This window comes from Anabaena sp. CCY 9910 (assembly GCF_963920875.1).
Classification (GTDB): domain Bacteria; phylum Cyanobacteriota; class Cyanobacteriia; order Cyanobacteriales; family Nostocaceae; genus Trichormus; species Trichormus variabilis.
In genome coordinates, this window is sequence record NZ_CAWUDJ010000022.1 from 57672 (window position 1) to 111070 (window position 53399).

The window sequence follows — 53399 nt, forward strand, 5'->3', positions numbered from 1 at the left end:
GATGATGAGTAATATGGATGACTTGTATATTATGAGTCAAGTCCCAGAGCATTTGGATGTAACTAGTCAGCCATTTTTAGATAATCCTTTAGTAGTATTTGCTCCCGCAAATCATCCGCTAGCACAAGAAAAAAATATTCCCATACAACGGTTGTCCAATGAACCCTTTATTATGCGGGAGCCTGGTTCGGGAACACGCCGTGCTGTACAAAATCTGCTGGAAGAACAAGGAATTTCCGTAAAAGTGAAGCTGGAATTAGGTAGTAATGAGGCAATCAAACAAGCGATCGCCGGTGGACTGGGAATTTCTGTTTTATCTCGACATACCCTATTGTCTGATGCCGCCGAATTCAGCATTCTGGACGTGCAGCACTTCCCCATTAAACGGACTTGGTACATGGTTTACCCATCTGGCAAACAGTTATCTATTGTGGCTCGTACCTACTACGAGTATTTGCTAGATGCAGCCAAAAAGTTTGTAGAGCAAACAGAGCAACTAAATTTCCCTGTTCCTGTGCCTGAGTATAGTGTAGTTGAGTGATGCTAGAGAGCCGATTACATACTCCGCAGCTATGACTACAAGGCTTTACCGCTCTCATAACTCTCAATACTGACAATTCGTTTCAAATCACTTGACGGGTAGACCTGGAAAATTTCACAATTAACCAGCAGCGTCATTCAATATAGGGGAAAACTGGCAGTGGTTAACCCAGAAGAAACACCATCTTGGCGAACAACAGTACACAGTCAGATTGTAGCGGTGACAGTTTACAGTGACAAAGCCTTAGTTACAAGGAAGGGTAAGGTTTCCTTGTTAGGAACAGAACGAGAATTAGTGATTAATTCACTGCCAGTAACTCTAGAAACTGATTCTGTCCGGGTTAGTGGTACAGGTACGGTAGGGGTGCGCTTGTTGGGAGTAAACTGCGATCGCATCTATACCACTGAACCTGTAGCCGAACGAGCCGCCCATTTAAATCGGCAAATTCAGCAATTAGAAACAGAAAAACGTCATCTGCAAGCCCAGGTAGATGCTTTATCTCTACAAGCTAAGTTTATTGAAGGTTTACGGGAAAAAACAGAAGAACCTTTTGCCCAAAGCCTATCGCGGAAAAATCTCAGCCTCAGCGAAACTCTAGATTTTCTCAACTTTTTAGGTAGCCAATACAGCGAATATGCGATCGCCTCTGGGGAATGTAAAAGCCAACAACAAGAATTAGACAAGCAAATACAAGCACTCCGCGCCTCTTTGCAGATGATCCAAACACCCCATCCCCAAGAAAGTGTGAGTTTGATTGCACTCATTGAAGCTATGGGGGAAGGGGAATTTGATCTGGAAGTGTCTTACATGGTGAATCATGCCAGTTGGACTCCCTTATATGACTTACGGTTAAATAGTACAAATAAGACCGTAAATTTGAGTTACCTTGCCGAAGTCAACCAAAATACAGGGGAAGATTGGCTAGATGTGGCGCTTACCCTATCTACAGCCAAACCAGGATTAGGTACACTACCACCAAAACTAAAACCTTGGTATATTGACGCACCAACTCCTCAAGTATGGCGATCGCGACGACAATTAGCCGCCAGCCCTTCTTTACCTACCATCTCAACTATGGCTGTTCCACCTGGGGCAGGAATTCCCGCAGAAGAGGAAGCAGAAACAGCCGATGATAGTTTGATTTCCGCAGAAAATATCACGGCGGAGGTATCCAAAGAAGGAAGTATCGTCACATTTAAACTTCATGGTGGTGGTAATATCCCTAGTGATGGCACACCTCATAAAATCACTGTCTTTAATGATGATTACCCTTGTAGTTTTAATTATGTAGCAATGCCACGGTTAGTTAGTTTTGCGTATCTGGAAGCTAATGTGAAAAATAGTTCTGATGGCGTGACTTTATTACCTGGTAAAGCCAATATTTTCCGCGACGAAATGTATGTGGGTATCACTCAATTAGAAAATGTTGCCCCAGGACAAGAATTTAAACTTAATTTAGGCATTGACGAAGGTTTAAAAATTGAACGGGATCTAGTTGAGCGTCAAGTAGATAAAAAACTTATTGGTAATCAACGCCGTACTACTTATGGTTATCGTCTCATAATTACTAACTTGCTCAATCAAGAAACTCAGTTGCAATTAACTGAACAATTACCCGTAAGCCGCAATGAGCAAATTAAAGTCCGTCTCAACCGCAGTAGTCCTCCCAGTCAACTCGGTGAAATGGGGATTTTAGACTGGAAACTAACCATCCCACCCCAAGTAAAGCAAGAAGTATCTTATCAGTTTGCTGTTGAGCATCCACCAGAGTTAACAGTTGTGGGATTAAATATTTAATATTATTCGTATGCTAAATTAAAGAACTATTCATAATAAATTCTCTATTGGTTGCGATTTTTACGATGATAGCCAACTAGGCAGCAATCATAAAAACACCAATAAATATGGTCTTCTGTGTCCAAAATAAATTGAACTTAGCTGTTTTATGGCAATTATTATTGTTAGTTGAATAGGCTTTTTTTGAGAATAAAAACTTTCCTTAATTCCCTCTCAAATCAAGACACAGAAATCTTTTGAGAAAACTTCACTATAAAATTTGTTTTTAAAAATCAAATTTATTTTCTATTAGAAAATAGACAATAGTAACTAACTCAATCTAAACAAGATATATGGCGAGATAGTATAGATAACCTATCTCGGCAGATACAGGGAATATTGTGTTAGAATTGTATCAAAATATGGCAACTATTCAAGAGAAATTTTGCATAATTTTGCGCTTGACATAGCGTAAAGGCTAAAATCTAAGTTTTTTGGAGTTATTTAAGTTATGACAACCTCACAGGAGAGGATTATCCCGACGGATCTGCGGAACGAAATGTCCCGGTCTTATCTGGAATACGCCATGAGTGTGATAGTGGGTAGGGCGCTACCAGATGCCAGGGATGGTCTAAAACCTGTGCATCGTCGCATCCTCTACGCTATGCACGAATTGGGTTTAACCCACGATCGCCCATTTAAAAAATGCGCCCGTGTGGTTGGGGAAGTGTTGGGTAAATATCACCCCCACGGCGACACAGCAGTATATGATGCCTTGGTGCGGATGGCGCAGGACTTCTCCATGCGATCGCCCCTAGTCAACGGACATGGTAACTTCGGTTCTGTAGATAACGATCCCCCGGCGGCAATGCGTTATACAGAATGTCGCCTACAAGCCCTCACCAGTTCCGCCCTCCTGCAAGACATCGAATCAGAAACAGTAGATTTTGCTGATAACTTCGATGGTTCCCAACAAGAACCCACAGTTTTGCCATCTCGCATTCCCCAGTTACTACTCAATGGTTCTTCGGGGATTGCTGTGGGGATGGCGACTAATATTCCGCCCCACAACTTAGGAGAATTAATTGATGGGGTGGTAGCAGTGATTCACAATCCAGAAATCACTGACTTGCAATTAATGCAATACATCCACGGGCCAGACTTCCCCACAGGAGCGCAAATTCTGGGGATGGGAGCGATTAAAGAAGCCTACACCACCGGACGCGGTTCCATCACCATGCGCGGTGTTGCCAACATCGAAACCATTGAACACCGGGGAAGACCAGACCGAGAAGCAATCATCATTACTGAATTGCCATATCAAACCAACAAAGCCGCACTAATTGAGAAAATAGCGGAGTTGGTAAACGAAAAGCGCATTGAAGGCATTGCAGATATCCGAGATGAAAGCGATCGCGACGGGATGCGAATTGTCATAGAACTTAAGCGTGATGCCTATCCCCGCGTAGTCCTTAATAACCTTTATAAGCAAACGCCTCTGCAAGCCAACTTTGGGGCTAATATGCTGGCCTTGGTGAATGGCGAACCCCAAATTCTCACCCTCAAACAATTCTTAAACGTCTTCCTCGATTTCCGCATCGAATCCATTACCAGACGCACCCGCTACGAACTGCGGAAAGCGGAAGAACGGGATCACCTCTTACAAGGGTTATTAATTGCCCTATCCCATTTAGATGCCATCATTAACTTGATTCGCAGCGCTTCCGATACACCCACAGCTAAAGGGGAGTTAATCACCACTTATATGCTTTCGGAAGTGCAAGCCGACGCAATTTTACAGATGCAGTTGCGCCGTTTGACAGCCTTAGAAGCAGACAAAATCCGCCTAGAACACGAAGATTTACAAAGCCAAATTGCCGACTTACAAGATATTTTGGCACGACGGGAACGGATACTGGAAATCATCGAAACCGAAATCACCCAAATTAAAACCAGCTTTGCCACACCCAGACGTACCGTAATTACCCACGCCGAAGGTGAAATAGATGAGCGTGACCTTATCGCCAACGAAAAAGCAATTATCCTCCTAACGCAACAAGGTTACATCAAACGGATGCCAGTCAACACCTTTGAAGCCCAAAGCCGTGCTACCAGAGGTAAAGCCGCCGCCAAAGTCAAAGACGATGATACCATTGAGCATTTCTTGACTTGTTGTGACCATGACAGCGTGCTATTTTTTAGCGATCGCGGTGTCGTCTATTGTCTCAAAGCCTATCAAATCCCCGTGAGTTCCCGTACCAGTAGGGGTACACCCATCGTCCAATTATTACCCATTCCCAAAGAAGAAAAAATCACTTCCATTGTCCCTGTGGATGAGTTTACCAGTGAAGAATATCTGGTCATGCTTACCAAAGGCGGCAACATCAAGAAAACCGAATTGGCAGCATTTAGTAATATCCGTGCCAATGGCTTGATTGCCATCTCCTTAGAAGAAGGCGACCAACTGCGATGGGTACGCCGCGCCAGAGTCGAGGATAGCATCATTATCGGTTCTCGTTTAGGTATGGCAATTCACTTCAGATGTACCCACGAACAACTCCGTCCTTTAGGTAGGGCAACCCGTGGGGTGAAATCCATGAAACTGAAAAAAGGCGATGAACTGGTAGGGATGGATATTCTGCCGGCAGCAATTCTCGATACATTAAACACAGAAGAACCAGACATCGACGATATCGAAACTGAAGATATCGAAACCGCCGTAGAAACAACAGAAGTCTTAGAAACCTTAGAAAACTTAGAAGCTGTAGAAGTATCTAGTAATGCTAGCGTCGGCCCTTGGGTGTTAGTCATCACAATGGGAGGTTATGGCAAGCGCGTACCAGTCAGTCAATTCCGCCTGCAAAATCGGGCTGGACAAGGCTTGATGGCGACTAAATTCAAAAATCGCAAAACCAAAGACAAATTAGCCACCCTTGGCATCGTCAACAGTGATAACGAAATCATGATGGTGACCAATCGCGGCATAATTATACGCCAAGCTGTCAACGCAATTTCCATCCAATCGCGATCGGCAACAGGCGTTAGAGTCCAACGCCTGGACGAAGATGACGCAATTACTGGAGTAGCTATAGTTCCCCCCGACACTGGTGATGAGGAAGAAGCTGAGTAAACAGCAGGGAGAGAAACTTATTTCCCTTCTCCCTCCCCTAATTACCCTAACTAGTGGCATATTCATGGGGCTAACCGTAGCCCCTTTTGCTGCATGGTTCCTAGCTTGGATTGCCCTAGCCCCTCTATGGATATTACTAGTTTCTAGTAAAAGAAAAAATCACCCCCCCTCATCTCTTCTCCTCCTGGGATTGACTTGGGGTATCGGCTATCACGGTGTAGCCCTCTTTTGGATTACCGGCATTCATCCTATGGATTGGTTGGGTGTTCCCTGGTGGCCGAGTTTGGCAATCACCATATTTTGCTGGTCATTTATTAGCTTCTATGGTGGTTTATTTGCTGCTATTTGGGCAGCTTGTTTAACTCGTTTTTCTGAGCAAAAATCCTGGTTACGTATCCTTATAGGTACAGCTATTTGGTGTGTTTTAGAAAGCCTGTGGAGTGCCGGGCCTTTGTGGTGGAGTTCCCTAGCTTATACTCAATCACCCCATAATCTGGTAATTCTGCACTTGGGGCAAATCTCCGGGCCGAATCTCGTCACAGCAGCAATTGTCAGCGTCAACGGTGTAATTGCTGAGGCGTGGCTAAGTCGTAAACAGGGGTTGGTAGGTAGATATTTAGCAATAGCCTGCGGATTATTAATTACCATACATCTAATTGGTTTCTGCTTATATAGCGCCCCTATTGCCCAATCACCAGACGCAGCATTAAAAGTAGGAATTGTTCAGGGGAATATTCCCAACAAAATTAAGCTGCTTCCCCAAGGACTGCGCCGCGCTATTACAGGCTACACCGATGGATACTTAACTTTAGTCAATCAAAGTGTAGAAGCAGTTCTCACTCCAGAAGGCGCATTACCATTTTTCCAACGAAATCTACCGACCACACCCCTAGTTGCAGCCGTGCGGGAAAAAGGTGTAGTTGCTTGGATCGGTGCTTTTGGCGATCGCGGACGCAGTTATACCAATAGTCTATTTACCGTGAATCGCCAAGGCGAAATTACCAGCCGCTACGATAAATCCAAGTTAGTACCTTTAGGTGAATATATTCCCTTTGAGGGCTTTATTGGTGGTCTGGTGCAGCGTTTGTCACCCTTGGATGAACACCAAGTTCATGGTTCACCCAAGCAAATTTTTGACACTCCATTCGGTCGGGCGATCGTCGGTATATGTTATGAGTCGGCCTTCCCGGAAGTATTTCGCGCTCAAGCGGCTACTGGTGGGCAATTTATCCTCAGTTCTTCCAACGATGCCCATTACAGTGCGTCGATGCCATTCCAGCACCATGCACAAGATATCATGAGGGCGATTGAAACAGATAGATGGTCAGCACGGGCAACAAATACAGGATATTCAGCTTTTGTTGATCCCCACGGTAGAACCTTATGGATATCTGGATACAACACCTACGAAACTCATGCAGAAACTATCTATCGTCGCCAGACACAAACTTTATACGTGCGTTGGGGTGATTGGTTCACACCTTTATTAGTGGGGTTAAGCTTTTTAGGCTGGGGCCTAAATATCTTCTGGCGGAATGATGCCAACACGAAGTATAAATCAATATGATGAAGACAATTTAGAGGGGTTATGCTATGGAAAGCTTCGAGCAACGCAAATTGTTATCTGCTCTAAGTCACGGAGCAATATTTTTTAGTTCTACGATAGTCTCTATTGGCATACCCATTGCAATTTTATTGCTCAATGAAGACCCTGTAGTGAAAGAAAATGCCAAAGAATCGCTGAATTTCCACATTAACCTTTACATATACGGCATTATATTTGGATTACTCATTTTTATCGGCATTGGCATTCTCTTGCTTATGGGTTTATGGGCAGTCAGTATCATCATGCCCATCATTGCCATTATTAAGGTTGTCAATACGCCGAATGTACCATATCGCTATCCATTTATGTTTCGCTTAGTATAATGGGTGCTGAGTTATCAGTGGATGTTACTCATAACTCAGAACTAACCTTTCTTATTCGCTCATTACAGAAGCGCAGGCTTGAGCGGCTTGCCAGAGTTTATGTAGAAAAAATTCGGTGCGATCGCTCATGTGAGTCACAAACACGCCATCAGCATCCTCAGAACCATCTGACAACCAAGAACCGCGCAAAGTTACTTCCAAATACTCAGGATCACAAGTCACCAAGTCAATGATTTCACTGTCAGCCCGTCTGGCTTCTGCCTTCAGCGCTTCAATTCCTGGTAAATCTAAAGGTAACAAAAAGGAAGCTGTGCTGGGTTGGACGGACAAGTTTTGACCTAGCCGTAGTGTAAAAATTACTCGTTGCGCTACCCATTCCTCCAAAGACAAAGTGAGACATTCCAAGTAAAAACTGTTCTCAGTGTAAGTTAATTTCAGCATTCCTTCTGCTCTCCTGTTACTCCAGGTTTGCCTGCATATCTATCCAAAACTGTGTGGCGTTATCACGCCAAGTATCACTGACTGCAAAAGCTACCGCCGGGTGGACTGGTGGTTTTGGCTTAGTACGCAACTGCATACCAACTTCTGCCGGTGTTCGGTCTCCCTTACGGGAGTTACATCTTTCACAAGCCGCAACCACGTTATCCCAAGTGTGAGAACCACCTCTAGACCTGGGAATCACATGATCTAAGGTAAGACGCTTCCTGCTACCGCAATATTGACAACTGTGATGATCTCGCCGCAAAATTTCTCGCCGATTCACAGGCGGAACTTTCCATGTCCTCTCAATCGAGGCGACTTTTAAGCGGATATGTTTTGGTACATCAATTATCAAACTGGGTGAATGAACTCGCCACCCATTTTCTGTATAACCAACTAATGGTTCAGCTTTGTTTGTTAGTAACAGAACGATCGCCCGTTTGATATTCACCCGACACAGTGGCAAGTAATTTTGCGAAAATACCACCACAGATTGCTCTAACACTGGTATTGTGATAGCCACAGCTTCACTCCTTAATAAAAAACCCCCGCTTCTGGTTTGGTTGAAGCGGGGGTGAGAAATAGACCGTCAGATTTTTGGTCTTATTTTGGTACAGCATATCTCTGTCTGTACCTCCCGCTTCCTGTATCTAATTGTGGTTTGGCATTCAGCCCATCAATGCTGACATAAATAAAGTCATGGTTACTATTAGTGATTTGCGCGCCATCACGGCTACCATCGCCCATAAATAAATACTCCACTCCCGCAACGCCAAATTCCCAACTAAATGGGGATTTGGTCGCCGCTAAGGGAGTGGAAATGGGGTAAATGGATTTCACGGAAAATTTCACCTATTGAACATTTCTTTAAACATACTACACTTGTATTACTATCCTGTCCATACTTTAAGGAGAAAAATCATGCACACAATCGCTCGCACCCCAACAACCGATATGGAAGTTACCAGCATCCGTTTAGAGCGAGAACTGAAAGAGAAACTCAAAGAAATAGCTGGGAATCAAGGATATCAGGCACTGATCCGCGATATCCTCTGGAATTATGTGCAGCAAAAATCGGGTGAGTGGAAACCGCGATTTTCACGAGCCGATATTCGTGCCAGTATAGCCGCCACAGCTCAACAAGAAGAACGTTGTGTACTCACAGGTCAACTTATCCAACCCCAACAACCCATGTTATTAGGATTAACCAGAAATGGCGATATGGTTCCGCTCAGTGTCGAGAGTTTAGCCGGCTAGTTTTACATTTTTCCGAATACAGCCTAGTTGCCCTGATGAGTAACTAGGCTGTATTCGCTATTAGCTTAATAAGTTAGTATGCTTTAGTTACTACTCAGCACTGATCTTGACATACTCACACTATTAATGTAATAAGTAAAAAACTATAGAATATTATAGAGGGAAATGGAAAAACCATAAATTTTTCTCATATGATTCTTGATTTAGTTTTCAAAAGTTTTTCTATAACTTGAATGTCAGAGTGTTCCCCAGTTATTCAGAGCCATCAACAATAAAACGACGCTGGTGAAAATTTTCCTCAACATCTTCATTTGTGATTTGAGTCACAACAGTACTAATGCGGTTAATCACAATGAAGTTATGGTTGCCAATCTAGAGAAATTACGGTTTATGTATAGTTATAAACAAGGTATCCTGAGTCCAAGTTACTATTTGGACTGGCAACGCGAAACTAAATAGTAGCTTGATCAGGCATTTAGTCATCTTGGTCGGCTGTCACAATACTGTATAAATTAGTTTAATTTACTGATAACTTGATCATCTGCAATAGAAAGGGGCTATAACAGATGAGAGAAATTTTTCATCAAACATTTCCCATCCATCAGGTGCAGCAACACAACTCAAGGTGAATAATATGCCAAACAGTTTGGTGCATAAACAATGGGGTAAAAATCTCAGAGCATATTAGGAATGAAAAAGCGTTTATTATTGCCGCCACAGTACCCCGATGGACCAGAGCGACTACAACCCTACCCAGTCAAACTGATGCAACATCAGGAAGAAACAGCCCAGGAGTTGGCACATAAAATTAATCACATCGTTGCCAGTCGTCCAGCAACAGCAGCAATGCTGCAAGAGATAGCCCACTTGGTGGGGACTGTCACAAATGTAGATTGTTGCTGCTTGGTGACAGTTACCAATGAAGAATCCACGGAAACAACAACAGCTAACTGGTGTTCTGATGAATTTCTAGGAGTACCTCTGTCTAATGAGATGTTCTCTACAGAACGTTTCTTGATGGAATTACCAGTTTTGCAATGTGCGGTAGAACCACGCAATATTGATGAGATTTCCATCATCCGGAATAGTTTGGTGGTGGGATGTCAACATTTGCCCTTACCAATCAAAGCCGTGTTGGCAATTTCTACCCGCTTTGGTGGCAAAACTAATGGTGTAATTAGTCTGATTAAATTTCAATCTCATGATTGGGATGATTCAGCCAAAAAAATCTTGAAGACGATAGAAGCATCTTGTGCGATCGCTTTTTCTCAGTTAACACAAGCACAGTTGATTTCTTCTCAGCAGCAACACCTACAAAAGAGTAATCAACATCAGAGCTTAATTAAACAACTAACTATATTAAGTCGTAGCAACTTGGAGTTAAATCAAATGCTCCAACTGGCCATAGCATCTACTGCCGAGTGTTTACAAGCAGATCGCGGTTTGCTGATCCTACTGAAATATACAGATCCACTATTTAGAACTCCCATTAAAAAACAAATTCCTCAAGCTAAAGCTGATGTTGTCGGTGAATGGCGCAAGGAAAATGCCAATCAAACAGATTCCTTGCCTGGATCTTTCTCCTTGGCTGATTGTGGGTTATGTCAAAGGGTGTTCCAAGATGCGGGTAAACCAGTCATCATTAATGATTACTCAGAATTACAGGATACTTCTACCGTTGCTCCTTTATTTGCCATTACAGAACTGCCAGCCGTACTGTTAATGCCATTAGAGAACCAAGGCAAAATATTGGGATTTTTAGTGTTACAGCAGGGTGTGGCGCGTAACTGGCAACAGTCTGAGTTAAATTTGGTGGAAATGGTTTGCGCTCAAGTTAGCAATGCCATTATTCAATCAAAAACACTGCGGCAAGTCCAGACTTTAGTAGATGAGCGCACGGCAAAGCTCCAAAGTAGCTTGGAACTGCAAGCAAAACTTCATGAAAGAACGCGGCAATATGTGGAGCAGTTGCGGGAACTGAACCAGCTCAAAGACGAATTTATGAGCAATATCAGCGATCGCCTGCGCTACCCGTTGACGAATATGATGATGTCAATCAAAAATCTCCGTCTTCCAGGAATCCCCGCAGAGCGTCAGGTGAAATACTTAGAGATTCTAGAGAACGAATGCGCTAAGGAAATCAACTTAATTAATGACTTGCTGACTCTCCAGAAATTAGAGTCTGAGCAAGAACCACCACGGGTGGAAAATATCAATTTAAACGCCAAAATTCAAGATTTAAGGGATTCTTTAGCCAGCAAACTGGCAGGTAAAGGATTGAGTATAGATTTAGACATACCGGATGAACCGTTAAAACTCCAAACCGAATTGGAAAGTTTTGACCGCATCCTGCATGAGCTACTAAATAATGCCTATACATACTCGGAGCGTGATACTATCGTTCACCTGCACGCCAGTCATCAAGTTGATCAGCTTGTTGATCAAGTTATGATTAAAGTGACTAACACAGGACGTGGCATCTCCGAACAAGAGGCTACCTATATATTTGATAGGTTCCGTCGCGGTAGAGGAGGTCGCTGGACTCCAGGGACTGGCTTGGGACTCGCTTTAGTCAAGTCCTTAGTACAGCACTTGAACGGGGCGATCGCAGTTGAAAGTAACCCTATTCCCGGTTCTCAACTCAGCGAAATTTGCTTTACCCTAACTTTGCCCCAGTTTTCTGATGAAAGCACACCATATTCTGAAAGTGACTAAACAATACAACCCTACAGAAGACTTGGAATTTAACCCCGATTTAGATGGTGAATTGGTTGCAGGTGCAGACAACCTACCATCTGTAGAAATCCAAGTTGAGAAAATCGCCGACCGACAACGGCAAATTACGGCTAGAGTCCAAATCCCCCAACCAGTGGAACAAGTTTGGCAGGTACTCACAAATTATGAAGCCTTAGCTGACTTTATTCCCAACCTCGCTAAAAGTTCCCTACTTGAGCATCCTAATGGTGGTATCCGACTGGAACAAGTAGGCTCTCAGCGCTTACTCAATTTCAAATTTTGCGCCCGTGTAGTTCTAGATTTGGAAGAATACTTCCCCAAGGAAATAAATTTCCAAATGGTTGAGGGAGATTTTAAAGGCTTTTCTGGTAATTGGTGTTTACAACCCTATGCTCTCGGTGATGTAATTGGTACTGATCTGTGTTACACAATCCAAGTTTGGCCTAAGTTGACGATGCCAATCACTATTATTGAGCGTCGTCTGAGTCAGGATCTTAGGTCTAACCTGTTGGCAATTTACCAAAGGGTAGAGTGTTTGGCTAACCAGAGTCTCTAGGTGCAAATTTAAACCCCTTCAAGAATGATCCTGAAGGGGTTTAGGCTAGTATAGGTCTTTAAACTTAGAAAGTTTAAATTTAATTTTTTAGTACCCCCAGGGGAATTCGAATCCCCGTTACCTCCGTGAAAGGGAGGTGTCCTAGGCCTCTAGACGATGGGGGCATCAACCTCAGACCTTTTATAAATTAACGGATTTTTCAGGTGATGTCAATAGGTCGAGGAAAAAAAATTTTGGGATTGGGGAAAGAACAATTCCAAATACTCTTCTCTTGTTGGAGGCGCTACACGAACGGGAAGCGCAAGCGCCACAAAATGCAAAATTAAGGGGATTTCCAAGATTAGGAAACACCAAAAAATAAGTTATCCAAAATTGATGGTGTGGTAGGGCGCGTCAACAAGAGGAAAAGGGGCAGGGGGCAGGGAGCAAGGGGGAAAACCGAGACGGAGCTTGTACTCCGCCCCGGTCAAGCGCCCTAGAAGGGCAGGGCTTGTACCCCGAAGTTCTGATCGCCGGAAGCCGGCGCTCAGACTTCTCTTCATGTTCCGCTCCACGCAGAGGGGAAGGGTTTGCTCCCCCTGCTCCCTGCTCCCTTCCCCCCTGCCTCTTCCGGTCAGTATAAATAATTTTTGATCTAGAAGTACTTTAGGGAAGAATTTGTGGCAAATGATTTTCTAGCCAGTTTTCTAGGTCAATTAGGACTTGTTGGTAGTTGAGGTCTGCTTGTAGGTCATGATAGGCTTCTGGGTATTCGATACGTAACTTATCTGAACAACCTACGTATTTGTAAAAAATTGCTCCGCCTTCGGGTGAGGCGATGCGATCGCTGCTACCGTGAAGAATCAGCAGTGGGATTTGCCAGTCAGGTGCATGAGCATGAATCCAGGCGACGGTGGCAAAGTATTCTGTGGCTAAACGGGCGCTACCAAGGTTATGGCGTAGGGTGTCTTGGGTATAAGCGGCTAAAACTTTCTCGTCTCGTGAACCTGCACTCAGGTCAAGTCCAGTGGTTAAGGAGAAGCGCGGCCATATTTGCGAAAGCAATTTACCTACAAGTAAGCGGAATTTCGACACGCCGACTTTGCCTATGGCTGGTGCTAGGGCGATTGCACCTTGTAATTTTGCGGCTTCTTGGGGACAGCGTAAAATATAGTCGCAGACAACTACTGCACCTAAACTATGCCCTAGTAAGAAAATTGGGGATTGGGGCTGCTGGGTCTGGATTAGCTTTAAGAAAGCACTCAAATCTCCACGAAAATCAGCCCAGGCGTTGATGTGACCACGTTGTCCAGACGATCGCCCATGACCGCGTAAATCTAAGCCATAAACGGCATATTCTTTGGCTGTTAGATGGTTGACGATATTGCTATATTTATCGCTGTGTCCTCCCAGTCCATGCACAATCACCAAGATGGCTTTTGCTGTGCCTTGTGGATACCAATTCTGATAATAAAGCTCAAGTCCATCGACACTTTTAAATACGCCTTCGTTGTGGTAGACCATGAATTAATTTTAAATACCCTACGGGAAGCTAAAGCTACAAAATTCGTCTTGGAAAGTTGGGCGGGACGGAAACCGACACCGCCCACTTTCCGCAAAATTCAAAATTAAGAAATGCAAGCTAAACAAACATTTTCTTTACTTGCTCTATACAATTTAAATAATTATTAGCTGATCAAACGTTTTTTTCACAAATCTGCTCAGTCAGGCTTAAATAAAGTGAAATCCAACGACCAGCCAGAAACTATTACGCGAACAGAAGTCTTACCATCCCTAACGACTGCAACTATTAAGCGGGTGCGGGAAGGGGTGGCGGCAGCAGGCGATCGCGCGGTGCGTGAGATAATTGCTAAAACTCTGGCTGGATTGGAAGCTAGGCATGAAGGGCAGATGGAACCGAGAGTCAATGGGGGGATACGTCGTTTTGTATTGCGATCGCTCATTCATGCTATCTTTCGGGTACGCGTCGAAAATCTGGAAAATATTCCCCAAACATCGGCTATTATCGCAGCTAATCATCTGCACCATCTCGACCCTCTGCTGCTGCTAGCAGAAATACCCACCCAACCCCACTACTATATTGTGGGCGATGCTCGTACCCTCTATAACAAATGGTGGAAGCGTTTTATTTTGGGTTTCGCTGGAGGGGTGATTCCCTTAGCCAGGATATGGAAAGAAGAAATCGCCGTCATTCAAGCAGCTAAAGCAGGAAGACAAGACCTGACAGAATTAGCCCAAGCTATTGAGGAAACTGTACCCACTGGGGGAGATATACCTACACTGCGACAGATAGACCGCATTGTTTTAGGAATTTTAGCCCAAGGGGACGGGATGATTCTTTTTCCTGAAGGACGACTGGGAAATGTGGAGGGTCAGTTACATCTCCCCCTAAAACGAGGGACTGTGATTTACGCCTTAAGGGCTGGCGTACCCATAGTACCAATAGCTTTAATCGGTACTCATGACCTGTATTGGGGCAAAGAATTAACTGTTCGGGTTGGTGAACCTTTGTATTTTGACCAAACTAACAGACCAAACCGCCAAGAAGTAGATGTAGCGTTACATAAGTTGCAAGAAGCAATGCAGGATTTGTTACCCACAGATTATCAGGAACCAACAGGCTCAAAACTACTGCGACATTTTCTTAACCATATGCTGTGGTGAAAGAGTATATCTTGTGCGTGTGAACCTAATTAAGTTTGTGGGGATTGGTAATCGGTCATTGGTAATAGCTAATAGCAAAAATTAACAACCCATTACCCATTACCAAAAAATCATAACCTCACTAACTAATTAAGTTTTATTTACCCCGCAACAGACCTTGCAAAAAGTAAAAAATATTTGTCAATATTTGTTCTATCCAGAGAATAGCGCGATCTAACCATTCCAGAATATATTCTAGGAGGTGCTTTTCATAGCCTAATACGGTCGCTGTCGTTTCTATCCAGTCTGGTTGGGCTTCTGCTTGGTTTGCGTCGGGATAAGGTTGCTGTTGCGAGAGATAGGCTGGGATTTGTTTTGTAGAGGAAATTTTTTTCGACGTGTGTTTTTTCTTTGGTAACAAACTAGAGGTTGATTTTTGCTGTGGTGTAGGCTGTTTTTTCTGTCCAGATAAACCAACCGATTTATGAAGAGGAAGACTAGATTTGATTCTTGATGATTGCATAATCTTTGCTGTAAGATTTTCAGCATCATCATACAAATCAGTCCAATCTAACCAAGGGTCGTTTGTGAAATACTCATGCGGTGACTGATAACTATCAAGTAATTTTTGCTCAAAAAAGCTAGACTCTAATACTTTATATTTAGGTACACCAAAGAAGTAATTTAGGGCTGCTTCAATTAAAGCCGAAATATTTTGTTTTTGGGTAACTGTATTCTCAAGATTAGCTACTATTTCTTTTCTGGAGTTTAGCTGTTCTTTGCCATAAAGAAAGATGTTGACTTGGGTTTGGGCAACTCGCATTATTTCTAGACTGCGTTGCTGTGTCGGGACTATCGCAGTTTGTTCTAGTTTAGCGATCGCTGCATCTAGTAGAGCTACCATTTTACCTGTGTTCGGGACTATTTTGGTAATTCCCTCAGCAATTACAGGCGTTTTGCTCACATTTTCGCCTGTCAACTTTGCTAATATCCGATTAATTTCTGGTAGTAAATGGGCTTGCTGTTGCGCTTCAGTTAATTGCCAAGAATGCCAATATTCAGCTACTTCACTGAGAATTCTGTCTGTTAATTTGGCTTGTTGTTGCGGTGTCAAAATATCGAGAATCTGGTTCTTAGTGCTGACTAGTACCAACTGACGATTAACTACATCTGAGGCTACTCCTCTAACCATCGGTAGATGGCGTTGGAGTATGTTTTCTGTGGGAGAGGGATTAACGTTTGCTAACTTTGCGTCTGAAATAGTTAAGGATTGTGAAAGTTTAGGCTTGTTTGGGCGATGGGTAAGAAATTTCCCTTGCAATAACTCCAGAATATTGGCAAATCTGGATGTGCTGGAAGCCGTGATATCGGTTTCTTCTGGTGATAAATATTGGACAGACTCTAATACGCGCTGAATAGGTCTATCAGTAGCTAGGGGAGTTGGGGAAAATAAGTCAGTATCATGAGGCTGTAACCTGTTCCGCAATTCTGGTTCTTTGGTGTATAACTTTTTCACCGATGAATCAGATGACTGCAAAAACATAAACACAGGATAAAGTAGTGCTGATACACCCCACTTAGTCGCAACTTGTAAATTCCGCAGGGTACTTCCCCAATTTTCCGTCAACCGCCGAGATTGCTGGTTGACAAAGTTAAATAATCTGCTTTGATAACGACCAGAAGAACCAGATGACATGGTAGTAACTAATTAGTGTGAGCCTTGTTAATTTTTGAGACTCCCGCCAAACAATATAAATGTATTCAAAATTTAGAATACAGGATTCAGCACAGACATAATAAGCGCCAGAGATGGAAAAGCAAAAAATTCTCAGCTTTACTTTTCTCGTCAAGGATAAAGTAGGAAAATCTAGCCTGCCAACAGTTTTACACAACTTTATTCCCAATTCTGACTTCTGACTACTATCTCAATAATTCTTGTAAGTGCTTTGATTTTAGCGAATATATGACCCCTACCGAATCTCAGTATCAGACAGATTTAATCTCAGACGCAATTGAGAAATTACGCAGTTGTTGTCAAGTTAATGTTCAATCTACTTGGTTATACCAGGACTCGAACACAGAAATTACTGGCGTTGCTACATCTAGTGTATCTAATTGGCAACCTGTAGAGTTAGACACTAAGGGTAACATTGCTTGGACTGGTGGGCAGCAAGTACTTTGGCTAGAACAGAAATTCGTAGTTCCCCAAAATTTACATGATTATCCTTTGGTGGGGTTGTCTTTGCGGCTGTCTCTACTTTGGTGGGCGGACTCTGCCAGAATCTATGTGAATGGAAAATTAGTGCTAGAAGGAGATTTATTTGATTGTTCCCCTAGAGTTTTACTCAGTCGGGAAGTATCATCAGGACAAGAATTTGTAGTGGCTTTGCGGCTGGTGAGTCCTGGTCATTGTGATGGTGCTTTAGTGCGATCGCTCCTTGTCTACGAGTCTACGGATTATAATTATCCTGACCCTGGTTTTATTGCCGATGAGTTAGCAATATTACAACTTTATTTAGAAAAGTTCGCCCCAGAAAAGTTAAATATCCTCACACAAGTAATCCCAGAAATTCATCCCTCCAACCCAGAATCTCTAATTACCTTCCGCCAAAACCTGATAAATCATCTCTCTATCACTGACCCAAAATTTAACATCTATTTATTAGGTCACGCTCATTTAGATTTAGCATGGCTATGGCCAGTCAGTGAAACTTGGAATGCAGCCCAAAACACTTTTGCATCAGTCCTCAAACTACAACAAGATTTTCCCGAATTAATCTTCTGTCATTCCACCCCAGCCCTGTATGCTTGGATTGAAGAACATCGTCCAGATTTATTTACAGCGATTCAACAAGCTGTAGCTGCCAAAAAATGGGAAATTATCGGCGGTTTTTGGGTAGAACCTGACCTCAATTTAATCGCTGGCGAATCCATAGTCCGTCAGTTACTATACGGTCAACGCTATTTCCAAGAAAAATTCGACAAACTGACGACTGTGGTTTGGGTTCCCGACACCTTTGGTTTTTGTGCAACCCTACCGCAATTTTTGGCGAATGCAGGTATTGAGTATTTCGTGACGCAAAAATTACGATGGAACGACACTACTAAATTTGATTATGGCGCTTTTTGGTGGCGATCGCCTGACGGTAGTCAAGTATTAAGTGTTATGTCTGCAACCATAGGCGAAGGCATTGACCCCATCAAAATGGCAGCCTATTCTCTAGAATGGCAAACCCAAACCTGCTTAACTCAATCTTTATGGCTTCCTGGTGTTGGCGACCACGGCGGCGGCCCCACCCGTGATATGTTAGAAACCGCCCAACGCTGGCAAACTTCACCATTTTTCCCAGACTTAGAATTTATCACCGCCGAAAAGTATCTCCAGCAAGTTCAGTCAAGAGTCAATAGTCAAGAGTCAATAGTCAATAGTCAAGAGTCAACGGTCAATAGTCAACGGTCAACATTTCCTATATGGAATGATGAACTATATCTAGAATTTCATCGTGGCTGTTACACTACCCATGCAGACCAAAAACGCTGGAATCGGCATTCTGAAAATTTACTATATCAAGCCGAACTATTTGCTACCTTGGCCGCTTTTATCTGTGGCGTGACATATCCCAAATCCGACATCGAAACAGCTTGGAAGCAAGTATTATTTAACCAATTCCACGATATTTTACCTGGTTCTTCCATTACCCAAGTATATACAGATGCCTTGCCCGAATGGCAGCAAGTCGAACAAACGGGAACCAAAATATTAAAAGAATCATTACAGGCGATCGCATCTCACTTTACCTTACCAGAGCCACCAAAAACCGATAGTTTACCCATTTTCGTTTTCAATTCTCTCAACTGGCAGCGCTCTGAGGTAGTATCAATTACCTTACCCCCACCACCACCTAACCAACAATGGCAAGTCTACGATACTACTGGCAAACAAATCATTTCCCAATTAACTGAACCATCAACCATACTATTCCTCGCCGAAGATATTCCCTCTGTAGGCTATCGCCTCTTTTGGCTTTCCCCCACATCTCCCACATCTCCCACATCTCCCACATCCCTAGACTATATTCTCGAAAATGAATACCTGCGCGTTATCGTAGATCCTGATACTGGAGATTTATCAAGCATCTATGACAAAACTCATCAACGAGAAGTATTGTCTGGTGCGGGTAATCAACTACAAGCTTTTAAAGACAGTGGTCAATATTGGGATGCTTGGAATATCGACCCCAATTATAGTCAGCATCCCCTACCAGCAACTAACCTCAAATCTATCCAGTGGTTAGAACAAGGAACTGTACAGAATTGTCTCCGCGTAGTGCGTCAATTGGGTAAGTCGGAATTTTGCCAAGACTATATCTTGCAAGTTGGTTCACCACTATTAAAAATCGCTTCTAGAGTAAATTGGCAAGAAAAACACGTTGTAGTAAAAGCTGCTTTTCCTCTCAACGTTACAGCCGACTTTGCCACCTACGAAATTCCCTGCGGTGCAATTCGTCGCCCGACTCAACCCCAAACCCCACAGGATAAAGCAAAATGGGAAGTCCCAGCTTTACGTTGGGCTGATTTAACAGCAGAAACAGATGACTGTCTTTACGGTGTTAGTTTACTGAATGATTGTAAATATGGTTACGACAGTCAACCCCAGCTATTAAGGCTAACCTTACTCCGTAGCCCTACCTGGCCTGACCCAGAAGCCGATACAGGCATACACGAATTTACTTATACTGTGTATCCTCACGCTGATAGCTGGGAATCAGCCCACACAGTACAAAAGGGATATGAATTAAACATTCCCCTGCAAGTAATATTAAACCCAACTCAACACTCCCAACTCAACACTCCCAACTCAACAGCAAACACTAGAGACAGAGCAAGTTTTTTAAATTTACCAGCCGAGAATTTGGTCTTGATGGCTGTCAAACCATCGGAAGACGACCAGCAGCAATTAATTCTGCGCTTTTATGAATCTCACGGTGTGACTACAGAATTATCTTTGCAGAGCGATTTAAAGTTAACCTTGGGTATTCCAGTAGATTTACTGGAACGCCCCATTAGCCAATTCTCATCTCAGCAACAAATCTCCACAATTGAACCTTGGAAAATTGCGACTTTTAAAGTTTTAGAGGTCAGAGGCTAGAGATGGGGTAATAGGAAGGAAACGAGAGATTTGAGGAGTGAGCGTCACTATTACCTCATTCCTTACTCCCAATTTCCCACACCTTGTTTAGTCTTCATGATCTTCAAAAGGGTCGGACAATTCTCTGCTAGGAGGGCCAAAAGCGGTGTAAATCCCATACCCAGTAACAGCGACGAGAGCAGCACCGACAGAAATGATAAGAACTATTGCGGGTTCCATAAGTGAGTTATAGATGATGAATGTTATTCTTATAGAATATTACAGAAGATTAAAAAAAGCTTTGGCAACTAATCTTAGGTGAACTATGGCACAACGCACTAGGTTGGGAGATATCCTGCGACCTTTAAATTCTGAGTATGGTAAAGTGGCTCCAGGCTGGGGAACTACCCCTGTAATGGGTGTTTTTATGGCCCTGTTTCTTGTGTTTCTGCTAATTATTTTGCAACTCTACAACAAATCAATCTTGATTCAAGATGTCAGAGTTGGCTGGTAGCTATCAACACACAATAACCAAGCTAACTAATTAGTTAGTCTACACCCGGCCTATCCGGGTTTTTTTGTGGGTTTAGGGGTTTAGGGGTTTAGGGGTGTAAAAAATTGATTTTGAATTTTGAATTTTGTAGCTTTAGCTTCCCGTAGGGTATTTTGAATTTTTGAGTTCTATTTGTGGTTGGTATACCGAAAACGTTACTCTTGAATAGAAATAATGATAACTTTTTGAATATAGTCTCTAGGACTTACGCATGAAAACGAAAAATCGGGGGTTTGGACAGGGGTATAAGGGTATAAATGTTTAAAACCCCTACACCCCTATACCCCTACACCCTTACACCCAGTCTCAACAGACAACTTAGTTGCGTAAATCCTAGTCTATAAAAAAGGGTGGTCAGGAGTAGGGTGAAAAATTCTACCTAGTCCCCAATACCCAATCACCAGTCCCCAAGCCCAAACACTTAACAGGAGAACCCGCGTGAATATATTTGGTATTGGTTTACCGGAAATGGGTCTAATTATGGTAGTGGCGCTACTCATCTTTGGCCCAAAAAAATTGCCAGAAATTGGTCGGAGTTTGGGAAAAGCAATTCGCGGTTTTCAAGAGGCCTCTAATGAGTTTCAGAGCGAGTTCAAGCGCGAAGCTGAACAATTGGAACAGGCTGTAAAGACGACTGCTGAACTTGAACCCAAGCAAATTGAATCGGTGAAATCTGAGCAAGATAGTGCTGGTTCTTCCCCCGTTATCTAAGGAAGTGCAGCAAGCGGTTGATTGTAAACAAGATAGATGACAGAACCTGTAACGCAACCTGCTTTGGTGATTCCCCAGCTAATTGTTGGCTTGGGGAATCCAGAGCCTAAATATGACCAAACTCGCCATAATATTGGCTTTGCAGCTGTGGATGCTCTTGCTCGTGCTTGGAATATTTCCTTGGCTGAAAATCGCAAATTTCAGGGTCAATACGGTGAAGGTACTGCCCCTGGAGGTGTAAAAATTCGCTTGCTTAAGCCACTAACTTATATGAATCGTTCAGGACAAGCGATACAAGCAGTAACAAGCTGGTATAAATTGTCAGGTGAGTCTGTGTTGGTGATTTATGATGATCTAGACTTGCCTTTGGGTAAGACTCGTCTGCGCTTGTCTGGGTCGGCTGGGGGACATAATGGCATGAAGAGTGCGATCGCTCATCTTAGCACGCAAAATTTCCCCCGCTTACGTATTGGTATAGGTAAGCCGAAAAATGCCGTGAATGGCGATAACTCAGAAACTGTTTCTCATGTGTTAGGAAAATTTTCTGCCAGCGAGACTCAACTCATGTCCCTTGTCTTGCAGTTCGTAGTTGAATGCGTAGAATTGAGTCTCAAACAAGGCGTAGAAAAGGCGATGAATCGCTGCAATAGTTATACTGTCGAGGCTCCTAAATCTTAAAGCAATCGCCAGTTTTTAGGTGTTGAACATTGGTTGGTGGTTAACGACTATGGCTTGTCCAATCCAACCAAAGTCACACCTTATATAAGACTTATTTATCATTCAGATGAGCTACTCACAGCCCACATTGGAGTGCAGCACATCTTACTTTTTGATTGTCACAATAGTGGCAACTTACTGTTATTTGTTCTTGGTTCATTTTCTCAACCAACATCGCCTATCCAAACCAACAAAAGAGGTTTATTTAAAAACGGCGCTTGCGTCTCGCTGCCACTGCTTTGCGTTTGCGTCTTTCTAACGGTGTTTCAAAGTGCCGATGATACTTAACATCGGCTAATATACCAGCCTTAGAAACTTGACGTTTGAACCGACGTAGTGCTGAATCTATGCCTTCATTTTCTCCTAAAACCACTTGGGTCATGGGTTTCCCTCACTGATGAATAGTCTCCATTGTAATAGTAGCCTCAAACTTGCCCAAACTTATTGAGACGAAAACCAGAATAGTAATTTATTTAATTGAGTATGGTTATGGGGAGTTGTTCAGCATAGGATAAGCTACTGCCTAAACCTCATCAATTTGATGATTGTGGTTCCGTTTCCAAGTTAAGAATCAAATAACATAAAATTGTCAAAGTTCCTTGACCCCGTTGCTTGTATAAAATTTAATCGGCATTACTCATAATGCCGGGCATAGTCTCATATTACCTATTGACCTCATAAGTTCCTGGGATTTTTGACTACTCCGGTGTCTTATTTTGAGTCTCAAGAAAGTAGGTTCATGAGTCCCAGGATAGTGCGTACTTATCGTATAAGCATTTAAGGTGGTGTGTAGGCGATCGCGTGTAATTCATCTTTACGACCAACAAATAATCTGGGGTCTTCTATCATCCCCGCAGCCACAAAGGGATTAGTAGGCAGTGAACCAGAGGTCATGTAACAATTTTGTTGTTATTTCAGGGATTTTGGTGCAAGTACCCAAAACAATAACATCATACTTAGAATAATTTTGTGATCTCTTGCTTTCGAGGTGGTCTAATACCAATTCGCAATTCGCAATGGAGTTAGTGGGGTGCGTCAGTATGAATAATTTCTTGGTGTAGCTAGGTTTTCTCGCACTGACGCACCCTACACTTGGGATATTTTTTTATCTGGAAGTCCCTAAGCAGTTCAAAAGATAGGGAGTGAGAAGTAAAGCAATCCCCAGTCCTTAACAGACGATACAATGGCATTCAGTATCATGCTGTCCATCTCCTGCCATGTTTCCAGTCATATATTCTGATGAGTTTCTAGATCACAAAACTGGCAAATATCACCCAGAAAGTCCAGAACGTTTGACAGCAATTGTTAATGCAATAAAACAAGCAGCGTTTGCGGAAAAAATTACCTGGGTTGAACCTACACCAGCCCTAGAAAACTCATCTGTAATGCCGCTTTTGGTTAAGGTTCATAGCCCAGGTTATGTGAATAAGGTCAGGGAGATCGCTACTACTGGCGGCGGTTATTTGGATGGCGATACACCAGTCTCACCTCGTAGTTATGATGTGGCTTTATTAGCGGTGAGTGCTTGGTTAAACGGGATGGATGCTGTGTTAGAGTCGGCAAATCCCGCCTTTGTGCTGGCGCGTCCACCAGGACACCATGCAGAAGGCGATGCAGGGATGGGATTTTGTCTATTTTCTAATGCAGCGATCGCCGCTTATTATGCCTTAGAACAGCCAGGAATTAACCGTGTCGCTATTATCGATTGGGATGTACATCATGGTAATGGTACACAGGCGATCGTGGAAGTTAATCCCCAAATTGCTTACTGTTCCCTCCATCAGTACCCCTGTTATCCTGGGACAGGTAGAGCCACAGAAAAGGGTTTCCATAATAATGTGTTAAATCTGCCCGTACCACCTGGTAGTGATCTGGCTGTATATCAGCCATTATGGGAGAAAAAGATAATCCCGTTTTTATCGGAGTTTCAACCAGATTTACTGATTGTTAGCGCTGGTTATGATGGTAATGCTGACGATCCTCTAGCTAGCGTCAATTTACAACCACAAGACTATGGCTTATTCTCTAATTATTGTTTAGGAATAACCCGTAAAATTTTATTTGGCTTAGAAGGTGGCTATGATTTGCCTACGCTTTCTCAGTCCGTTTTAGCAACAATTGCTAGTTGTTTAGCTTGATATATTATCAACAATTGCTCTTTGCGTCTCTGTCTTAAAAAGTTCTGATGCTTGTGGCAAGCAGCAAAGCGTCTATTGCGTGATAGAAATCATCACGCATTTATACAGCGCCGAAAATATTTTAATGCAGGACGTAAGGAAAACGACTCTTCAGCCTACATCTTAAACTACGGTTTATCTATCGAGATTTAGTTGAATACTGAAGATGAATGTAGTATAACTCTGATAGTACCATATACTTCCAGGGATCAATGAGCCATCAAAGTACGCGCCCACACCATACTTGGGTGCAATCTCATCATCCTGCACAGTTAGAGATGAAATCGCCGCCTCACAAAGAGCCGATGTTTTATTATTTTGCTTATGGCAGTTGTATGTGTCCGGTGGATTTGAAGCGATCGCTTGGTGAGAACACGCACCCTTATATTATCGGCCCTGGAGTATTGAAAGGTTATCGTTTGGGATTTTATCTCTATTTACCAAGCCGTAAATGTGGCGTTTTAGATATAGTTAAAGACCCCAAAGCCAGTGTTAAAGGCGTACTTTACCAATTACCTTTACGCCTAAGTGAATACTTAGATCAACGTGAAGGTGTATCCCAAAACCTCTATCGTCATGAATCAGTAGAGATTCACAGCCACAGTCGAGTGTATCAAGATGTTCGCACATACGTAGTGGTGAATAAATTAGAGGAAGAAGTTGCACCTAATGACTGGTACTTCAATGTTGTTCTTAGGGGTGCAGTTACCTGCGGATTACCGGAAGAATATTGCTGGCATTTATTCAATCATATGCACAAGTTACAGCAGCGCCATCAAGAACAGAAATTTAGGCGATCGGCATGAAGAGTAATAATAAGACGAAATACTAAAATTGATCATGTTATTGATGGTGTTTATTTTTATTAGTAATACTTTGAGCAATTTAGTAAAGAATAAAAAGAACATTATTAAGAGTTTTATGTCTATTATTATGACGATTTAATGTCTAATTAACTGCCTTTATTTACATACATAAAATTATCTAGATAACATATATTTGTTATTAGTTCATCTTTAAGTTAAACATCTCTCAATTCAATTCTTGTAAAGAGTATATCCAAATATCTAACAAATCAAGCTCAACCTCTAAAAACATAGGATTTATATGAAATTATTTTCTGGCGTTACTGGCTTGATATTGAAAGCTAGTGTAGCTCTAACAGGTTTTATTGCTTGCTTAAGCTTTGCATCAACTCCAGCATCAGCCCAAGCAATAATAGAAGACCCAATCTCCGACTTCAGTTCTGGAGAGCCTGCTGTCTTTGCAGGTGCAGCAGTGTATCTTACTCCTGGTGCTTATCTATCAACTATTGCAGCTGAGGCGGTCGCACCGAAAGGAACTTATTTTGCAGGATTCAACGGTGCGTATACAGTTACAGCATTTTCGTATATAGATCCTATTACTCATGCAGCATATCCAGCCCTAACACTACATACTGGTGGACTAGCTAAACTTCCATACGATGTAGGCGGGTCTATTAGGGGTGCTGTAGTGGACAGACTCAGATACGGCAATCTCACATTAGATGAATTTACATCACTGGTTAGGGCTGCTGTTGGTAATGATGGTTTGGAATAGGGTTGGGAATTGGGGATTGGGGACTGGGGACTGGGGATTGGGGACTGAGTGCAGAGGGTAAAAGAAAATTATTACCAATTACCCATTTTTGATTTCCCATAAAAAAGACGCAAAGAATTACTTTGCGTCTTTTTGGTGAGTTTAGAGAAATTAGAAACTAAATGTGGTTCTCAACGCACCAATAACAACATCATCATTATTGTCATTGTGGTCTGGTGATGTTAACCAGATAATGCCTGGTGTGATGGTGATATTGTCACTGACTTTGTATTGATAAAATGCTTCCACATGATAGGAAGTATCTCTATCTCTATCTAGTCCAGCAACGCTAGAACTTGTGACTTTTGGTTCCATCCCAGCAATGATACCGGCTAAGTTACCTTTTTTCCCAAGGTCGGGGAAACCAAGAGTAACAGCATAGTTCCAAATATCAACATCTCCACGATCGCCTGTCAAGATGCGGCTATTGGTGTAACCAGCCCATCCACCCAAGACTAATTTTTCACTGAGACCGATGGAAGCTTGGAGACCGTAGGAATTGCTGGAGAATCTTTCGTCTAAACCTTGGAAGGTGGTTGCAGCGTTACTACCAGTGGCTAGAGGTTGCCGATAAGAATTGATATATGTTAAGCCAACACTGGTGCGAGCGCTTGGTCTAACTGTCAGTTGCGCTAATGCACCATAAGCGCCATCAAATAAACCGTTTTGGGGTGATGGGTTATTTGCTGTACCGCTCAAATAACCCAAGCTCAAGGCTAATTTATCACTAAACTGGTGAGTGACACCAAGACCAGTACCACCTATCTGCCCATAAATCGGGTTACGTGTACCAAAGGTAGTTAAAGCACCAAAAGCACCATCTCCATCAAATATGTTTACGGTACTGGTGAGGTCGTCTGCTGCGCCGCCAACAGCAATTAGCTTGGCTTGGGTGTTCTTGCCTAAGGGAAAGCCATACCACAAAGTACCAATAGCAGCGTTAGTACTAGGTGCAGCACTAGCGAAGAATAGGTTACCTTCTGGAGTATTAATGTCGGGGCTAGTAATGTTGTTAGCTTCAATTCTGGTGAACAAGGTATCTTGCCCAGTGAAGCTGGAGACAAGTTCTAATCGCGCCCGTACTCCCAGAGTAGTATTTGTATCGACGATATCTGCATTATTGACGCGATCGCCTGATAAGACATCGCTGATAACTGATACTACTTGTCCTTGCAGCTTTGTTGTAGTTGAGAATTGATTGGCTTCTAATTCCGAGGTACGTGCTTCTAAAGCATCAACTCGACCTCTTAATGTTGCTAGTTCCGCAGAAAACTCTTCTTGTAGCTTTTGTAGTGTAGCTAAGTCTTCTTTTGTGACTAACTCCGCCGTGGCAGTAGCGATGAGTTCATTGACTCGATCTAAACAAGCGTTCAAGCCTGCGGCAAATTCATATCTGGTGAGGGCGCGATTACCACGGTATGTCCCGTTGGGATACCCTGCAATACAACCATAACGTTCTACCAGTGATTGCAATGCTTGGAAAGCCCAGTCTGTAGGTTGTACGTCGGAAAACTGAGAAACTGAGGTAACTTGTGACATTACCTCTTGTTGAGTAGCTAGGTCTGCATTAGCTATTTTTGAGGTTTCATTTATTTCTGTTGTGGCAGGGGTTTCTCCTGCAAAGGCCGCAGCGCCAGAAAATAGCATTGTGCTGCAAATTACTGGATTAACCAGCCAATACTTCCATATTTTCTGCATTTTTCTCCTCACACTTTACTCACACACATCTTCTTCTTGGCAATAGATATACCAAGTTCATTTGAAATAATATTTACTTCAAAAGTATTCCCAAGATATTAGCAGCACTTAGCAATTTTTGTCACATTAAAAGTCAAGAATTCGTAATTCATCCATTTTATGTAAAGAGAACATCTCTCAACCAGTACATTCGGTGGAGTGAGAGATATGTAACACAACACCCGCAAAACACTCCTATGATTGCTGGCAATAAATTTATTGTCTTCAGTATATGAGAATGAGAATTATTATAATATAGCAATGTACAATAAGTATCATTGTCAAAATCTATGTTGATTGTGGCAACAACCGCGTCAGCATCCTTATGAAGGGGAAAATACCGTGATTTGGACTCACATCAGAAGTAAAGTAGGTAGACAGCAAAATGGCATCATGTCCTTAATAGCCTTGCTAATGTTGTCCATGACGGTTGGTTGTGACCAATCGAATAGTAATCAGGGAACAACTGCCCAACAGTCGCCAACAGCAAAGGAGGCTGCCTCTATTCCGTCAGTGCAGCAGCCAAAAACTAAGGTAGTGGCAACGATTTTACCAACATATTTATTTACCAAAGCTGTAGCTGGAGAAGCCGCAGATGTATCACTTTTAATCCCACCTAACACGGAAGTACATGATTACCAAGCAACACCAAGTAATGTGAAAGCGATCGCCACAGCTAATGTTTTAGTCAAAAATGGGTTAGGTTTGGAAGAATTTCTCGACAATACGGTAAAAAATGCCCAAAATCCTCAATTAACCCAAATAGATGCTAGTAAAAACATCAAAGTTTTAAATGAAATTTCACCTGTTGTAGAAACAGGAACCAAAGACCACGATCATGACCATGAACATTCTGAAGGTAACCCCCATGTTTGGCTAGATCCAGTGTTAGCAAAACAGCAAGTAGAAAATATTCGAGATGGTTTAATTGCGGCTGATCCGGCAAATAAAGCGACCTATCAAGCTAATGCTGAGGCTTATATGCAAGAGTTAGACAATTTACATAACGAGTTTCAGAAAACTTTGCAGAAAACTCCTAATTGTACATTTATTACCTTCCATGATGCTTTTCCTTATTTGGCTCAACGCTATAATTTGCGGCAAGTTGCTGTAGTCCAAGTTCCTGAAGATCAACTTTCACCAACAGATGTACAAAAAACAGTTAACACAGTTAAAAAATATAAAGTAAAAGCTTTGTTCAGTGAACCAGGTGTAGACAACAAATTACTTACCAGTTTATCCAAAGATTTGAATTTAACTTTGCGTTCTCTCAACTCTTTAGAAAGTGGTGATACCAATCCCCAATATTACTTCCAAGCAATGAAAGATAATTTGCAAACTATAGAAACGGGTTGTAAGTAGAAATCATGACTTGGGTATATCAGAGTTATGTTATCGGTGGCAGGGAGTTGATCTGATGCTGAGTCTTCATCGCTTTTTTCCCGTCATCTACTCATGATAGTCACCCACAAACAACTATGAAAATCTCTTGACATCTCACATATTTCCCAGATAGGACTAATGAACTCGCCCATTTTAAAAGTAGAAAATTTGACAGTATATCAAGGTAATTATTTAGCGATTCGAGATGTTTCTTTTACTTTATTACCAGGAACAGATACAGCGATAGTCGGGCCTAACGGCGCTGGTAAAAGCACTTTGGTAAAAGCAATTTTAGATTTGATTCCCCGCAGCGTCGGTCAAATTGAAATCTTTGGTCGTCCCATAAATAGGTTAGGAAATTTACGCCATCTTTTAGGCTATATGCCACAAAATTTTATTTTTGACCGTAGCTTTCCCATTTCTGTGGAAGAATTGGTAGGACTAGGATGGGTTGGTGAAACTCGCCATCACAAATCTTCATTTTTCTCCAAGTTAAGGATTCAAAGCCGGGAAAAATCAGCAGCGATCGCCACAGCACTTAACAGAACTGATACTTACCATCTGCGAAATCAAGCTATCGGGACTCTTAGTGGTGGTCAACTAAAGCGGATTTTGCTGGCTTACTGTTTGGTCATACCTCGAAAAATCTTGGTTCTCGATGAAGCCTTTGCGGGAGTTGATATGCAGGGTGCAGCCGATTTTTATGCCATGCTGAACGAATTAAAGCAGCAGGAAGGTTGGACTGTTTTGCAAGTTTCCCATGATATTGATATGGTCAGCCGCCACTGCGATCGCGTACTTTGTCTTAACCAAACAGTTGTTTGTACTGGTCAGCCAGAAATAGCACTTTCACCCCAAAACTTATTAGCAACTTACGGGCCTGGTTTTAGTCGCTACGAACATCACCATTAGGAAAAATCACAATATCCAAGTAGACCAAACTCTTTTATTTATTTACTGAATTTAGAGTTAATCTTTTTCGTCTAAATGCTCCGCCACAGCCTGATAAAGCTCCAGAATATGATTATCATGTAGGCGATAAAATACATGACGACCTTGCTTACGGTAACTGACTAAACGCATGGCACGTAAATTTCTTAATTGATGAGAAACAGCAGATTCACTCATTTCTAGTAGTGTAGCTATATCACTCACACATAGTTCTTTTGTAGCTAGAAAAGAAAGAATTCGTAATCGATTAGCATCACCTAAAAAACTGAAAAAATCAGCCATGCGCTGTGATTTTTCAGTACTCAAGACTTCGTTTATTAGAGGTGTAACACTACTTACATTTATTTCTTCTACAGTACAATTTGTGTGAGTCTTAATCATGTGAATTTGTCAACTATAATGATTTAATTGAGGAATAGTTAAATTTGAGATAGATGTTTAAAACAATTTATTAACAAGAGTAGATTATAAATACAATTATATACTTTAATCACATTAAAAAGTTTAGAAATTCAGAGATACTTTGTAGTAATGTGTGGTGAAAGTACCCACTAGCTTGAATATGGATGCAATGAATTCTGATAATAAAAATAAACAACTGATTGTATGCTAACCACAACCTTCTACCTCCTGCCTCCTAACTCTTGCTGTCTAATCGGTGTGGCGAGTGTTGAAGATTTGGTGAGTTTGCTGCAATTCCCTTTTATGCAACGGGCGATCGCAGGTGCTGTTTTAATGGGAGTACTAGGGGGTTTACTGGGCAGTTTTGTCACCTTACGCCAGCTATCATTTTTTAGTCATGCCGTTGGTCACGCAGCCTTGGTAGGGGTAGTGTTGGGTGTGCTGTTACAAGTTAACCCTACTTCCATGCTACTGCCCTTTACTTTAGTTTTTGGTGTTGTCGTCCTTTATTTAATCGACCAGACAGATTTAGGTAGTGATAGCGTACTCAGTATAGTCCTCTCTGGTGCATTGGCGATCGGTGTTATTCTCACTAACTTAATTCAAGGATATCGCGGTAACTTAATAGGGGTCTTGTTTGGCGATATTCTGGCTATTGATAGCACAGACTTAATTTTGACATTTCTCGTACTGGTAACCAGTAGTGTATTTTTACTTTCAACCCTACGACAACAAATTTTATTGACCCTGAACTTAGATGTGGCAAAAGTTCAGGGTGTTCCTGTTCAACTGTACCGTTATGGGTTCGTAGTCCTACTTTCATTAGCAGTAGCTGTGGCCATTAAAGCTGTTGGTGTCCTGCTAGTAAACGCCTTTTTAGTGATTCCGGCTGCTACCGCTAAGTTGATGAGTCACCACTTTCAGCACTATCTTGTCATGTCAATGCTAGTTGGTGCTGCCAGTAGCATCATTGGCATTGTGCTATCAGGTGCTTTCAATCTCGCCTCTGGCCCTAGCATTGTTCTGATCCAGGTGTTCCTGTTTGTGGCTGTATTTATTTGGGTAAAGTTGTACTTCAAGGCAGCATAAATCTTTTTTACGAAAACTATTGCCAAATCGTTTTATGTTTGCTACATTGATTAATCGTGGTCAAGAAAAAAACAAGCCGGGATAGCTCAGTTGGTAGAGCAGAGGACTGAAAATCCTCGTGTCACGAGTTCAAGTCTCGTTCCTGGCATTCCTTTTAACCTTATACAGGCTCTTGCATAAAGCATAACTTATATAAAAGCCAAGTAGCTTTCCTGCTGCTGTGTGCCGTCGTGTGCTTTTTGGTGTACATATTTCGCTTACACCAATTTTTACACCCATCAAGAGATATTTTTGTACAGTGATTTTCATGCAAGTTATGCAAGATGTTATTGTTTATCGCTTAAGCAGCCACTAAAAGAAAGGGAGCTGTTACACTTCCCTACACTTCACCAGTTTGAAAACTCAATTACATCATCCCTAACAAGTCTATAAACTTGCCAAATTATTCTTAATATTAATTGCAAAGTTTTATCAGCAGAGAATTATAACGATTGTGGCCTGATGCTGATTAAAGAGTTGAGGGATATCCCACATACTATTTCATTGTAAAAGTACCAGCCACAACCGGGGAAGCCTTGCAAAAAGCGACTTTTACTCAAAGAATTTGTAGTGAGAATATTGAGTTTCAGGTAAATAAGGCGATCGCTTTTGTCGGTACTCACAACAGCAAAGGACAAAACTTAGGAGTAAAGCCGCTAATCAGGGACGCTCAAGCACAAATTATAACTGTCACCTTTGATTTTCTTATACCACCTGGGCAAATCGTGACAATTGGTCTGCGGCCTAATCGCAATCCTTCCTATGATGGGGTATATTTATTTGATGTAATAGCTTTTCCTTCTGGAAAGCAAACTGCTGGGCAGTGTCTCAGCGTTGGTCGGTTAAAGTTTTACACAGACACGACCACAAAAAGTTAATGTCATCAGGAGCATCTGACGTATTTGACACACCATTTGCTATTTTTGTGATTTAGGACAAGATTTACTCTTGTCCTTTATTTTTGGCAAATTTTTGTAGCCAAAATTACAGTTTTCCCTAGCAATATCACTAAATCTTAATATCCCCTTGTGTTTTTCCTTAATCTATGCAAATCTCATACTTATCTAATACGGTAAACTCATAGATTTAATGTACTATAGTGATATTAAATTGCTAAATAGATATTCATCTGAATCATGGGACTTGAGGTTGAACCACTTAGGAGACTTACATTTTACTTATGGCTGGTGAACCATCAAAGAATTTAGCAACTTGGAGTTCAGGTAATTTTAGTCAACAATGGAAAACTATTTTACCTCTAGTATCTTTGTAGGAACAATTTTCAACCACAAAGATAAGATATATCGTGTTTTAGATTAATAAAATATGTGGGAATAGCTGGCAATGCTAGTTTAAAATACCAAGTATTTACCTTGAGAATATGGCAGACAATGAGCAATATTACCTAAAAAAATTACTAATAATAACTAATATTATTCGCTATTTAAAATAGATGAAAAAGGATGTAGCATAGGGTTTATGCAAAATATTTATCTTGTCGAAGAGCATTTTCAATCTCTATTTACAAACATATTATTTCAGCTATTAACATTAATAAAATATTAAATTAAAGACAACTAAATAGTAAAACTCTGAAGAAATAATTAATGTTTTTTGTAGTAAAGGGAACAGCAATCATGTTTTTTGGACAACTTGAAAGAGAACTATTATGGGTAGAAGTTAATTCACATTGGCAAAACACAAAATTACCGGATAATTTACAGTTAAAAATTGATCAAGGAAAAGGCCAACAAGATATTTGGGAATGTAGTTGTGAAGATATACAGGAAGCATTAACAAAGCGGAAGCCAGTCTCAATGAAAAAATTCTACAGCCAAGAATGAAGGCGGGCTTGGGGGAAGAAAGCAGGGGGACAAATATCTTACTTAGGATGTTGCTCATGGCTTTAGATACGTAACTTGCTTCTCAAAAGGTATCCCCAGGAAAAGCCTTCTGTCTCCTCCTAACTTCAATATTTCCAAATTTCTTTCACCTAGCAAGAGAAGGAATTAATAACTAATGACTCATCTATTTGAACCACTAAGAATTCGTGAAGTTACTTTTCGCAATCGCATCGCCTTATCGCCGATGTGTCAATATTCCAGTACCAATGGCTTTGCTAATGACTGGCACTTGGTTCATTTAGCTTCTCGTGCAGTTGGTGGAGCGGGTTTGGTAATGACCGAGGCGGCGGCTGTGGAAGCTCGCGGACGAATTAGCCCCCAAGATTTGGGAATTTGGTCGGATGCACATATAGAAGCTTTAGCGAGAACCGTCAGCTTGATTCATAACTTTGGTGCAGTAGCGGCTATTCAACTAGCTCATGCAGGGAGAAAAGCCAGCACCTCTAAACCCAGCAAAGGGGGGAAATTTATAGATGAATCTCAGGAAGGTTGGCGACCTGTGGTATCTAGCAGTGCGATCGCTTTTAGTAAAGAAAGCCCAGTACCTGAAGCTTTAAGTATTGAAGGTATCCAGCAAGTTATTCAAGCCTTTGTCCAAGCCACCAAACGTTCCCTGCAAGCTGGATTCAAAGTTATAGAAATTCATGCAGCCCACGGCTATTTACTGCACCAATTTCTTTCTCCCCTAGTTAACCAACGCCAAGATGATTACGGCGGTAGCTTTGAAAATCGTACCCGTTTATTACGAGAAGTAGTTGAGGCTGTGCGAGAGGTATTGCCAGAATCATACCCCTTATTTGTACGCCTCTCTGCTACAGATTGGGTAGATAAAGGATGGGATATTGAACAAAGTATTGCCATCAGTGACAAACTAAAATCTTTAGGCGTAGACTTAATAGATGCTTCTTCCGGTGGGGTTATACCGGGTATTAATATACCTGTAAAACCTGGATACCAAGCTCAGTTTGCCGAACGTATCCGTAAAGAAGCCAATATTGCTACTGGGGCAGTAGGTTTAATTACATCCCCAGAACAAGCCGACCAAATTATTCGCGCTGGTGTCGCCGACATAGTTTTATTAGGACGTGAACTCCTCCGCAATCCCTACTGGCCTCACCTAGCAGCTAAAGAACTAGGACACGAGAAACACTGGCCAGTTCAATATGACCGAGCTTGGTTGTAATTTTAGTGCTGAGTAGTGAGTAAGAAAGGTATTCTCCTCTTGCTCCCTACTTTCTACTTTACGGCAGCTTAACTTTACCGTTATGCTGCCATTTTTTTTGGGAAGACTAGTCTTGATAGTAAATTCATATATTTTTAAAATTTTATGGCAATAACTCTTCTATGGGGGGGTGCTAGGTACATCGGACAAAAAGCAAGACAGCAACTAATGGCAAGTGATGTTGTTCTGTTCTGGGATGAAATTAATCACCGTGTTGGTTTGACAGTAGCTAATTTACAAGGTGCTTTAGGTGAGGTGTTGTATGTCCGCAATTAACCTCAAAAAGATTTTTAGCAAAAAAGAGTTACCTTTACTTCTGCAAAACTTAGTTGAGCAAATCAAGGTAGCGATTGATGTGGAGCTAGTAGACGGCACAAAACTGCTGAGTATTGGGGAGCAAACTTCACAACACCGACATTCAATTGAAGTGTCGGGAGAGATCATCGGCTGGGTTGTTGGTGAAGAACAGGCCAGCATAGTAGCTAGTTTGCTGTCATTTTTGGCAAAACAAGAAGCAGAGAAGAAAGAGCTGGCTAAAGAATTGTTGGAGCGATACCAAGAAATTGATTTGTTTGAGGATATCTCCACTCAACTGACTAGAAGTTTAGATACTCGACAGATTGCTCAACTGGTTCTCAAAGAATTGAGTCAACTGATGGAATCGTCTGCGGGGATAATTCTGCTCCTCAGCCCAGATAAAACTGCCTTTGAAACTATTGCAGAATTTGGTCAGCTTTTTCAACAAAATCAACCGCAACCAGGCCAGGGAATTATTGGCAGCATTGTACAATCTGGTCGGGCAGAGCTGATCAATAATTTACCAGCTGATCGGCGGATATATGAGCAAAAAAACGTCAACGCACTGATTTGCGTACCCTTGCGAGCGAAAGATCGGATATTGGGAGCGATCGCCATTGGTACAACCAAAACCGAAGCATACAAAGCTGAACACCTCAAGCTTGTAAGTATTTTTGCCTCACAAACTGCGATCGCTATTGAAAAAGCCTTGCTTTATGAACAAAGCACTCAAGCCACCGCCCAAGCGAAAGCCCAAACAGAAAAACTTCAGCAAGCTCTCCATGAATTGCAATTAGCACAAACGAAGTTAATCCAAAGCGAAAAAATGTCGAGTTTGGGGCAACTCATGGCCGGAGTTGCCCACGAAATCAACAATCCAGTTAACTTCATTTGTGGGAATTTGAGGTACGTTGCCGAATACGCCAATGACTTACTATACCTATTGCATGAGTATCAGAAATTCTTACCTGTGGCTCCATCTGAGATGGAATTAGATTTAGACAATATTGATCTGGAATTTATTCGGGACGATTTGCCCAAATTGCTGGACTCCATGAAAGTTGGCACAGATCGCATTGTAGAAATTGTCAAATCCCTGAAGAATTTCTCCCGCCATGACGAAGCCGAAATGAAAACCGTCAACATTCAAGATGGCATTGACGGGACGCTAATGATTCTCCGCCATCGTCTGAAAGCTGGCCCTAATTATTCAGAAATTGAAGTCGTTAAAGACTATGCCCAACTTCCTTTAATTGAGTGCTACCCAGGACAGTTGAATCAGGTGTTTATGAACATCTTGGCAAATGCCATTGATGCTTTAGAAGAGTCAAGAGTCAACAGTCAAGAGTCAACAGTCAACAACCCTAAACTATTGACTATGGACTATGGACTTTTGACTAAACCCCAAATCACCATTCGCACCGAAGCCCTAGATGATCAATGGGTGGTGATTCACATTGCCGACAATGGCTCAGGAATCAAGGAAGATATCATGGGACGCATTTATGATCCCTTCTTCACCACGAAAGAGGTTGGTAAAGGAACTGGGTTAGGCATGGCCATCAGCCACCAAATTATTGTAGAGAGACATCATGGAATTCTCAAATGTCGTTCTCAACCAGGTCAAGGTACAGAATTTTGGATTCAAATCCCAGTCAACTGTTCAGCAATGGAAGTGGCTAAAGAGCAAAATCGTCTGATTCCTGACCTGAACACTGCAACCTTACCAACCCCTACAAGCGAACTATCCCCAACTGCTGATGCAGATGGTTTCATTCCCTCGACAACTCCCACCTTCAAACCAACAGAATTGCTGCTCCGTCATACTCAACTAATCCGCCAACTTTCCGAACAGAGTCCAGGCGTTGATACTGCATCTTCTGAGCAAATTTACCAAATTTTTCAGCGTAACCCAATTTCGTTAAAACTTTACGCCACCTTGTTGTCCTGGTTCTGTTGTTCTCAGCCTACACCAATTAATCACCAAGGAAACCACAACCATGTCTAACCAACTTGATGAATGTAATCGCCTCCTTTGGGAAAAATGTCCTGTTGGTCTAGTATTGTGGCGAAAAAATGGCGCATTGATAGATGTTAATCCCACTTATGCCACCATTTTGGGGAGAACTGTCTCAGAAACCCTCAACTTAAACTACTGGCAAATTACTCCTGAAAACTATCTTGCCTCCGAGCGAACCATACTAGAGCAACTAGAACAGACCGGTTGTTACGAAGCCTATGAGCAAGAGTATCTGCACAAAGATGGACACTTGGTTCCGGTGAAAGTTTCCACTGTGATGATTGAGAAAGATGGCGAGAAGCTGATGTGGTCGAGTGTAGAAGACATTAGCAACATCAGACAAACCCAAAAAGAACGTCAACAATCAGAAAAAATCTTGAAACAGAGCGAAGCACGATACCGCTCTCTGGTGACAACTAATACACAAATTATTTGGGTCAGTTCACCAGAAGGAATTTGCTTTGAACTCAAAGACTGGATCGCTTACACAGGACAAACTTTAGCGGAAGCTGAGAACGGAGGGTGGATTGATGCTGTTCATCCCGATGATCGGGGCTACACCGGAGAAGCCTGGGGTATTGCTGTAGCCAACCGTAGTCAATACCAAATTGAATACCGGATTCGTGGCAAGGATGGCAATTATCGCTACTTTTGGGTTTGGGGCGCTCCCGTTATTGAAGAAGATGGCAATGTCCGGGAGTGGATTGGCACCTGTACAGATATTCACGATCGCAAGTTAGCCGAAGCCGAAAATCAACGTCTGAAGGAACGATATCGCTCTTTGGTAACTGCTAGTTCCCAAATTGTTTGGGGAACAACCCCAGAAGGATGGGGAATCAGTAGCGAAATGCTCACTTGGATAGCTTATACAGGACAGAGTGAAGCGGAGGTTGAGGGTTGGGGTTGGCTTGATCCCATTCACCCCGATGACCGCACCCGTTCCTTAGAAGCCTGGAATGGGGCTGTAGCGAACCGGAGTATTTACCAAACCGAATATCGGCTACGTGGCAAAGATGGCACTTACCGCTACTTCTCGGTTTGTGGTGTTCCAGTCTTAAAACAAGATGGCAGTATTCAAGAATGGATTGGCACCTGTACCGATATTCATGACCGCAAGCTGGCAGAAATGGCTTTAAGACAACTCAATCAACAACTGGAAGCCAGAGTAGCAGAACGGACGGCGGCGCTGCAAAATACCCTAGCTGAAGCCCAAGGATTAAATGCCATTTTAGATAACTTGGCAGATGGTTTGTTGGTAGTGGACACCACAGGACAAATTACCCATTACAATCCTGCGTTTTTAGCTATGCACGGATTAACAGCCAATACCCTGAGTGGACATTATCAGGAACTACCTATATTCGGTTTAGCAGATTTGATTGAACATACTCGATCCCATCCTGGAGAGGTGTTTACTGCTGATGTAGCACTGGCGAAAGACCGCATTGGGCAAGCCGTAGGGACAGCGATCTTTAAGCGGACAGACACCCAGGAAGTTGCCGCTTGCTTTGGTTCAGCGCTGTTGATTCGGGATGTAACGGCGGAAAAAGAAATCGACAAAATGAAAACTGATTTTATCTCCACAGTTTCCCACGAACTCAGGACACCACTAACTTCTGTCCTTGGTTTTGCCTCCATCATTCAAGAAAAACTGCAAAAAGATGTATTCCCCATCCTGTCCACCGAAGATCGTAAACTGCAAAAAACCATCAAGCGGGTGGGTGACAATCTCAATATTATTGTGTCGGAAGCAGAACGACTCACATCTTTGATTAACGATGTTTTAGACATTGCCAAGATGGAAGCAGGTAAGGTGGAATGGCAAATGCAGCCCATCGACCCTGGTGAGTTATTGGATTGGGCGACTACTTCCACAGCTGCATTATTTGAAACTAATGGTCTACAGTTGCTCACAGAAATTGAATCTGGATTGCCGCAAATCATAGGCGATCGCAATCGTCTATTACAAGTCCTGATCAATTTAATTTCTAATGCCGTTAAGTTTACTGAATTTGGCTCTGTTACCTGTCGCGTCAAACAAGACAAAGATGGTGTATGTATCAGTGTCATTGATACAGGTGTTGGTATTGCCCCAGAAGACCAGCCTAAAGTATTTGAGAAATTCCGCCAAGTTGGCGATACCCTCACCGACAAACCCAAAGGTACAGGGTTAGGACTACCCATCTGTAAACAAATTGTCGAACATCATGGTGGCAGAATCTGGGTGGAAAGTGAACCAGGTCATGGTAGCGTCTTCTCTTTCCACATTCCCATCTACGCTAGCAATCACAACACCAATGCTAATCTCAATCTCGATGCCTTAGTCAGACAACTGAAAGAACACGTCATCACTGCCAACCAAGTATGCAGCGAAAACCGCAAAACCATTCTTGTTGTCGATGATGATGCCAATATTCGAGAACTACTCCGTCAACAACTAGAAAATGAAGGCTACAACGTTCGGGAAGCCAAAGATGGTATGGATGCGATTCATCAAATCAAAATATCCTCCCCTGATTTGATTGTTCTGGATGTGATGATGCCCCAAATTAACGGTTTTGATGTAGCGGCTGTTTTGAAAAACGATCCCCTAACCGCAGACATTCCCATCATCATTCTCTCAATTGTGGAAAATAAAGAACGCGGTCACCACATTGGGATTGATCGCTATCTCACCAAGCCTATCAATACAGAAGAACTTCTCAATGAAATTGGCTCGCTCCTTTCCCAGGGTATTTCTAGTAAGAAGGTTTTGGTTGTTGATCAAAACGCGTCAACTTTAAAAACTATATCGGATGTATTGCAAACTCAGGGATACAACGTGATTGAAGCCTCAGATCCCCAAGAATGTATCCGTAAAGCCCTGTCAGCTAAACCGGACATGATCATCATCGATTCTATCTTCTCTCAAGAAGCCGACTTAGTGAAAACTCTCAAATTTGAAAAGGAGTTAGAGAATGTATTCTTCATCATGCTCTCAGATCGCTAATCAGTTCGGGACGAGGGAATACGAATAAGCTGTTTTGAATTTTGAATTTTGAATTGATTCATATGACCCAAAAAATTCTCATTGTTGACGATGAACCCAATATCGTGATTTTGCTGGAACAAGCCCTAGAAGCATTAGAAGACGAAGGGGTAGAACTTTTAACCGCCAGAAACGGGGAAGAAGCCCTGGAAAGCATAAAAAATGAACAACCAAACCTAGTGTTTCTTGATGTGATGATGCCGAAAATGAGTGGTTTGGAAGTGTGTCAGATTGTTAAACATGACCTACAAATGACTCATGTGTATATTGTCATGTTGACAGCCAAGGGACAGGAGTTTGATAAACAAAGAGGAATGGATGTTGGTGCTGATTTGTATTTAACCAAACCATTTCGCCCCAAAGAAGTTCTGGAAAAATCAATGCAGATTTTAGGCTTTTAAGAAAATTCTCTACCTCTAACCCTTCTTTCCTACTCCCTATTCTCTGTTGTCTGCCCTATGTAATAGCAAGTATTTCAAACTAGGGGGGGATGTAGGTGTTACAATTTTTTTATACTCTGTTAAGAAGTGTTGCGTAAATTAGGAACATATTACTTATGCGTATATTCATGCAGGCAGCAGATGCGATCGCTACGGGTGGAAATCACTTCCCCACAGCTTTTACGTTGGTGTATGTAGTCGGTTTTATTGCGGCTGTCACCATTGGCTCCATTGCTTGGTACAACTCTAAGCGTCCTGTTGGTTGGGAAAGCAAAGAACGCCCCGATTTTGTCCCGAAGGTGGAAAAAGAAGAAACTCCGGGTCTGGGCGAACCGAAGTCTTAATTAGTTATTAGTCATTAGTCGTTTAGTCAATCAAGTCTGGACTATGGACTTTTGACTATAGTTAATTTTGAACTTCTACCCAACGCCGATACAGTTGTTGGATCTGCTTTAACAGTACAGTATGAGCTGCTTGGTTTGATTCGTTTGATTTTGCTAGATCCTGTAGTTTTGTCAGGAGCTTTGCTTCTTCAATCGCTACTTCTCCATCACTGTAAATCAGACCACTAATGGCTTCGATCAAATGTTCGCAGTCTTCGAGACTAGGGCGATCGCCTAGATATTCTTTCACCCATTTGTAGCATTCATTGGGTTTGACAGCAACTAACTCGTACAGCCAAGGCTTAATCTCTGGATCGCTAGCCAAACCTTTCGCTTGGGCTATCTCGCGCAGATATTGCCGTTCTTCTGGTTGGATTTTGCCATCAATCCAAGCCGCACCTATCAAGATTTTAACTAAATTTTTTACATTGGAATCTGTCACCATCGCTGCCTCCTCTGGGAGATTCAGGCTTCAATCAAATCGTACTATCCCTGATAGTAATCATTCGGAAACGTTGGTTTTTCTTAAGCGCACCATGAAAAAGCCGTCCATGTCTTGATTGTGAGGCCAAACTTTCAGCCAGCCTTGTGGTGTAGTGTAGTCAGAATAAGGCGAATCAGGACTAGGTGGCTCAATTTGCCAACCAGAATTTTCAGCCATAAATTCCGTAATTACTTCTTCATTTTCTGCCGGATGTAACGTGCAAGTGGCATAAACCAGCACACCCCCAACTTTGACAAATTTTGATGTATGTGATAATAGTTCCTGTTGCAGCTTCGAGAGTTCCTGGACAGATTCTGGTGTTTGTCGCCAGCGCGCATCAGCATGGCGGTGTAAAGTCCCCAAGCCAGAACATGGGGCATCCAGTAACACACGGTCAGCAACATTATAAAATTGCGGTAAGTTGCGACTGTCACCTGTGCAAATTTCAATCGAGTGTAAATTCAGGCGTTGGGCATTCTCTTTCAGCTTACGCAAACGTGAAGCAGTGCGATCGCCCGCCCAAACTTTTCCCTCATCTTTCATTAACTCAGCAATGTGAGTCGTCTTACCTCCCGGTGCCGCACAAGCATCAATGATCACTTCACCTGGTTGGGGATCAAGCAAATGACTAACTAACTGAGCGCTAGCATCCTGCACAAACCACCAACCTTGACTAAACCCTGGAAGTTTTTGGATGGAACCAGTATTTCCAATAAGTCGTAAAGCTTGGGGTAAATGGGGAATAGGTCTAGCCAAAACCCCCGCAGATTTTATAGCTGTTTCCACTTCTGCAACGGAAACACGTAAGGGGTTGACTCTCAAATCAATGGTTGGTGTTTGGTTCATCCATTCACAGAGTTTTTCCGTCTCCGTCAAACCCAACTGTTCCAACCATACTTTGATAATCCAGTCAGGGAAGCTATGTAAAATTCCCAACCTTTCCACAGGATTTTCTGGGAATTCGAGAAAGTCTGGTGATGCTTCAGCCAACCGGGTATATTGCCGTAATAAACCATTAACAAAACCTGTCAGTCCGGCGAAACCATTATCTTTCGCTAATTCCACAGTGGTATTCACAGCCGCAGAAGCAGGGATACGCTCTTGATAACGCAGTTGATATAAACCTAGATGTAAGATACTGCGGAGTTCTGTTGGCTGTTGGTGCGATTTCTTTTTGGCGAGTTGGTCAATAATAAAATCAAGAGTCCGTTGTCTTCTGACACTGCCATACAGTAATTCTGTCACTAGACGGCGGTCAATATCTGATAAATTTGCTTTTTGCAACGCCCTATCTAAAGCAACATCTGTATAAGCCCCTTTATGCACGTCTCTCAGAGCGATAAAAGCTATTTGACGGGAATTAGTCATGGAGAATTTTTGAGTATAGAATTTGCCGTTAATTAACCTCACACCCTTTCTGTTCTTACTTTACTTGGACTTGTGTGTACACTTTCGCCCTTCTCGCAACTTCACCTCCGTTAGAGACTCAGCTTCATGGATATGACTATGACCTATGGACAGGTGGGCGTTGCATAAATGCGGGATGAATTGGGACTTTTGTACAAAGCATAATATTGATTCTTTGCGTCTTTGCGCCTTTGCGTGAGACAAAAATCATCCCACTAATCAGCAACGCCGACAGGTGTAGCCGATCGCCTGATGCCAAAATGAAAAACATCATGTACTTTGGCCATCAGTTTTACTATGGAGTAATTTTTCTATGGCTGATACAGTAAATCAACAAATCGTACTCAAAAGTCGCCCTGTTGGGGAACCACAAGAGAGTGATTTTGCTTTGGTAGAGTCACCAATTCCCCAACCTGGGGAAGGTGAGGTTCTCAACCGCACTATTTATTTATCCCTCGACCCATATATGCGTGGTCGTCTCAGTACCAATGCTTCCTACGCAGCCTCAACGGAATTAAACTCAGTTATTGTTGGTGAAACAGTCAGCCAAGTCATTAAATCCCATCATCCAGACTTTCAACCAGGAGATTTTGTTCTCAGCAATCATGGTTGGCAAACTTACGCTGTTGCTAAAGGTAAGACTTTGCGTAAACTTGACCCCAATCAGGCTCCTCTATCCTACTATTTAGGCGTATTGGGTATGCCTGGTCTAACTGCTTACGCCGCTTTACTGGATATAGGTCAACCAAAAGCAGGTGAAACTGTAGTTATTTCCGCCGCTTCTGGTGCTGTTGGTGCGGTAGCAGGTCAAATTGCCAAAATTAAAGGCGCTAGAGTGGTAGGGATTGTTGGTAGTGACGAAAAGCGCGACTATATTGTCAAAGAATTAGGCTTTGATGTGGGAATTAACCGTCGGACGCAAGAAATCGCTTCAGCACTGCAAGAAGCTGCACCTGATGGTATTGATGTTTATTTTGACAATACCGCAGGTGAAATTTTAGAAGCGGTGTTGCAGCAAATTAACTTGGGAGCCAGAATTCCTTTGGTAGGATTAATTTCCCAATATAATGCTTCATCACCACCTCCTGGCCCGAATCTACTGCCTTTGCTCATTAAAAGAGCTTTAATTAAAGGTTTTTTGGTGAGTGATTATCAACACCGTTTTTCTGATTTTGCCCGTGATGTTACTGAATGGTTGCAGTCAGGACAACTGAAATATAAAGAAGATGTAGTCGTTGGTTTGGAAAATGCTCCTCGTGCCTTTATTGGCTTGTTGCGAGGGGAGAATTTTGGCAAATTAATTGTCAAGGTGAGTCAATAGATAGTTGGCAGTTGTCAGTTGTCAGTTGTCAGTTGTCAGTTGTCAATAGTCAATAGTCAACAGTAATTCTTCTTTGCTTCCCCTGCTCCCCCTGCTCCCTGCTCCTTTACCGTTGCGTAGATGAAATTTTGATGGTTAGCGTGTACCTAGACCAGAAGATGAAGTAATATTCACTTCTGAAGCCGTAGCCGTGCAAATCTCTTATTGTTGGCAAATAAACAAATTACTAGCATGATGTATCGCCACCCAAAGCTTGCAGTTTCTTGGTTGCCGTTGAGTATATTTTTATCACTCAACAGCATAGATTTTCTGCCTGTGAACGCTCAAGCTGTTGATCGGACGCAACTACCAAATAGTAACCCTACGCAACCACTACCTCAGCCTCAAGATATCCAACCACCTGCACCTGTTCCTTTACCTCCACCCCAGCAGCCACAGCAATTACCGCCACCAGGAGAGTTACTCCAGCCGTCTTCTCCCGACATTAACCCACAGCAGCAAGTACCGGAAAATGCGCCTCAAACTATTACAGTAGAAAGGTTTGAAGTTGTTGGCAGTACAGTATTTAGTCAGGAAGAGTTAGCCAAGGTTACCACCGAGTTTACCAAAAGACCTATTACATTAGCAGAACTGTTTCAAGCTCGTTCTAAAATTACCGAACTATACGTCAATAAAGGTTACATTACTTCTGGTGCTTACATCCCACCGCAAACTATTAAATCTGGTGTCATTAAAATTCAGGTAGTGGAAGGTAAGTTAGAAGATATTCAAATTACTGGAAATCGGCGACTCAAGCCTAATTATGTCCGCAGTCGGTTGGCGATCGCCACACAACCCCCCCTCAACCGCGAAAGTTTACTAGAAGCACTACAATTATTACAACTTAATCCGTTGATTCAAAATCTTTCTGCTGAACTTTCAGCAGGTTCTCGTCCGGGGACGAGTGTACTACAGGTACAAATCACAGAGGCAAAATCTTTTAATGCTCAATTAGCTTTAGATAATGGGCGATCGCCTGGAGTCGGGAGTTTTCGCCGCCGAGTACAATTAAATGAAGCTAACTTACTGGGCTTCGGTGATAACATCAGTTTAGCTTATAGTAATACTGATGGTAGTAACACCCTTGATACAAGTTACACTTTGCCATTGAATCCCCGCAACGGCACAATCAGCTTTAATTTTGGCACTTCATCCAGCAATGTGATTGAAGAACCTTTTAATACTCTCGATATCGAGTCCTCCTCTCGCTACTACGAAATCACCTATCGTCAACCATTAGCTCAATCTCCCAGCCAAGAATTCGCTATTGGTTTGACAGCCTCACGTAGAGAAAGTGAAATATCTTCTTCACTGTTCGACGAAGAACCTCGTTTACCGCCTAGTGTGCTTTCCCCTGGCGCTGATGATCAGGGACGCACCAGGATATCTGCGTTGCGTTTCTTCCAAGAATGGACTACTCGTAACAGTCGGCAAGTTTTCGCAGTGCGATCGCAATTTAATCTGGGTATAGGTGCATTGAACGCCACAGTTAATGCTGAACCTCCCGATAGTCGCTTTTTTTCTTGGCAGGGACAAGCACAATGGGCGCGTCTCCTAGCTCCAGAAACCTTATTAATTATTAAAGCTAATACACAGATAGCATCCAAAGGGCTGTTATCTTTGGAACAATTTGGTCTGGGCGGTTTAGATAGCGTCCGGGGTTATCGGCAAGATTTTCTCCTAACTGATAATGGTGCTTTTGCTTCAGCCGAAGTACAAATACCAATTCTGCGATTATCTCGGTCTGATGGTTTGTTACAAGTCACCCCGTTTGTGGATTTTGGTGTTGCTTGGAATAACTATCGAGAGACTCCAGACCCTAATACCCTAGCATCAGTTGGTCTGGGCTTGCGGTGGTCAAGTGGCGATCGCTTTAGCGCCCGTCTTGATTGGGGAATTCCTTTAATATCCGTTGATTCACAAGCCAGAACCTGGCAAGAGAATGGATTATATTTTTCCCTGATTTATAATCCTTTTTAAAATTTCCCAGAGTTCAAAAAATCTTCGCTCTAAAAATTTGTATATAAATTACGCAATTTTCACACAAATTGCGTAAATAAACGCAAGATATATTGAGCCTGAAGGGTTTATTGTGATTATTTATAATAAACATTTGGCAAAAAGTTACATCAAAAAAACTATGTATAATATTAATCCATGACAAGCTATGACGCTTTTACATTACATAGTCATTTGTGTGGTTTGTTGACTACTAACGGTTAACCCGTCAACTGTTAACAGTCAACACGAAAAGATGTGCAAGTTAAAGCAAAGGCAGCTTAACCTTCTGCCATCCATTTGTGAGTTGAGGAAATTTTGGCATTGAGAAAGCTGAATAATGAATTGATGTGCATTAGCAAGAATGGCTGTTATAAATAGTGAAGTCTAATTAATATATTTCCACTGTATATTCAAAATATTTGAGGATTTGAGAAAGAATAATGCCAGGCAACGAGTGGGAGAAAATACGCCACATACTAGTTGTCCAAGACTTGCAAGGACAGCGCACCATACCATTGCAGGAGGCCACTTATTCTATTGGACGGCATACCAGTAATGCGATTGTTCTCCATTCTCGGTCAGTATCCAGACAACACGCCATTTTACTGCGGGTAACCCTTCCTGAGACTGACCAATGTAGTTTTCGGATCATTGATGGCAACTTCAAAGGACAGGGAAGCACTAATGGTTTACTTGTAAATGGGACTAGATGCTTTTCCCACAATCTCAGGCACGGGGATGTGATCAACTTTGGTAGCCATCAAGCTCAAGCCAAATACTATGCTATTTCCAACATTTCCGAAAAAGCTTTTTTTGCATCTGCTGACGTTGAAGACTTATCAACGTTTTTATCTGAGCTGTCCCAACCTGTCAATCCTTTTCAAACTTTAGTTGTTGATCCTGAGTTTGAAGGTGCTAGTGAGACTGCTTTAGCTCGCTTAGCATCCTTCCCAGAACTGATTCCCAATCCAATTATTGAGACAGATTTAGAAGGACGAGTCACATATATCAACCCAGCTGCATCTGTGAAATTTCCAGATTTGCGAGAACTGGGTAAACGACATCCGATTTTAAAAGATATTCTCAATGTTGCTGAAAACCCCAAAATCAATCCGTTTGTCCGAGAAGTGACAGTTGGTCATGCAGTTTATGAACAATCAGTCCATAATTTGCCAGAAAGCGATTTAATTAGAACCTATATTATACGTGATATTACTGAACAAAAACAAGCTGAAGCCGAACTACATCAGCGCGATCGCCTGTTACAGGCAGTAGCAGAAGCGGCTAATTGGTTAGTTGTGGAAATGAATTATGACACTGCTATTGAAAAAGCTTTAGCTGTCGTGGGTGAAGCCGCCCAGGCAGACCGAGCTTATTTATTTAAAAACCATCCTCATCCCGTTACGGGGAAAACGGCAGTAAGCTTACAATTTGAATGGTATTGCTCCGGCCTCCAGCCTTCTATTCAATATTGGCAGAATCAGCTTTATCAGTCTGCTGAATTATCACGTTGGTACAGTATTTTATCTAGTGGTAAATCCATCAATGAACTGAGGCGAAAATTGCCCATAGTGGAACGTGAACTTCTGGAAAGGCAGGGGATTCAGTCTCTGTTGTTAGTACCTCTGAGACTAGAAGATCAATTTTGGGGCTACCTTGGTTTAGCAGATTGCACTCAAGAGCGTTACTGGTCAAGGCATGAAGAATCTACACTTTTGACAATGGCAGCTAGTATTAGTGGTGCTTGGCAACGTCAACAAGTGGAAGAAAAAATTCGCTACCAAGCCCTACATGATTTGCTGACAGGATTACCCAATCGCTTACTATTTAATGAGTTACTGGCTAAAGCTTTAGCTAACGCATCGCGCAGTCAACAGAGTTTAGCTGTCATGTTTCTTGACCTGGATCGTTTCAAAGTCATTAATGATACTCTGGGTCATAGCTTGGGCGATCGCTTATTAAAAAGTGTCGCCCAAAGATTGTGTGACTGTCTGAGAAGTGGAGACACAGTTTCTCGTTGGGGAGGTGATGAATTTACAATTCTCCTACCCCACATAAGTTATATCGAAGAAGTCACCCAGGCAGCTTACAGGATTCTCAAAGCTTTAGAAGAAGTTTTCCATCTGGATGGGCATGAACTTTACGTGAGTGCTAGTTTGGGCATAGCCTTACTCGATCACCACAGTCCAGACGCAGAAGCCCTAATTAAACACGCAGACGCAGCCTTGTATCATGCCAAAGATGAGGGGAGAAATAACTATCAGTTTTACACCACTAGCTTAAGCGGTAAAACCCCAGAACTGCTAACTTTAGAAAAAAGTCTGCGTTATGCCTTAGAAAAGCAAGAATTAACAGTTTACTATCAACCCCGCGTTAATATCCTCACCGGACAAATTACTGGTATGGAAGCATTGTTACGTTGGCAACATCCAGAGATGGGGATAGTAGCACCGAGTATTTTTATTCCCATTGCTGAGGAAACTGGGTTAATTATTCCTATTGGTGAATGGGTATTGCGTACAGCCTGTATGCAAAACCGAGCTTGGCAAGAAGCTGGATTACCTCCTTTGCAAATGGCTGTCAACCTTTCTCCCAAACAGTTTCGTCAACCCAATTTGCTAGAAATTGTCTCGGCAATTTTAGCCGAAACAGCTTTAGCACCAGAGTTTTTAGAATTAGAAATTACGGAATCAACAGCTATTGAGGATATTGATTTTACTAGGAGTGTGTTAGAAGATTTGCAGCAGATGGGTGTTGATATTGCCATTGATGACTTTGGTACTGGCCATTCTTCCTTATCCCGGTTACAGCTTTTACCACTCCACAATCTGAAAATTGATGGGTCTTTCATCAAAGCATTGACCACAGATAGCAAAGTAGCACATATCGTCAAGGCGATCGTGACTTTGGGCAGGAGTCTAGGTTTGAGGCTAACGGCTGAAGGGGTAGAAAAACAGGAAGAACTTGATTTTTTAAAATCAATCAACTGTCAGGATGTCCAAGGTTTCTTGTTCTATAAGCCTCTTTCTGCCGAAAAAGCAACGGAAATTCTTCAAAGTGAAAGAAAACACGCTGCTTTGTAATATCGAGTTTGATTTATGCTTGGGAATAGGTAATAAGGTGATACGCATCTAGATCAAATATTCTTTCGTCGGGGCTGTCCATAGTCAAGAGTCCAGAGTCAAAGACTAGCTTGGACTGTGGACTTTGGACTTTTGACAACCTGAGTGCGAAATATACAATTTAAATGCGTAACAGCTTAGCTGATTGGTAATTGGTTTTGATGTTTACCAATTACCAAGCCTCCTACAGGAATCTGATTTGATGATTGAACAAACGTAAGTGTCTGCCCTACGTATATTGGACAAATCAAATAGTTGCTTCTAAGCCGCAGTTTTTTCCTCAAGTAGCTTAAATGTCTTTTTGGTAGCGCCACAAATCGGACATTGCCAATCGTCAGGGATATCTTCAAATGGCGTACCTGGCGCAATTCCAGAATCGGGATCACCTGCAACAGGATCATAAATCATACTGCATTGTCTGCAAATCCATTTACGAGTGTTGGGATCTTCACCAACTACTCTGGTAACTGGTTGTCCACCATTTAATACTTCTAATGCTTCAGTGTAGCGATCGGCGTGGTAATTTTCGATAAACTTCAATAAACCAAAGCGGTGTGCAGCTTCGCGGAAAGTGCTGGCGTGTTCGCTAGATTCTTGCGCTTGTTTGAGAAATTCTTCCGCCGCCGGATGATCGCGATCGCTTTGGGCAGCTGCGGCAAAATCAGGATACATTGTAGTGTATTCGTAGGTTTCGCCTTCAATAGCCAAAGATAAACACCGAGAGACAATTTCTCGCTTTTGTTCGTCAGTTAAGGCAGACGGATTTTCTACAACCAATTCGGGATGCAGTAACTCAAAATGGGCAAAAGCGTGTTCTGTTTCTTGCTCTGCTGTTTCCCGAAATAGTTTAGCCAAATCTGTAAATCCCAGTTTACGGGCTACTTCGGCAAAAAATAAATACTTACGATTTGCCATCGATTCACCACCAAAGGCAGCTTCTAAGTTTTGCAGTGTAGTAAAGTTTGATAAATCCATAGTCTTTGGATGTAGTAAAGTATATTTACATAGCAAATATAGGCTCTAAATCACGTAAATAAGTTGTTATTGGTGTGTACAAAACAACTTTACCCACATTTGCTGCCCATATTTATTTACCCGTTTTGTTAGCTACGACAGGACAATTATAAAGCAGCTGCATTGAGAAGATGAGAGGCTCCCCAATATAAAGTCCGGTTAATCCTCTACTATCCTTTTGTGAATACCGATTTATAGCGAAAAACAGCACGAGGACAGCGCATTCATCATTTTTCTGCATCTATCGCTGGCATTCATGTCTAAGATGAATGTTATCTATCGCTAGAGAGTTACGCACAAGAGGCACTTAATCCTACTATCTAGAGAGTTAATTCGCACAAGCCATTAGGTAGAATCATGAGTGATAATACTCTGTCATCCCGTCTCTATCCCACCCGTATTGATATTCCATCTGAAAAACGGGTACAAATTGTTGCTATCCTCAATCAAACTTTAGCAGCCACTTTGGACTTAAAAACTCAGGCAAAACAAGCCCATTGGAATGTTAAAGGTACTGATTTCTATCAATTACACGAATTATTCGACGAACTCGCTGGGGAATTAGAAGAGTTTGTTGATCTTGTGGCTGAAAGGGTAACTGCTTTGGGTGGATATGCTGTAGGAACAGCACGCGCCGCCGCAAAAAATTCAATTTTGCCAGAATTTCCCTTTGATATTTTGGATAGTCAGGAGTACGTAGCAGCTTTAGCAGACCGATTTGCACCCTACGCCAAGCATATCCGAGAAGCGATCGCTAAAACTGATGATTTAGGTGATGCTGACACCGCAGACCTTTATACCGAAATCTCCCGCACCATCGATAAGCGACTGTGGTTCCTAGACGCGCATCTACAAGCAGCAGCTGTTAAAGAAGACGGTGGTGCAATTGCTAATAAAATTCAACAGCCAGCTGCTGTTAGATAAACTTTTTTGGGAATCTCTATAATTGCAATTTCATAGTATCTTTTTGGTAAGTACGCCACTTTTTAGTGCGTACTTTTCATTTTATATTGCCATATCTTACTATTTAAATAGTTCAAAAAATAAATTATAAAAAACAAAAATGTATTTTAAAAATTTCATTTTACCAAATTGAACCGAACAAAAATAAGTTCTTGTATCACCAATTAAAATTACCAATTAACGAGGTAAATCTATGTCTCAAAATACAATCAACAATCTCATTCATGATAGAAATGCACGGGGTCGTAGTCAAACAGGTTGGCTTGATAGTTATCACACCTTTTCTTTCAGCAGTTTTTATGATCCCAACCGCATGGGATTCCGTTCTTTACGAGTAATCAATGACGACCGCATTGCACCTGGTGCAGGATTTCCCACTCATGGACATCGTGATATGGAAATTCTCACTTATGTACTCTCTGGTGCAGTAGAGCATAAAGACAGTTTGGGTACTGGTTCTGTTATTCGTCCTGGCGATGTGCAGATTATGAGTGCTGGTACGGGGATTCAACATAGTGAATTTAACCACTCACGCACCGAAGCATTACATTTACTGCAAATCTGGATTTTACCTGACGAACAAGGATTAGCACCCAGATACCAACAGAAAGCTTTCACCCCAGAAGAAAAACGCGGTCAACTGCGTCTTGTAGCTGCTAAAGACGGACGTGATGGCGCTGTCACTATTCACCAAAATGTTGATATCTACGCCTCTATTTTAGAACCAGGTGATGTAGTCAATTATCACGTAAAAGGCGATCGCTATGCTTGGTTGCAAATCGCTCAAGGTGTCGCCACCTTAAATGGTGAAGAACTCAGAGCAGGTGATGGCGTACAAATCAATGGAGAAGAGCAACTGAAAATCAGTACAAGCGTCGGTACAGAGTTATTGCTGTTCGATTTAGCCTGATAATTGATGTTAAATAACTCCCCCCTAAGACCATGACAATGGCTGAAGAAATAGTTTAGCCTCAGCCACTCGTCTGCGTCTTAACCCCGCCTCAACTGGACTACCCGGATTTCTATACATAATTAGAGTGGGTTCAATTTTGTCCCACTCTTGATTATTCAATACTCTAGTAATTGTCTCAAAACCCTTAGAACCATAGAAATTCGCCCCCAAGTTATAAGCAAAACTCAATAATGCTCCTTGTTGGTAAGGATTGAAATCTTCCCATCTAAGTATTCTCTCTAGAGGTGGTAAATATTTACGCTCTAACTGAAAAATTAACAGTTCATCCGCCTCTACTTGGGTAATTTTTTCCCCCAAAGACCATTCGCTACCATCTTTTTTTACAGTAGAACCCCAACCAATAGTATAAGGTTTACCTTTAGAGAGAGGGTCGGGATAAGCTATCAACTTACAGCCTTCAAATTCTTTGATCAAATTCACCCCTGGTAGTGGTAATTTACCGGAAGCTCCACCATAAAGTTTTGCTATTTCTATTTGTCGCTGAATGGCTTTATTTAAAGCATTACGAGTATTTATCTCTACTACGCCATCAGGAGTAATATTTTGTTTTTGTTGGAATTGTTTGACAGCTGCTTCTGTTTTGTTGCCGAAATCACCATCTATCCGACCTGGATCGAATTTTAGTTTAACTAATATTTCTTGCAGTTCGCTCACTTCTGAGCCTTTTGACCCTTTTCTGAGCGTCTCGGTGATACTCATGTTAAGTGTAGTTATTTGATTAATATATACACTTAATAATCAAACCTTTCTGTCTTTACACGCAAAGCATCTGTAATAAAAAGTTATATGTGCTGCCGATTAGAGAAAATTAAACTCTGACTTAATCAGCCAACGTCTACCATCGTGAATCAACAAAGTTAACTTATCCGCAGTGAATTCAAAATCTAGTTGACGATTGGCAAATTCTGTCCAAGCAGCCTGAAAGTTTTGTTTTGTTAAGTCTCGAAAGCCTACTGTCATGTGTGGTACAAAAGGGCGTTGTTTGCCAACTGCATCTACAATCTTCAAGGTAGCTTCTGTATAGCCGATTAACTCAGCTTGCAAGTTCAACAGTGCTGGACTTCTCTCGACATTGATATAAATAACACGGGGTGCAAAGGCATCAAAACCACTGAGAGTTACTGATATCGACTGTTGCTGGCTGGCAAAATCTCTCAAGGAGGTTTCTAGTATAGCCCTCATTTGTCACTCTAAGCAGAGGAAAATACAAAATCAGAGTGAGTCAG

Annotated in this window: 45 protein-coding genes, 2 tRNA genes and 2 pseudogenes (1 of these 49 only partly in view); 33 read left to right on the forward strand and 16 right to left on the reverse strand. The window is 42.1% G+C overall.

Annotated elements, in window-relative coordinates:
• The 5 genes from ACM5QX_RS16985 to ACM5QX_RS17005 form a co-directional block, all read left to right on the forward strand.
• Nucleotides 1–541: the 3' portion of a LysR family transcriptional regulator gene (locus ACM5QX_RS16985; RefSeq protein ID WP_011321139.1), read on the forward strand. Its footprint begins 410 nt before the window's first position; only the last 541 of its 951 coding nucleotides appear in the window; its start codon lies beyond the left edge, outside the window; its stop codon occupies nucleotides 539–541.
• A gap of 159 nt (nucleotides 542–700) precedes the next feature.
• Complete coding sequence (locus ACM5QX_RS16990) at nucleotides 701–2338, forward strand: mucoidy inhibitor MuiA family protein (RefSeq protein WP_414754588.1); 1638 nt, start codon at nucleotides 701–703, stop codon at nucleotides 2336–2338.
• A gap of 490 nt (nucleotides 2339–2828) precedes the next feature.
• Nucleotides 2829–5447, forward strand: coding sequence for a DNA topoisomerase (ATP-hydrolyzing) subunit A (gene gyrA / locus ACM5QX_RS16995; RefSeq protein WP_414754589.1), 2619 nt, complete (start codon nucleotides 2829–2831; stop codon nucleotides 5445–5447).
• A complete protein-coding gene (lnt, locus tag ACM5QX_RS17000; RefSeq protein WP_414754631.1) occupies nucleotides 5428–7014 on the forward strand; it encodes an apolipoprotein N-acyltransferase in 1587 nt (528 codons plus the stop codon). Before gyrA ends, lnt begins: the two co-directional genes overlap by 20 nt.
• A gap of 26 nt (nucleotides 7015–7040) precedes the next feature.
• Nucleotides 7041–7376 carry a DUF4870 domain-containing protein gene (locus tag ACM5QX_RS17005; protein ID WP_011321135.1) on the forward strand — a complete coding sequence of 112 codons (336 nt, stop codon included), beginning with the start codon at nucleotides 7041–7043 and terminating at the stop codon, nucleotides 7374–7376.
• 51 nt (nucleotides 7377–7427) lie between these two features.
• On the opposite strand, the gene ACM5QX_RS17010 is transcribed toward ACM5QX_RS17005, so the two are convergent.
• The 3 genes from ACM5QX_RS17010 to ACM5QX_RS17020 all read right to left on the reverse strand — a co-directional run bounded on the left by ACM5QX_RS17010 (nucleotide 7428) and on the right by ACM5QX_RS17020 (nucleotide 8708).
• Nucleotides 7428–7817 (reverse strand): alr0857 family protein, encoded by a 390-nt coding sequence (locus ACM5QX_RS17010; protein ID WP_414754590.1) that lies wholly within the window; start codon nucleotides 7815–7817, stop codon nucleotides 7428–7430.
• Nucleotides 7818–7833: 16 nt separating this feature from the next.
• A complete protein-coding gene (locus ACM5QX_RS17015) occupies nucleotides 7834–8379 on the reverse strand; it encodes an HNH endonuclease (protein WP_414754592.1) in 546 nt (181 codons plus the stop codon).
• Between the two features lie 80 nt (nucleotides 8380–8459).
• Nucleotides 8460–8708 (reverse strand): hypothetical protein, encoded by a 249-nt coding sequence (locus ACM5QX_RS17020; protein ID WP_414754593.1) that lies wholly within the window; start codon nucleotides 8706–8708, stop codon nucleotides 8460–8462.
• A 69-nt stretch (nucleotides 8709–8777) separates the two neighbouring features.
• On the opposite strand from ACM5QX_RS17020, the gene ACM5QX_RS17025 reads away from it, so the two are divergent.
• The 3 genes from ACM5QX_RS17025 to ACM5QX_RS17035 all read left to right on the forward strand — a co-directional run bounded on the left by ACM5QX_RS17025 (nucleotide 8778) and on the right by ACM5QX_RS17035 (nucleotide 12405).
• The gene (locus tag ACM5QX_RS17025; protein WP_011321131.1) at nucleotides 8778–9113 is read left to right on the forward strand and encodes a hypothetical protein; all 336 of its coding nucleotides are present in this window, start codon (nucleotides 8778–8780) and stop codon (nucleotides 9111–9113) included.
• Nucleotides 9114–9803: 690 nt separating this feature from the next.
• Nucleotides 9804–11828 carry a GAF domain-containing protein gene (locus tag ACM5QX_RS17030; protein ID WP_414754594.1) on the forward strand — a complete coding sequence of 675 codons (2025 nt, stop codon included), beginning with the start codon at nucleotides 9804–9806 and terminating at the stop codon, nucleotides 11826–11828.
• On the forward strand, nucleotides 11797–12405 hold the full coding sequence (locus ACM5QX_RS17035; RefSeq protein WP_011321129.1) for an SRPBCC family protein: 609 nt from the start codon (nucleotides 11797–11799) through the stop codon (nucleotides 12403–12405). The genes ACM5QX_RS17030 and ACM5QX_RS17035 overlap by 32 nt, the downstream gene beginning before the upstream one ends.
• Nucleotides 12406–12496: 91 nt before the next feature.
• Here the strand turns inward: ACM5QX_RS17035 and ACM5QX_RS17040 are convergent.
• Both ACM5QX_RS17040 and ACM5QX_RS17045 read right to left on the reverse strand, forming a co-directional pair.
• A tRNA-Glu gene (locus tag ACM5QX_RS17040) sits at nucleotides 12497–12569 on the reverse strand.
• A 481-nt stretch (nucleotides 12570–13050) separates the two neighbouring features.
• Entirely contained in the window at nucleotides 13051–13908 is an 858-nt protein-coding gene (locus ACM5QX_RS17045) for a lysophospholipase (RefSeq protein WP_414754595.1), read from the reverse strand.
• 216 nt (nucleotides 13909–14124) lie between these two features.
• On the opposite strand from ACM5QX_RS17045, the gene ACM5QX_RS17050 reads away from it, so the two are divergent.
• On the forward strand, nucleotides 14125–15069 hold the full coding sequence (locus ACM5QX_RS17050) for a lysophospholipid acyltransferase family protein (RefSeq protein WP_414754596.1): 945 nt from the start codon (nucleotides 14125–14127) through the stop codon (nucleotides 15067–15069).
• Nucleotides 15070–15205: 136 nt separating this feature from the next.
• Here ACM5QX_RS17050 and ACM5QX_RS17055 read toward each other — a convergent pair whose 3' ends face one another.
• Nucleotides 15206–16744, reverse strand: coding sequence for a hypothetical protein (locus ACM5QX_RS17055; RefSeq protein WP_414754597.1), 1539 nt, complete (start codon nucleotides 16742–16744; stop codon nucleotides 15206–15208).
• Nucleotides 16745–17011: 267 nt separating this feature from the next.
• Between ACM5QX_RS17055 and ACM5QX_RS17060 the strand changes: the two genes are divergently transcribed.
• Nucleotides 17012–20197 carry an alpha-mannosidase gene (locus ACM5QX_RS17060; RefSeq protein ID WP_414754598.1) on the forward strand — a complete coding sequence of 1062 codons (3186 nt, stop codon included), beginning with the start codon at nucleotides 17012–17014 and terminating at the stop codon, nucleotides 20195–20197.
• Between the two features lie 87 nt (nucleotides 20198–20284).
• On the opposite strand, the gene psbN is transcribed toward ACM5QX_RS17060, so the two are convergent.
• Nucleotides 20285–20416 (reverse strand): photosystem II reaction center protein PsbN, encoded by a 132-nt coding sequence (gene psbN, locus ACM5QX_RS17065; RefSeq protein ID WP_010995021.1) that lies wholly within the window; start codon nucleotides 20414–20416, stop codon nucleotides 20285–20287.
• An 85-nt stretch (nucleotides 20417–20501) separates the two neighbouring features.
• Between psbN and psbH the strand changes: the two genes are divergently transcribed.
• From psbH to pth, 3 genes are all read left to right on the forward strand, one after another.
• Nucleotides 20502–20690, forward strand: a complete 189-nt coding sequence (gene psbH, locus ACM5QX_RS17070) for a photosystem II reaction center phosphoprotein PsbH (protein WP_010995020.1) — start codon at nucleotides 20502–20504, stop codon at nucleotides 20688–20690.
• A 477-nt stretch (nucleotides 20691–21167) separates the two neighbouring features.
• Nucleotides 21168–21440 carry a TatA/E family twin arginine-targeting protein translocase gene (locus ACM5QX_RS17075; RefSeq protein ID WP_011321124.1) on the forward strand — a complete coding sequence of 91 codons (273 nt, stop codon included), beginning with the start codon at nucleotides 21168–21170 and terminating at the stop codon, nucleotides 21438–21440.
• Nucleotides 21441–21476: 36 nt separating this feature from the next.
• Nucleotides 21477–22118, forward strand: a complete 642-nt coding sequence (pth, locus tag ACM5QX_RS17080; protein WP_414754599.1) for an aminoacyl-tRNA hydrolase — start codon at nucleotides 21477–21479, stop codon at nucleotides 22116–22118.
• Nucleotides 22119–22362: 244 nt separating this feature from the next.
• On the opposite strand, the gene rpsU is transcribed toward pth, so the two are convergent.
• Nucleotides 22363–22539 (reverse strand): 30S ribosomal protein S21, encoded by a 177-nt coding sequence (gene rpsU / locus ACM5QX_RS17085; protein ID WP_011321122.1) that lies wholly within the window; start codon nucleotides 22537–22539, stop codon nucleotides 22363–22365.
• A gap of 835 nt (nucleotides 22540–23374) precedes the next feature.
• On the opposite strand from rpsU, the gene ACM5QX_RS17090 reads away from it, so the two are divergent.
• The 3 genes from ACM5QX_RS17090 (at nucleotide 23375) to ACM5QX_RS17100 (ending at nucleotide 25915) form a co-directional block, all read left to right on the forward strand.
• Nucleotides 23375–24295 carry a histone deacetylase gene (locus ACM5QX_RS17090; protein ID WP_414754601.1) on the forward strand — a complete coding sequence of 307 codons (921 nt, stop codon included), beginning with the start codon at nucleotides 23375–23377 and terminating at the stop codon, nucleotides 24293–24295.
• 251 nt (nucleotides 24296–24546) lie between these two features.
• Nucleotides 24547–25140 (forward strand): gamma-glutamylcyclotransferase, encoded by a 594-nt coding sequence (locus ACM5QX_RS17095; protein ID WP_414754602.1) that lies wholly within the window; start codon nucleotides 24547–24549, stop codon nucleotides 25138–25140.
• Between the two features lie 301 nt (nucleotides 25141–25441).
• Complete coding sequence (locus ACM5QX_RS17100; protein ID WP_414754603.1) at nucleotides 25442–25915, forward strand: hypothetical protein; 474 nt, start codon at nucleotides 25442–25444, stop codon at nucleotides 25913–25915.
• 150 nt (nucleotides 25916–26065) lie between these two features.
• On the opposite strand, the gene ACM5QX_RS17105 is transcribed toward ACM5QX_RS17100, so the two are convergent.
• A complete protein-coding gene (locus ACM5QX_RS17105) occupies nucleotides 26066–27652 on the reverse strand; it encodes an iron uptake porin (protein WP_414754604.1) in 1587 nt (528 codons plus the stop codon).
• 381 nt (nucleotides 27653–28033) lie between these two features.
• On the opposite strand from ACM5QX_RS17105, the gene ACM5QX_RS17110 reads away from it, so the two are divergent.
• Complete coding sequence (locus ACM5QX_RS17110; protein ID WP_414754633.1) at nucleotides 28034–29053, forward strand: metal ABC transporter substrate-binding protein; 1020 nt, start codon at nucleotides 28034–28036, stop codon at nucleotides 29051–29053.
• 159 nt (nucleotides 29054–29212) lie between these two features.
• Complete coding sequence (locus ACM5QX_RS17115; RefSeq protein ID WP_011321113.1) at nucleotides 29213–29986, forward strand: metal ABC transporter ATP-binding protein; 774 nt, start codon at nucleotides 29213–29215, stop codon at nucleotides 29984–29986.
• A gap of 57 nt (nucleotides 29987–30043) precedes the next feature.
• On the opposite strand, the gene ACM5QX_RS17120 is transcribed toward ACM5QX_RS17115, so the two are convergent.
• A complete protein-coding gene (locus ACM5QX_RS17120) occupies nucleotides 30044–30406 on the reverse strand; it encodes an ArsR/SmtB family transcription factor (RefSeq protein ID WP_414754606.1) in 363 nt (120 codons plus the stop codon).
• Nucleotides 30407–30631: 225 nt separating this feature from the next.
• On the opposite strand from ACM5QX_RS17120, the gene ACM5QX_RS17125 reads away from it, so the two are divergent.
• From ACM5QX_RS17125 to psb35, 10 genes and pseudogenes are all read left to right on the forward strand, one after another.
• Nucleotides 30632–31516 (forward strand): metal ABC transporter permease, encoded by an 885-nt coding sequence (locus ACM5QX_RS17125; RefSeq protein ID WP_414754607.1) that lies wholly within the window; start codon nucleotides 30632–30634, stop codon nucleotides 31514–31516.
• A 75-nt stretch (nucleotides 31517–31591) separates the two neighbouring features.
• A tRNA-Phe gene (locus tag ACM5QX_RS17130) sits at nucleotides 31592–31664 on the forward strand.
• A 391-nt stretch (nucleotides 31665–32055) separates the two neighbouring features.
• Nucleotides 32056–32433, forward strand: a pseudogene (locus ACM5QX_RS17135) (DUF2808 domain-containing protein); the annotation flags it as partial.
• 729 nt (nucleotides 32434–33162) lie between these two features.
• Complete coding sequence (locus tag ACM5QX_RS17140; protein WP_414754609.1) at nucleotides 33163–33399, forward strand: hypothetical protein; 237 nt, start codon at nucleotides 33163–33165, stop codon at nucleotides 33397–33399.
• Between the two features lie 175 nt (nucleotides 33400–33574).
• The gene (gene namA, locus ACM5QX_RS17145; protein WP_414754611.1) at nucleotides 33575–34642 is read left to right on the forward strand and encodes an NADPH dehydrogenase NamA; all 1068 of its coding nucleotides are present in this window, start codon (nucleotides 33575–33577) and stop codon (nucleotides 34640–34642) included.
• Between the two features lie 144 nt (nucleotides 34643–34786).
• Entirely contained in the window at nucleotides 34787–34957 is a 171-nt protein-coding gene (locus tag ACM5QX_RS17150) for a hypothetical protein (protein WP_011321109.1), read from the forward strand.
• Nucleotides 34944–36986, forward strand: coding sequence for a sensor histidine kinase (locus tag ACM5QX_RS17155; RefSeq protein ID WP_414754613.1), 2043 nt, complete (start codon nucleotides 34944–34946; stop codon nucleotides 36984–36986). Before ACM5QX_RS17150 ends, ACM5QX_RS17155 begins: the two co-directional genes overlap by 14 nt.
• Nucleotides 36979–39987: a PAS domain S-box protein gene (locus tag ACM5QX_RS17160; protein WP_414754615.1), complete on the forward strand. Its 3009-nt coding sequence runs from the start codon at nucleotides 36979–36981 to the stop codon at nucleotides 39985–39987. Before ACM5QX_RS17155 ends, ACM5QX_RS17160 begins: the two co-directional genes overlap by 8 nt.
• Nucleotides 39988–40049: 62 nt before the next feature.
• On the forward strand, nucleotides 40050–40427 hold the full coding sequence (locus tag ACM5QX_RS17165; protein WP_011321106.1) for a response regulator transcription factor: 378 nt from the start codon (nucleotides 40050–40052) through the stop codon (nucleotides 40425–40427).
• Between the two features lie 155 nt (nucleotides 40428–40582).
• Nucleotides 40583–40810 (forward strand): photosystem II assembly protein Psb35, encoded by a 228-nt coding sequence (gene psb35 / locus ACM5QX_RS17170; protein ID WP_414754617.1) that lies wholly within the window; start codon nucleotides 40583–40585, stop codon nucleotides 40808–40810.
• Between the two features lie 61 nt (nucleotides 40811–40871).
• Here the strand turns inward: psb35 and ACM5QX_RS17175 are convergent, their stop codons facing one another.
• The 3 genes from ACM5QX_RS17175 to ACM5QX_RS17185 all read right to left on the reverse strand — a co-directional run bounded on the left by ACM5QX_RS17175 (nucleotide 40872) and on the right by ACM5QX_RS17185 (nucleotide 43014).
• The gene (locus tag ACM5QX_RS17175; RefSeq protein WP_011321104.1) at nucleotides 40872–41294 is read right to left on the reverse strand and encodes a TerB family tellurite resistance protein; all 423 of its coding nucleotides are present in this window, start codon (nucleotides 41292–41294) and stop codon (nucleotides 40872–40874) included.
• A gap of 57 nt (nucleotides 41295–41351) precedes the next feature.
• The gene (locus ACM5QX_RS17180) at nucleotides 41352–42701 is read right to left on the reverse strand and encodes a 16S rRNA (cytosine(967)-C(5))-methyltransferase (protein WP_414754619.1); all 1350 of its coding nucleotides are present in this window, start codon (nucleotides 42699–42701) and stop codon (nucleotides 41352–41354) included.
• A 136-nt stretch (nucleotides 42702–42837) separates the two neighbouring features.
• Complete coding sequence (locus tag ACM5QX_RS17185) at nucleotides 42838–43014, reverse strand: hypothetical protein (protein ID WP_414754621.1); 177 nt, start codon at nucleotides 43012–43014, stop codon at nucleotides 42838–42840.
• A gap of 39 nt (nucleotides 43015–43053) precedes the next feature.
• Here ACM5QX_RS17185 and ACM5QX_RS17190 point away from each other — a divergent pair, with 39 nt between their 5' ends.
• The 3 genes from ACM5QX_RS17190 (at nucleotide 43054) to ACM5QX_RS17200 (ending at nucleotide 49184) form a co-directional block, all read left to right on the forward strand.
• The gene (locus tag ACM5QX_RS17190) at nucleotides 43054–44061 is read left to right on the forward strand and encodes an NADP-dependent oxidoreductase (protein ID WP_414754622.1); all 1008 of its coding nucleotides are present in this window, start codon (nucleotides 43054–43056) and stop codon (nucleotides 44059–44061) included.
• 231 nt (nucleotides 44062–44292) lie between these two features.
• A complete protein-coding gene (locus ACM5QX_RS17195; RefSeq protein ID WP_414754624.1) occupies nucleotides 44293–46080 on the forward strand; it encodes a ShlB/FhaC/HecB family hemolysin secretion/activation protein in 1788 nt (595 codons plus the stop codon).
• 461 nt (nucleotides 46081–46541) lie between these two features.
• Nucleotides 46542–49184 (forward strand): EAL domain-containing protein, encoded by a 2643-nt coding sequence (locus tag ACM5QX_RS17200; protein WP_414754626.1) that lies wholly within the window; start codon nucleotides 46542–46544, stop codon nucleotides 49182–49184.
• 300 nt (nucleotides 49185–49484) lie between these two features.
• On the opposite strand, the gene ACM5QX_RS17205 is transcribed toward ACM5QX_RS17200, so the two are convergent.
• Nucleotides 49485–50198, reverse strand: coding sequence for a rubrerythrin family protein (locus ACM5QX_RS17205; RefSeq protein ID WP_011321099.1), 714 nt, complete (start codon nucleotides 50196–50198; stop codon nucleotides 49485–49487).
• Nucleotides 50199–50594: 396 nt separating this feature from the next.
• Between ACM5QX_RS17205 and dps the strand changes: the two genes are divergently transcribed.
• Nucleotides 50595–51161, forward strand: coding sequence for a DNA starvation/stationary phase protection protein Dps (gene dps / locus ACM5QX_RS17210; protein ID WP_011321098.1), 567 nt, complete (start codon nucleotides 50595–50597; stop codon nucleotides 51159–51161).
• 232 nt (nucleotides 51162–51393) lie between these two features.
• Complete coding sequence (locus ACM5QX_RS17215; RefSeq protein WP_414754627.1) at nucleotides 51394–52110, forward strand: pirin family protein; 717 nt, start codon at nucleotides 51394–51396, stop codon at nucleotides 52108–52110.
• A gap of 24 nt (nucleotides 52111–52134) precedes the next feature.
• On the opposite strand, the gene ACM5QX_RS17220 is transcribed toward ACM5QX_RS17215, so the two are convergent.
• Entirely contained in the window at nucleotides 52135–52872 is a 738-nt protein-coding gene (locus ACM5QX_RS17220; RefSeq protein WP_414754629.1) for a glycoside hydrolase family protein, read from the reverse strand.
• Nucleotides 52873–52971: 99 nt separating this feature from the next.
• A pseudogene (locus ACM5QX_RS17225) lies at nucleotides 52972–53346 on the reverse strand (2'-5' RNA ligase family protein); the annotation flags it as partial.
• Between the last annotated feature and the right edge of the window lie 53 nt (nucleotides 53347–53399).

Bases quoted from the DNA above. Each gene is read 5' to 3' on its own strand.
- gyrA (WP_414754589.1), top strand. From the start codon at position 2,829: ATGACAACCTCACAGGAGAGGATTATCCCGACGGATCTGCGGAACGAA.
- lnt (WP_414754631.1), top strand. From the start codon at position 5,428: ATGAGGAAGAAGCTGAGTAAACAGCAGGGAGAGAAACTTATTTCCCTT.
- ACM5QX_RS17005 (WP_011321135.1), top strand. From the start codon at position 7,041: ATGGAAAGCTTCGAGCAACGCAAATTGTTATCTGCTCTAAGTCACGGA.
- ACM5QX_RS17010 (WP_414754590.1), bottom strand. From the start codon at position 7,817: ATGCTGAAATTAACTTACACTGAGAACAGTTTTTACTTGGAATGTCTC.
- ACM5QX_RS17025 (WP_011321131.1), top strand. From the start codon at position 8,778: ATGCACACAATCGCTCGCACCCCAACAACCGATATGGAAGTTACCAGC.
- ACM5QX_RS17030 (WP_414754594.1), top strand. From the start codon at position 9,804: ATGAAAAAGCGTTTATTATTGCCGCCACAGTACCCCGATGGACCAGAG.
- ACM5QX_RS17035 (WP_011321129.1), top strand. From the start codon at position 11,797: ATGAAAGCACACCATATTCTGAAAGTGACTAAACAATACAACCCTACA.
- ACM5QX_RS17045 (WP_414754595.1), bottom strand. From the start codon at position 13,908: ATGGTCTACCACAACGAAGGCGTATTTAAAAGTGTCGATGGACTTGAG.
- ACM5QX_RS17055 (WP_414754597.1), bottom strand. From the start codon at position 16,744: ATGTCATCTGGTTCTTCTGGTCGTTATCAAAGCAGATTATTTAACTTT.
- ACM5QX_RS17060 (WP_414754598.1), top strand. From the start codon at position 17,012: ATGACCCCTACCGAATCTCAGTATCAGACAGATTTAATCTCAGACGCA.
- psbN (WP_010995021.1), bottom strand. From the start codon at position 20,416: ATGGAACCCGCAATAGTTCTTATCATTTCTGTCGGTGCTGCTCTCGTC.
- psbH (WP_010995020.1), top strand. From the start codon at position 20,502: ATGGCACAACGCACTAGGTTGGGAGATATCCTGCGACCTTTAAATTCT.
- pth (WP_414754599.1), top strand. From the start codon at position 21,477: ATGACAGAACCTGTAACGCAACCTGCTTTGGTGATTCCCCAGCTAATT.
- rpsU (WP_011321122.1), bottom strand. From the start codon at position 22,539: ATGACCCAAGTGGTTTTAGGAGAAAATGAAGGCATAGATTCAGCACTA.
- ACM5QX_RS17090 (WP_414754601.1), top strand. From the start codon at position 23,375: ATGTTTCCAGTCATATATTCTGATGAGTTTCTAGATCACAAAACTGGC.
- ACM5QX_RS17095 (WP_414754602.1), top strand. From the start codon at position 24,547: ATGAGCCATCAAAGTACGCGCCCACACCATACTTGGGTGCAATCTCAT.
- ACM5QX_RS17100 (WP_414754603.1), top strand. From the start codon at position 25,442: ATGAAATTATTTTCTGGCGTTACTGGCTTGATATTGAAAGCTAGTGTA.
- ACM5QX_RS17105 (WP_414754604.1), bottom strand. From the start codon at position 27,652: ATGCAGAAAATATGGAAGTATTGGCTGGTTAATCCAGTAATTTGCAGC.
- ACM5QX_RS17115 (WP_011321113.1), top strand. From the start codon at position 29,213: ATGAACTCGCCCATTTTAAAAGTAGAAAATTTGACAGTATATCAAGGT.
- ACM5QX_RS17120 (WP_414754606.1), bottom strand. From the start codon at position 30,406: ATGATTAAGACTCACACAAATTGTACTGTAGAAGAAATAAATGTAAGT.
- ACM5QX_RS17125 (WP_414754607.1), top strand. From the start codon at position 30,632: ATGCTAACCACAACCTTCTACCTCCTGCCTCCTAACTCTTGCTGTCTA.
- ACM5QX_RS17140 (WP_414754609.1), top strand. From the start codon at position 33,163: ATGTTTTTTGTAGTAAAGGGAACAGCAATCATGTTTTTTGGACAACTT.
- namA (WP_414754611.1), top strand. From the start codon at position 33,575: ATGACTCATCTATTTGAACCACTAAGAATTCGTGAAGTTACTTTTCGC.
- ACM5QX_RS17150 (WP_011321109.1), top strand. From the start codon at position 34,787: ATGGCAATAACTCTTCTATGGGGGGGTGCTAGGTACATCGGACAAAAA.
- ACM5QX_RS17155 (WP_414754613.1), top strand. From the start codon at position 34,944: ATGTCCGCAATTAACCTCAAAAAGATTTTTAGCAAAAAAGAGTTACCT.
- ACM5QX_RS17160 (WP_414754615.1), top strand. From the start codon at position 36,979: ATGTCTAACCAACTTGATGAATGTAATCGCCTCCTTTGGGAAAAATGT.
- ACM5QX_RS17165 (WP_011321106.1), top strand. From the start codon at position 40,050: ATGACCCAAAAAATTCTCATTGTTGACGATGAACCCAATATCGTGATT.
- psb35 (WP_414754617.1), top strand. From the start codon at position 40,583: ATGCGTATATTCATGCAGGCAGCAGATGCGATCGCTACGGGTGGAAAT.
- ACM5QX_RS17175 (WP_011321104.1), bottom strand. From the start codon at position 41,294: ATGGTGACAGATTCCAATGTAAAAAATTTAGTTAAAATCTTGATAGGT.
- ACM5QX_RS17180 (WP_414754619.1), bottom strand. From the start codon at position 42,701: ATGACTAATTCCCGTCAAATAGCTTTTATCGCTCTGAGAGACGTGCAT.
- ACM5QX_RS17185 (WP_414754621.1), bottom strand. From the start codon at position 43,014: ATGATGTTTTTCATTTTGGCATCAGGCGATCGGCTACACCTGTCGGCG.
- ACM5QX_RS17190 (WP_414754622.1), top strand. From the start codon at position 43,054: ATGGCTGATACAGTAAATCAACAAATCGTACTCAAAAGTCGCCCTGTT.
- ACM5QX_RS17195 (WP_414754624.1), top strand. From the start codon at position 44,293: ATGATGTATCGCCACCCAAAGCTTGCAGTTTCTTGGTTGCCGTTGAGT.
- ACM5QX_RS17200 (WP_414754626.1), top strand. From the start codon at position 46,542: ATGCCAGGCAACGAGTGGGAGAAAATACGCCACATACTAGTTGTCCAA.
- ACM5QX_RS17205 (WP_011321099.1), bottom strand. From the start codon at position 50,198: ATGGATTTATCAAACTTTACTACACTGCAAAACTTAGAAGCTGCCTTT.
- dps (WP_011321098.1), top strand. From the start codon at position 50,595: ATGAGTGATAATACTCTGTCATCCCGTCTCTATCCCACCCGTATTGAT.
- ACM5QX_RS17215 (WP_414754627.1), top strand. From the start codon at position 51,394: ATGTCTCAAAATACAATCAACAATCTCATTCATGATAGAAATGCACGG.
- ACM5QX_RS17220 (WP_414754629.1), bottom strand. From the start codon at position 52,872: ATGAGTATCACCGAGACGCTCAGAAAAGGGTCAAAAGGCTCAGAAGTG.